Below are 56,535 nucleotides of genomic sequence, written 5' to 3'. Positions count from 1 at the left end.
CGCCACCACCACGCCGGTGCCGGGCTGGTCGGCCAGCCAGCGGCCCACCGCGGTCGCGTTGCGCAGGCACCCGGCGGCGACCTGGGCCTGGCCGCCGACGGCATGGCAGATCGTGGAGCCGTTGGGGGAGGGCAGCACCAGGCGTCGTACGGACGCCGACTGGCGCACCGACACCGGCGAGAGGCTGGTCTCGCCCGGTGAGGCGTGGTGCCGGGAGCGGGCCAGGGTGGCGCCGTGGCGCAGCGCGAAGGCCGCGGACCCCTCGTAGCCGTGGGGCAGCACGGTGACCCCCAGGTCGACGGCCACCGACAGCGTGGTGCTGAAGCTGAGCACGTCGACGACCACCACGCTGCGCGCTCCGGCGGCCACGGCCTCGCGAGCGCCGGTGAGTCCCCAGGCGAGCCGCAGGTCGCTCGGATCCTCGTCCTCGTGGGCGTTCGTCATGCCCGCATCATGGTCGACGGCGCCCGCCCAGACCTCGATTTACGGTCACTGCCCAGGCGTGTGTATTCTTCTCGACGGCCTCCGGGCCGCGCCCCTTTAGCTCAGTCGGCAGAGCGTCTCCATGGTAAGGAGAAGGTCTACGGTTCGATTCCGTAAAGGGGCTCTGGGTGGGTCCGCGAGCAGCGGGCACGCACCCGAGGCGGGGTAGCTCAGCTGGTTAGAGCGCACGACTCATAATCGTGAGGTCGCGGGATCGAGTCCCGCCCCCGCTACTCCAACTCTCGACCGCAGCACCAAGCAGGGAAGAAGGCACGCACGTGGCCAGCAAGAGCTCAGACGTCCGCCCCAAGATCACCTTGGCGTGCGTTGACTGCAAGGAGCGCAACTACATCACCAAGAAGAACCGGCGCAACAACCCCGATCGCATGGAGATGAAGAAGTTCTGCCCGCGCTGCCGCACCCACACGGCGCACCGCGAGACCCGCTGAGCTTCCACCAGACGCACCCTCGAGCGGTCCCGGCGCAGCTGCCGGGGCCGCTCGACGCGTCTCGCGACCCTGTGAGTCCCCGATGACGACCTCCGAGCACCCCTCCGGCCACCACTCCGGCCGTGACTCCGGCCAGGGCACCCTCGCCGACCTCACCACGCTGCGCCTCGGCGGCCCCGCGGAGGAGCTCGTGGTGGCCGGCGACGAGGCCGCGCTGGTCGAGGCCGTCCGCGAGGCCGACGAGGCCGGCCGGCCCGTGCTGGTGGTGGGCGGCGGCAGCAACCTCGTCGTCGCCGACGAGGGCGTGCCCGGACGGGTGGTCGTGGTGCGCAGCCGCGGCCTGCAGGTCGAGTCCGACCTGTGCGGCGGGGCCTACGTCGAGGTCGCCGCGGGCGAGCCGTGGGACGACCTGGTGGCGAGCGCCGTCAGCCGCGGCTGGATCGGCCTCGAGGCGCTCTCCGGCATCCCCGGGACCACCGGGGCCACGCCGATCCAGAACGTCGGCGCCTACGGCCAGGAGGTCAGCCAGACGCTGGCCCGCGTCCGCACGTGGGACCGCGAGCGCGGCACCGTGCGCACCTTCGCCGCCGCCGACTGCGGCTTCGGCTACCGCACCTCGCGCTTCAAGGCCGAGCCCGGCCGCTTCGTGGTGCTCTCCACGACCTTCCAGCTCGGGCTCGGCGACCTCGGCACCCCGGTGCGGTACGCCGAGCTCGCGCGCGCCCTGGGCGTCGAGGTAGGGGAGCGCGCCTCCAGCGCGGAGGTGCGCCGGGTCGTGCTGGAGCTGCGCCGCGGCAAGGGCATGGTGCTCGACCCCGACGACCACGACACCTGGAGCACCGGCTCCTTCTTCACCAACCCGGTCGTGCCCGCCGACCAGGTGCCCGACGGGGCTCCCGCGTGGCCGGTCGGCGAGGCGGAGCACAAGACCAGTGCCGCCTGGCTGATCGAGCACGCCGGCTTCGGCAAGGGCCACGGCGGCGACGGCGTGCGGGTCTCCTCGCGTCACACCCTGGCGCTGACCAACCGCGGCGGCGGCAGCACCGCCGAGCTGCTCGCCCTGGCCCGCGAGATCCGCGACGGCGTCCGGGCGCGCTTCGGCATCACCCTGGAGCCCGAGCCCGTGCTGGTCGGCTGCGGGCTGTAGGTCTCGTCCCGCCCGTCGCGACCTCGTGCCTCGGTCGCGGGGCTCGCTCGACCTCGTCGCCTGCGACCTGACCTCGTGCCTCGGTCGGGACGTCGCTCTGGGGTCTCGTCCCGCCCGTCGCGACCTCGTGCCTCGGTCGCGGGGCTCGCTCGACCTCTTCGCCTGCGACCTGACCTCGTGCCTCGGTCGGGACGTCGCTCGGGGGTCTGGTCCCGCCCGTCGCGACGTCGTGCCTCGGTCGCGGGGCTCGCTCGACCTCTTCGCCTGCGACCTGACCTCGTGCCTCGGTGGGGGCCCCGCTCTGGGGTCTCGTCCCGCCCGTCGCGACCTCGTGCCTCGGTCGCGGGGCTCGCTCGACCTCTTCGCCTGCGACCTGACCTCGTGCCTCGGTCAGGTCGCGCTCAGACGTTCCCGTAGTCGGAGCTGGTGCCGCTGCTGGAGATGGCCCAGACGACGAAGGCGATGTAGAGCGCCACGGCGACCAGGGCGAGCGCCAGCAGGACCGACCCGATCACCCCGGTGACGAGGCCCGCACGTGCCGAGCCCTCGCCGCCCAGCTGACCGCCGGAGGCCTCGATCTCGCGCACCGCGCGGCGTCCGATGACCCAGGCGAAGGGGCTGGTCAGGAAGAGCAGCCCGCAGGTGGCCAGGCCGCCGGCGAGGCCGACGATGCCCAGCACCAGCGCCAACGTGGCCTGCGGGTGGTCGGGCTTGGCGACGGGGAGGCCCATCGGCGGCGGCTGCTGGGCGTACGGCGACGGCGACGGCGCGGCGTACGGCGGGGGCTGCTGGTAGGACGGCTGCTGGTAGGACGGCTGCTCGTACGACGGCGGCGCCGGCTGCGGCTGCCCGTAGGGCGAGGGGGGCGGGGCGTCCCAGCCCCGCGACGGCTCGGGCTGCTGCCAGCCCAGCGGCCGCGTCGCCTCGTCGTCGCTGCGCGACGGGTCGCGCTCCTCGTCCCCCGGATAGCCGCTCATGGGGACATTGTCCCCAACCACGCGTCGACGTCACGGAGCCACCCGAGTTTGGCCTCCTCGGGAGCGGCGCTGGCACGGATCGAGCCGCGTGCGAGCTCGGCCAGCTGGGCGTCGTCGAGCTCGTGCGCGGCCCGCACGGTGGCGTACTGGCCGGCGAGCTGGGAGCCGAAGAGCAGCGGGTCGTCGGCGCCGAGCGCGACGGTGGCGCCGGCGGCCACCAGCTCCGGAAGCGGCACGGAGGCGGGGTCGCTGTAGACCCCCAGCGCCACGTTGGAGACCGGGCACACCTCGAGCGCGACCCCGCGCTCCACCACGAGGTCGAGCACGGCAGGGTCCTCGACGCTGCGGACGCCGTGGCCCAGCCGGTCGGCGTGCAGCGTCTCGACGCAGCGGCGCGCCGAGTCCGCGCCCAGCAGCTCGCCGCCGTGCGGCACGAGCAGCAGCCCGGCCTGCTCGGCGATGGCGAACGCGCGCGCGAAGTCCTCGGTGACGCCGCGACGCTCGTCGTTGGAGAGGCCGAAGCCGACCACCCCCCGCCCGGCGTACTGCGCCGCGAGCCGTGCCAGCGTGCGGGCGTCGAGCGGGTGGCGGGTGCGGTTGGCCGCGATCACGACGGCCATCCCGAGCCCGACCTCGCGCGAGGTCGTCGCCACGGCATCCAGCACGAGCTCGGTGAAGGCGGTGACCCCGCCAAAGCGGGCGGCGTACCCGCTCGGGTCGACCTGGATCTCCAGCCAGACCGCGCCGTCGCGCTTGTCGTCCTCGGCCGCCTCCCGCACCAGCCGGCGGATGTCGTCCTCGGTGCGCAGCACGGCGCGGGCGAGGTCGTAGAGCCGCTGGAAGCGGAACCAGCCCTTCTCGTCGGCGGCCGAGAGTCGCGGCGGCCAGTCCTCGACGAGGGCGTCGGGCAGCCGGTGGCCGTCGCGCTCCGCGAGCTCCAGCAGCGTCGCGTGCCGCATCGAGCCGGTGAAGTGCAGGTGCAGGTGTGCCTTCGGCAGCGCCTCGAGCGGCCTCACCCTGGTGGTCAGCCGCGCTCGCCGGCGAGCTTCTCCGCCGCGGCCAGGCGCACGCACGTGGCGACCGCCTCCATGGCCGAGCGCACGTCGTCGAGGGAGGGGAAGGTCGGCGCGAGCCGGATGTTGCGGTCGCGGGGGTCGTGCCCGCCGGGGAAGGAGGCCCCCGCGGGGGTCAGCGCGACCCCGGCCTGCTTGGCCAGCTCGACCACCCGCGACGCGGTGCCGTCGAGCACGTCGAGGCTGACGAAGTAGCCGCCCCGGGGGTCGGTCCACTCCGCGATGCCGAGCCCGCCGAGCCCCTCGTCGAGCACCCGCGCCACCTCCGCGAACTTCGGCGCGATCAGCTCGCGGTGCCGAGCCATGTGCTGGCGCACCCCGGCGGCCGAGCCGAAGAGCTGCGCGTGGCGCAGCTGGTTGAGCTTGTCGGGACCGATCGAGCCCTTGGAGAGGTGGTCGAGGTACCACGCGACGGTGGCCTCCGAGCCCGCCAGGAAGGCGACGCCCGCGCCCGCGTAGGTGACCTTCGAGGTCGAGGCGAACATGATCGCCCGCTCGGGGTGGCCGGCGGCGGCGCAGGCGCCCAGCAGGTCAGGGGTCGGCGTCTCGACCTCGGTCAGGTGGTGCAGCGCGTAGGCGTTGTCCCAGAAGATCGTGAAGTCGGGCGCCGCCGTGGGCATCGTGGCCAGCCGCTGCGCGACCTGGTCGGTCACGCTGTCGCCGCTGGGGTTGGCGTAGGTCGGCACCACCCACATGCCCTTGACGCTGGGGTCGTGCGCGACCAGCGCCGCCACGGCCTCGACGTCAGGGCCGTCGTGACGCATCGGCACCGTGACGGTCTCGATGCCCATCCAATCCAGCAGCGTGAAGTGCCGGTCGTAGCCCGGCACCGGGCAGATGAAGGTGACCTTCTCCTCGTGGCTCCAGGGCCGCTCGCTGGCCGGACCGCCGTGCAGCCACAGGTCGAGCAGCACCTCGCGCATCAGCACCAGGCTCGAGCTGCCGGCGGCGACCAGCAGGTCCGGCGTGACACCGAGCAGCTCGGCGAAGATCTCGCGCAGGTCGGGGATGCCCTGCAGCCCGCCGTAGTTGCGCACGTCGGTGCCCGCGGAGTCCTTGACGCCGTCGGGCAGCGAGAGCAGCGCGTCGGAGAGGTCCAGCTGGGCCGTCGACGGCTTCCCGCGGGTGAGGTCGAGGGCGAGCCCGCGCGCGGCCAGCGCGTCGTACGCCGCGCGCTGCTCGTCGAGGAAGGCGCTGAGCTGCTCCGGGGAGCGGTCGGCGAGCGGCTGGCCGGAGCCCGAGGAGGAGGCCGAGGAAGGGGTCTGGGACGAGGTCACAGGCCCATCGTCGCAAACCCCGGCCCGGGCGTGGGCGCGGGTGCGACCGCACGGGTTCGACTTGGGCAGAGCACCCCCGTACACTTCAGTACTGGTGTCTTCGGGCAAGGCTCAGGCCTGCCCTCGTTGCTGTCCCGCAGACACCGAAGGGCACTAGCTCAACTGGCAGAGCATCGGTCTCCAAAACCGAAGGTTGGGGGTTCAAGTCCCTCGTGCCCTGCGAGGACCAGACCGACAGCCGACGACCACAAGGTGATGAGACACGTGACGGACAAGGCCGTGCGTCCAGAGAAGGACTCTCGCGAGCGCACCAGCCCGATCACGTTCCTGCGCCAGGTGGTCGCCGAGCTCCGCAAGGTCGTGTGGCCCACGCAGCAGCAGCTGGTGACCTACTTCCTGGTGGTGCTGGTCTTCGTGCTCGTGATGATCGCCTACGTCTCGGTCCTCGACGTCGCGTTCGGCCGGGCGGTCTTCGCGCTCTTCGGAGGGTGACCCCGCTCGCCCGCCACCGCGCGCCGAGCCCCGCACGAGCCAGCAGCACGACCAGACGACAGAGAAGACCGGAGTGACCGTGTCCCAGCAGCACGACGAGCAGCCCGACGAGTCGACCACGGACGCCGTGGCCGAGCAGGAGGAGGCCGTCCTCACCGACCCCGAGACCGGCCAGACCGTCGAGGTCGTCTCCGCGCCCGACACCGACCCCGTCGCGCTCGACCCCCTCGACGAGACCGATCAGACCGACGGCGAGACCGACGACCAGGCCGACGACCTGACCGACGAGACCGACGACGAGCCCGCCCCGGAGACGCTGGAGGAGTCGGCGCAGGCCGTCGACGCCCCGCCGGCCGACCCGATGGAGGAGTTCCGCGCCTCGCTGCGCAGCAAGGTCGGCGACTGGTTCGTGGTGCACACCTACTCCGGCATGGAGAACAGGGTGAAGGCCAACCTCGAGAACCGCGTCACTTCGCTGAACATGGAGGACTACATCCACGAGGTCGTGGTCCCCACCGAGGAGGTCGCGGAGATCAAGAACGGCCAGCGCAAGATGGTCCGTCGCACCGTGCTCCCCGGCTACGTCCTGGTCCGGATGGACCTCACCGACGAGTCCTGGGCCGCGGTCCGGCACACGCCGTCGGTCACCGGCTTCGTGGGCCACAGCCACCAGCCGGTGCCGCTCTCGCTCGACGAGGTCGAGAACATGCTGGCCCCGGCGATCGCCGCCCAGGTGCAGGCCGCGGCCCCGGCGGAGTCCGCCGGCGGCTCCGGTGGCACCAAGACGGCCGCGCGGCAGCAGACCGAGGTCGCCGACTTCGACGTCTCCGACTCGGTCATGGTGGTCGACGGCCCCTTCGCCACGCTCCACGCCACGATCACCGAGATCAACGCCGAGGCGCAGCGCGTCAAGGCGCTCGTGGAGATCTTCGGTCGCGAGACCCCCGTCGAGCTCAGCTTCACCCAGATTCAACGCGTCTGACTCGCACGAGCTTGCGAGTGCGAGTCAGGAAAGCGTTGGGTCGAGGAGCGCCGACGGACTCGCGCAGCGAAGCCAGCGAGTCCGTGGCGCGTCACGAGACACCGGTGAGACGGGAGACAACGCCTCACCACCCCCCGGTGAGACGAGAGACAACGCCTCACCACCCCCGGTGAGACGAGAGACAACGCCTCACCACCCCCGGTGAGACGAGAGACAACGTCCCACCGCCCCCGGTGAGAGCCGGGTGACACCGCAGGGAAACACAGGTGGCAGGGGCCGACGGCCCCGACATGACCACGAGAGAAGGAAGACAAGGAATGCCTCCCAAGAAGAAGATCGCTGCACTGGTCAAGGTGCAGCTGCAGGCCGGTGCGGCCACCCCCGCGCCGCCCGTCGGTACGGCGCTCGGTCCGCACGGCGTCAACATCATGGACTTCTGCAAGGCCTACAACGCCCAGACCGAGGCCATGCGCGGCAACGTGATCCCCGTCGAGATCACCATCTACGAGGACCGCAGCTTCACCTTCGTCACCAAGACCCCGCCCGCCGCCGAGCTGATCAAGAAGGCCGCCGGCGTCGCCAAGGGCTCCGGTGTGCCGCAGAAGGACAAGGTCGGCAAGCTGACCAAGGACCAGGTCCGCGAGATCGCCACGACCAAGCTCCCCGACCTCAACGCCAACGACCTCGACGCCGCCATGAAGATCGTCGAGGGCACTGCCCGCTCCATGGGCATCACCACCGACTAGTCCGACCAGTGGCAGGGCCGCGCTGGCCCGCAGACCACGACTTCCCGCTGAAGAACTGAGGAATGAACATGCAGCGCAGCAAGACCTACCGCGCGGTCGCGGAGACGTTCGACCAGGACGAGCTCTACGCCCCGCTCGCCGCCATCAAGATCGCCAAGGGCGGCGCCAAGAAGAAGTTCGACGAGACCGTCGACGTCGCGATGCGCCTCGGGGTCGACCCCCGCAAGGCCGACCAGATGGTGCGCGGCACCGTCAACCTGCCCCACGGCACCGGCAAGACCGCCCGGGTGCTGGTCTTCGCCAACGGTGACAAGGCGGAGGCCGCCCGCGAGGCCGGTGCCGACGAGGTCGGCGGCGACGAGCTGATCGAGAAGGTCAGCGGTGGCTACCTCGACTTCGACGCCGTCGTCGCGACGCCCGACATGATGGGCAAGGTCGGTCGTCTCGGCCGGGTGCTCGGTCCCCGTGGCCTGATGCCCAACCCGAAGACCGGCACCGTGACGCCCGACCCGGCCAAGGCTGTGACCGACATCAAGGGCGGCAAGATCGAGTTCCGCGTCGACCGTCACGCCAACCTCCACTTCATCATCGGCAAGGCGTCCTTCAGCGAGCTCCAGCTCGCGGAGAACTACGCCGCCGCCCTGGAGGAGGTGCTCCGGCTCAAGCCTGCGAGCTCCAAGGGTCGCTACCTCAAGAAGGTGACGGTCTCCACGACCATGGGCCCCGGCATCCAGGTCGACCCCAACCGCACCCGCAACGTGGCTGCGGAGGACGAGGCCTGAGCCTCCCTCCACCCGCTCGTCGACGGCGGCCGTCCCTCCCGGGGGATGGCCGCCGTCGCCGTTTTGCGCTGGCACCGTCGCGCCGCGTACTGTTGCCCGCTGTAGCCGAAGACCGCCGGTCGGTCACCCCCGGGTGATCCGAAGGGCCCCGCACCGCGGGCGACCTGCGCAGGTGACACCGAGTGAGACGCCTCAGGCGTCATCCGCCCTGTGCACCTGCACGGGGCGTCCTGCATCTCGGGGGTCCTCTCCGTCGGTCCGAGGCGGGTGAGAAGCATCCGCTCCTCGCCTGACCGACGTGGAAGGAGACCCATGGCGCGGCCGGACAAGGTAGCCGCCGTCGCAGAGATCGTTGACCAGCTCAACGACTCCGCCGGCGCCGTGCTGACCGAGTACCGCGGTCTCACCGTCAAGCAGCTGCAGGACCTGCGGCGAGCCTTCGGTGAGAACGCCAACTACGCCGTGGTCAAGAACACGCTGACCAAGATCGCCGCCAAGGAGGCGGGCGTCGAGGGATTCGACGACCTGCTCACCGGGCCGACCGCCATCGCCTTCATCTCGGGCGACGTTGTCGAGGCGGCGAAGGGTCTGCGTGACTTTGCCAAGGCCAACCCCGCCCTTGTCATCAAGGGCGGCTACATCGACGGCGCGGCCATGGAGGCCGCCGAGATCGCCAAGCTCGCTGACCTGGAGAGCCGTGAGGTGCTCCTGGGCAAGATGGCCGGCGCGATGCTCGCCTCCCTCAGCAACGCCGTCTACCTCCTCAACGCCCCGCTCCAGCAGACCGCTCGCCTCGCGGCCGCGCTGCAGGAGAAGGCCGCCGAGGACCCCTCGATCCTCCAGGGTGGGGCCGGCGAGCCGGCCGCCCCGGCCGAGGACACCGCGACGGAGGCCCCCGAGGCCGCCGCCGCAGCCGACGACGCGCCCGCGTCGGAGGAGCAGCCCGAGGCCACCGAGAGCACCGAGGCCTGACATCCGCATGACACGGCGCGAGCCGTGGCAGCAACAGAAAGGAACGCCACCATGGCGAAGCTCAGCACCGACGAGCTGCTCGATGCCTTCAAGGAGATGACCCTCCTGGAGCTCAGCGAGTTCGTGAAGCAGTTCGAGGACACCTTCGGCGTCACCGCGGCCGCCCCGGTCGCCGCGGCCGCCCCCGCCGCCGCCGGTGGCGGCGCTGCCGCCGAGGAGGCCGCGGAGCAGGACGAGTTCGACGTCGTCCTCACCGCCGCCGGTGACAAGAAGATCAACGTCATCAAGGAGGTGCGCGCGCTCACCAGCCTCGGTCTCAAGGAGGCCAAGGACCTGGTCGAGTCCGCCCCCAAGGCCGTCCTCGAGAAGGTCAACAAGGAGACGGCGGAGAAGGCGAAGGAGTCCCTCGAGGGCGCCGGCGCCAGCGTCGAGCTCAAGTGACCTCCTGAGTCACCCGAGCCCCCGGGCTCACCCGCACCGCCCCGGACCGCACCGTCGGTCCGGGGCGGTCGTGCGTCCGGGCCGGGTTTCGGTGTACAACTGTCCCGCGATGGCGCGAGGGCCGGGGAGCGACTCCTGGATCTCGCTGACGGGGTCGTCATTTCGCCGTAACTTGGTCGAGACCTACTCGTTGGTACGCGCAGTCGGGGGAGGACGCGCCCGCCCGGGCGCAGCGGTACCGAGCCGCGCGCGGGCGGCACCACGAGGATGACCGAGGGAGGCGAGGCCGGTGGGCGTCGAGATCGACATCAGGAACCTCACCAAGAGCTTCGGCAACCAGCTGATCTGGGGCGACGTCACGTTGACCGTCCCCGCCGGCGAGATCTGCGTGATGCTCGGCCCGTCCGGCACCGGCAAGTCGGTGCTGCTCAAGACCATCATCGGGCTGCTCAAGCCCGACCGGGGCGAGGTCGTCATCGAGGGCGTCGACATCGCCTCGTGCCCCGAGCGCGAGCTCTACGAGATCCGCAAGCTCTTCGGCGTCCTCTTCCAGGACGGCGCGATGTTCGGGTCGATGAACCTCTACGACAACATCGCCTTCCCCCTGCGCGAGCACACCAAGAAGTCGGAGTCCGAGATCCGTGAGATCGTCATGGAGAAGCTCGACCTGACCGGTCTGCTGGGCACCGAGGACAAGCTGCCCGGTGAGATCTCCGGCGGCATGCGCAAGCGCGCCGGCCTGGCGCGGGCCCTCGTGCTCGACCCCGAGATCGTGCTCTTCGACGAGCCCGACTCGGGCCTGGACCCGGTGCGCACGTCCTTCCTCAACCAGCTCATCGTCGACCTCAACGCCCAGATCGACGCGACCTTCCTCATCGTCACCCACGACATCAACACCGCGCGCACGGTGCCCGACAACATCGGCCTGCTCTACCACAAGCACCTGGCGATGTTCGGCCCGCGCGAGATGCTGCTGTCCTCGGAGGAGCCGGTCGTGCGCCAGTTCCTCAACGCCCAGGTCGTGGGCCCCATCGGCATGTCCGAGGAGAAGGACGCCGACGAGCTCGAGGCCGAGAAGGACATGGAGCTGCCGCCGCTGCCGCCCATCCCGCTGCAGCTCGAGCCCTCCAACGGGCAGCCCCGGCGCAGCCAGCGGGAGCCCGGTGCGTGGTGCGAGGAGAACGGCGTGACGCCGCCCCCCGGCTCCTTCGAGGAGAACATGACGATGACGACGGGCAGCTGACGCGCGCATGGCTTCTCTCACCGCGAGCCGTGTGCTGCAGCCGATCGGCACCTCGGGAAAGCTCTTCGCCTTCTTCCTCGACGTGTGCCGCCAGCTCTTCCGGCGTCCCTTCCAGCTGCGCGAGTTCATCCAGCAGGCGTGGTTCATCGCCTCGGTCACCATCGTGCCGACCGCGCTGGTCGCCATCCCGTTCGGTGCTGTCATCGCGCTCCAGGTCGGCGGGCTGATCAAGCAGTTCGGCGCCCAGTCCTTCACCGGCTCGGCCTCGGTGCTGGCCGTGGTGCAGCAGGCGGCCCCCATCGGTACGGCGCTGCTCATCGCCGGCGCCGGCGGCTCGGCGATCGCGGCCGACCTCGGGGCCCGCAAGATCCGCGAGGAGCTCGACGCGATGATGGTGCTGGGCATCGACCCCATCCAGCGCCTCGTGGTGCCGCGCGTCCTCGCCTGCATGCTGATCGCGGTCTTCCTCAACGGCATGGTCAGCGTCGTCGGCGTCGCCGGTGGCTACGTCTTCAACGTGGGGCTGCAGGGCGGCACCCCCGGTGCCTACATCGCGAGCTTCACCGCGCTCGCCCAGCTGCCCGACCTGTGGGTCGGCATGCTCAAGGCGCTGATCTTCGGGCTGCTCGCCGCGATCGTCGCCTCCTACATGGGCATGAACGCCGGCGGCGGGCCGAAGGGCGTCGGTGACGCGGTCAACCAGTCCGTGGTGATCACGTTCGTGCTGCTCTTCATCGTCAACTTCGTCGTCAGCGCGATCTACCTCCAGATCGTCCCACCGAAGACCGGATGAGGACGATGGCCGACGTCAAGCAGGTCTACCAGCGCCCGCTGCGCTCCCTCGACACGATGGGGGAGCAGCTGGCCTTCTACCTCCGCGCGCTCGCGGCGACGCCGCGCTCGGTGAAGCGCTACCCCAAGGAGATCCTCCGGCTGCTGGCCGAGGTCACCCTGGGCACCGGCGCTCTGGCCGTCATCGGCGGCACCGTGGGCGTCATCCTGGCCATGACCTTCTTCACCGGCGCCCAGGTGGGGCTCTCGGGGTACGCCGCGCTCGACCAGATCGGCACGGCGCCCTTCGCCGGCTTCGTCTCGGCCTACTTCAACACCCGGGAGATCGCGCCGCTGGTGGCGGGCATCGCGCTGGCGGCGACCGTCGGCTGCGGCTTCACCGCCCAGCTGGGCGCGATGCGCATCTCCGAGGAGGTCGACGCGCTCGAGGTGATGGCCATCCCCTCGATGCCCTTCCTGGTCACCACGCGCATCGTCGCCGGCCTGGTGGCGATCATCCCGCTCTACGTCGTGGGCCTGATGTCGTCCTACCTGGCGACCCGGCTGACCGTGACGCTCTTCTACGGCCAGAGCGTGGGCACCTACGACCACTACTTCAACCTCTTCCTGCCACCGGCCGACGTGCTGTGGTCCTTCGGCAAGGTGCTGGTCTTCAGCGTGGTCGTGATCCTGATCCACTGCTACCACGGCTACACCGCGTCGGGCGGTCCCGCCGGGGTGGGCGTGGCCGTGGGCCGCGCCGTCCGCACCTCGATCGTGGCGGTCAACGTCATCGACCTCTTCCTCTCCATGGCGATCTGGGGCTCCTCGGCGACCGTGAGGCTGGCGGGCTGACGATGCACTCGATCCTCAAGCGGCACCGTGCCCTCGGCGTGGTCTTCATCGGCATGCTGGCCCTCGCGCTGTGGCTGGTGGTGGCGATCTTCAACCAGAGCTTCAAGAAGTTCGACGAGGTGACCCTGGTCGCCGGCACCGCCGGTCTGCAGCTGCCCGACCGGGCCGACGTCAAGATCCGCGGCGTCATCATCGGCCAGGTGCTCTCGATGGAGTCCGGTGGCGAGCGGGGTGCCGTCGTCGAGCTGGGCATCGAGCCCGACAAGATGCGCGAGATCCCCGGCAACGTCACCGCCGCGATCCTCCCCAAGACGCTCTTCGGCGAGAAGTTCGTCGACCTCACCATCCCGGCCGACCCCGCCGGCACGCCGCTCGAGGCCGGTCAGACGATCGAGCAGACCGACCTGCCGGTCGAGGTGGAGCGCGTGCTCAACGACCTCTACCCGCTGCTGCGCACCATCCAGCCGGCCGAGCTCAACTACACCCTCAACGCGCTCGCCACCGCGCTCGAGGGGCGCGGCGACAAGCTGGGCGAGACGCTGGTGACGCTCGACGCCTACCTGCGCAAGCTCAACCCCGAGGTGCCGGCGCTGATGGAGGACATCCGGCTGCTGGCCGAGGTCACCGACGTCTACGGCGACGTGCTGCCGCAGCTGGCGGAGGTGCTGCGCAACACCACGCTGACCGGCAACACGCTGGTGGAGAAGGAGCAGCAGCTCAACGCGTTCCTGCGCGACCTGACCTCCTTCTCCGACACCACCACCGAGTTCCTCAACGACAACGGCAACAACATCGTGCGCCTCGCCCAGGTCAGCGAGCCGATCCTGGCGCTGCTCGAGCGCTACTCGCCGACCTCCGAGTGCCTGGTCAAGGGCCTGGTGCGACAGGCACCCCGGCTCGCCTCGACCTTCCGCGGCTTCGTCTTCCACATCGACCTGGTGGTGCTCGACGAGCAGCCGCGGGGCTACACCGAGGCCGACCGCACCGTCTACGGCGCCGACAACGGGCCCGACTGCGCACAGCTGCCCAACCCGCCCATCCCCTTCGGCGAGCTGCCCAACTTCGACGACGGCGCCGACGGGCTCAACAAGGCCAACCAGCGCGTGGCCCCCGGCGTGGACGACGAGGTGGCGGCCGCCACCGCCGCGGTCGGCCAGCCCAACCGCTCGCGGATGAGCGTCGGTCCCTCCGGCACCCCCGACCAGAAGGCGATGTTCAACTCGCTGCTGGCCCCGGTGCTCGACACCCCGGTCGACGAGATGTCCGACGTCTCCACCCTGCTCTTCGCCCCGGCCTTCGCCGGCACGGAGGTGAGCGTCAGATGAACCACCCCACGAGACTGCTCGCTCCGCGCACGGAATCCGCGGTGTGCCGGTGCGTCGGCGCTCCGCTCACACTCCCGCGGGGGCCCCGGTGAGCATCCTGGACAAGAAGACCAGCGGCGACCTCGTCAAGCTGCTCGTCTTCGTGGTGGTCACCAGCCTCGCGACGGGTGTGCTGGTGGTGCTGATCGGCAACTTCACCTTCGCCTCCTCGCGCGACTACAAGGCGCTCTTCTCCGACGCCACCGGCGTGGTGAAGGGCGACGACATCCGCATCGCGGGCGTCAAGGTCGGCAGCGTCAAGGACGTCGAGATCGCGCGCGGCGACCGCGCCCTGGTCACCTTCAGCGTGGCCGAGAGCTCGGTGGTGACGCAGAGCTCCACCGCCACGATCCGCTACCGCAACCTGGTCGGCCAGCGCTACATCTCGCTGACCCAGGGGGTCGGCAGCCTCGAGCGGCTCCGCGAGGACGCCACCATCCCGCTGGAGCGCACCGAGCCGGCACTCGACCTGACCGTGCTCTTCAACGGCTTCAAGCCGCTCTTCACCGCGCTGTCGCCGGCCGACGTCAACAAGCTCTCGGCCGAGGTCGTCGCGGTCTTCCAGGGGGAGGGCGGCACCCTCAACGGCCTGCTGCAGAGCACCGCCTCGCTGACCAACGAGCTCGCCGACCGCGACCGGGTGATCGGCGAGGTCATCGACAACCTCAACTCCGTGCTCGCGACGCTGGCCGGCCGCGACCGCCAGCTCAACCGGCTGATCATCGACTTCCGCGACCTGATGCAGGGCCTGGCCGCCGACCGCGAGGCCATCCTGGGCTCCCTCGACTCCGTCTCGGCGCTGGCCGACGAGACCTCCGACCTCGTCGTGGGCATCCGCGAGCCCCTGGTCGAGGACGTCAAGCAGCTGCGCCGCGTGACCAAGAACCTCAACGACGGCCGCGACGAGATCGACCGCGCGCTGCAGGTCCTGCCGGTCAAGCTCGCGAAGATCGGCCGCACCGCCATCAACGGGTCCTTCTTCAACTTCTACCTGTGCAGCTTCACCGGCAACGTGCTGGTGGGCGACCGCAAGGTCACCTCGATCGACTACGACACCTCCCTGCTCGACCAGGACGCGAGGTGCAACCTCGGATGAGCGAGCGCAGCGAGCGAATCAGTGAGCACAGTGCCCTTTGTGCCTCATCCGCGCCCGGAGCGAAGCGAGGACGTGGATGAGCAAGCCGTTCCGTGAGCGCAACCCGGTCGTCATCGGGGCGGTCAGCTTCGCCGTGCTGGCGGCGCTGCTGCTGGCCGCCTTCAACGCCGCGAGCCTGCCCCTCATCGGCGGCGGCGACGTCTACCGCGCGGCCTTCTCCGACGCCAGCGGCCTCAAGCCCGGTGACGAGGTCCGGATCGCCGGCGTCCGGGTGGGCCAGGTCGACACCATCGAGCTCGACGGCAACCAGGTGGTGGCGGAGTTCCGGGTCGACACCCCCTCCCGCTTCGGCACCGAGACCGAGGCCGAGATCAAGGTCAAGACGCTGCTCGGCGACATGTTCCTGGCGCTGGCGCCGGCGGGGGAGGGGCAGCTCGAGGGCGGCACCACGATCCCGCGCGAGCGCACCCGCTCGGCCTTCGACGTCGTCTCGGCCTTCGAGGGACTCGCGCAGCGGGCGGAGGACATCGACACCGACCAGCTCGGCGAGGCCTTCGACACCCTCGCCGAGCTCACCGACGACACCCCGGCCGCCTTCCAGGGCACCCTGCGTGGCCTCTCGCGGCTCTCGCGCACCGTGGCGAGCCGCAACGAGGAGATCGGCACGCTGCTGCAGAACCTCGACACCGTGTCCGGCACGCTCGCGGCGCGCGACGACGACCTTATCGAGCTGATGCGCAGCAGCGACGTGCTGCTGCGCGCCCTGGTGGCGCGCCGCGAGGCGGTCAACACGCTGCTGGTCTCGACGAGCCGCTTCTCCCGCGAGATCACGCGGCTGGTGCGCGACTCGCGCGCCGACCTCGCGCCCGCGCTCGACAACCTCGAGGGCGTCGTCGACACGCTGCTGAAGAACCAGTCCAACATCGACGAGTCGCTGCGCCTCCTGGCGCCGTTCTACCGGGTCTTCGGCAACACCCTCGGCACCGGGCCGTGGTTCGACACCTACATCGCCAACCTGCCTCCCGCCCCTGCGACCCCGTTGGCGGGTGAGAACTGATGAGGTCCTTCGGCAGGCTCGGCCCGGTGGCCGCGCTCGTCCTGGTGGGCGCCCTGCTCGCGGCCGCCCTGGTGGCCTTCTGGCCGGGCGGCGGGACACGCACGCTCACCGCCGACTTCCCCCGCACGGTCTCGCTCTACGAGGGCTCCGACGTGCGCATCCTCGGGGTGCCCGTGGGCAAGGTCGAGAAGGTGACGCCGCGCGGCACCGTGGTGCGGGTCGAGCTCACCTACGACAACCAGTACCAGGTGCCGGCCGATGCGCAGGCCGTCATCGTGGCCCCGTCGATCGTCGGCGACCGCTTCGTGCAGCTCACCCCGGCCTTCGAGGGCGGGGAGGCGCTGCCCGACGGCGCCGAGCTGTCCGTCGAGCGCACCGCCACCCCGCTGGAGCTCGACGAGATCTTCGGCTCGCTCAACCAGCTCAACATCGCCCTCGGGCCCGAGCAGACCAACCGTCCTGTCGACGGCGGCGTGGGTCCGCTCACGCGGCTGCTCGACTCCACCGCCCGCAACTTCGGCGGCCAGGGCGTGCAGTTCAACCAGACCATCCAGGACTTCAGCCAGCTCACCAAGACGCTGGCCGACAACGAGGACGAGCTCTTCGGCTCGATGGAGCAGGTGCAGGAGTTCACCAGCACCCTGGCCCGCAACGACGACGTCGTGCGCCGCTTCAACGACTCGCTCGCCGGCGGTGCCGAGGTGCTGGCCGGCGAGCGGCAGGAGCTGGCCCAGGCGCTGCGCGACCTCGGGGTGGCGATGGCCGAGATCCGCACCTTCGTGCGCGACAACAAGCAGTCGCTGAGCACCAACATCAAGGGTCTCAACCGCATCAGCAAGACCCTCGTGAAGCGGCGCGACGCCCTCGACGAGATCCTCCGCGTGGCTCCGGCCGCGCTGAACAACCTCTACCTCGCCGGCAACTCCGACGCCGAGACGCTCGACACCCGCGACAACATCTCCGAGCTGCTCGTCTCGCTCGAGGAGGACCCGGTCACGGCCATCTGCACCCTCGCCGGCGCCACGGTCGGGGGCGAGCGGTGCGAGTCGATCGCCGGCGCCGTCGGCGACATCCAGGAGGGGCTGCCCGCCCTCCCCGCGGGTCGGGCGGGTGCGCTCGACGACGGTGCGCGGTCCAGCACGACCACGGGGGCGGTCGACCGCTCGCTCGGCGGACTGCTGGAGGTGGAGGAGTGAGCCTGATGTCCCGCACCCGCACCGCCGTGGTCGGCGCCGTGGTCGGCGCGCTCGCGCTCACCGGCTGCTCGGTGTACGACGCCCCGCTCCCCGGCGGTCCCGACACCGGCGACGAGCCGATCCAGGTGACCGCGCGCTTCCGCGACGTCCTCGACCTGGTGCCCCAGTCGACGGTCAAGCTCGACGACGTCGACGTCGGGAAGGTGACCGGCGTCGACCTCGACGGCTACGTCGCCGAGGTGGAGATGTCGCTGCGCCGCGACGTCGAGCTGCCGGGCAACGTGGCCGCGCAGATCCGCCAGACCAGCCTGCTGGGGGAGAAGTTCGTCTCGCTGGAGCGTCCCAGCGACCCCGCGGCCCAGGCGCTCGCCGACGGCGACGTGATCGGGCTCGACCGCACCGGGCGCAACCCGGAGGTCGAGGAGGTCTTCAGCGCGCTCGCCCTGCTGCTCAACGGCGGCGGGGTCGGCCAGCTGCGCAGCATCACCCGCGAGGTCAACGCCGCGCTCGGCGGCCGCACCGACGAGATCCGCTCGGTGCTCTCGCAGCTCGAGCAGTTCATCGGGCAGCTCGACGACAACAAGGCCGCCATCATCGCGGCGATCGAGAACACCAACCGGCTCGCCAAGCGCGCCCGCGACCAGGAGGCGACGATCGAGGCCGCCCTCGACGACGTGCCGGGGGCGCTGCGCTCGCTCAACGGCCAGCGCGAGGACCTGGTGCGGCTGCTCGAGGCGCTCACCCGGCTCTCCGACGTCGGCACCGACGTGATCCGTCGCTCCAAGACCGCGACGGTCAACAGCCTGCAGTCGCTCGGCCCGGTGCTCGAGGGGCTCGCCGACGCCGGCGACGCGCTGCCCAAGGCGCTGCAGGTCTACCTGACCTACCCCTTCATCGACGAGGCCGTGGGCCGCGACCCCCAGGTGGCGCGCAACCTGCACATGGGCGACTACACCAACCTCTCGGTCGACCTCGACCTGAACCTGCTCGACCTGCCCATCCCGGGCCTGCCCGAGCTGCCCGGCCTGCCGGAGGAGGTCTGCGAGCAGCTCGACGAGGTCCTCGAGCAGACCCGCACCAACGTCGGCCAGGGCATCGACCGCGCCGTCGCCGCGCTGCCCGACAACCCGCTGATCAGCGAGGCCGACCGCGAGGAGCTCCGCGCCACGCTGCGCGAGCGCCTCCTGGACGCCGCGCTGGACAGTGCGCGGGAGAACTGCCGGGCGCCGAGCGTCGAGGACATCGTCGCCGACGCGGGGGCCGCGCTCCCGACGCTGCTCCGCACCCTCGACATCCTGACCCGTGCCCAGGTGCGCCAGCTGCTCAACGGCACCCTTGGCACGGTCGGCGACGCCCTCGGCGGTGCCGGCGGCGGCGTGCTCGGAGGCGAGGGCAGCGGGGTCCTCCCCGACGTGACGGGCGGTCTCACCGGCGGCCTGACCGGCCGGGCCGCGCCGGCGTACGACGGCGACGCCGCCCAGATCGACCCCTTCGGGCTCGGCGCCCGCGGACTCGACCCGGGCGTGGGCACGCTGCTGCTGCAGGGGGTGGCGACCAACCGATGATCACCGCACGCACCAAGCGACAGCTGCTGATCTTCGCCGTCATCACGCTGCTCGGCGTCACCTACGTCGGCGCCCGCTACGCGCAGCTCGACCGGCTCTTCTACGACCCGACCTACACCGTCACGGCCGACTTCGCCGAGTCCGGCGGCATCTTCACCGACGCCGAGGTCACCTACCGAGGCGTCCAGGTCGGCCGCGTCACCGACATGCGGCTGACCACCAGGGGGGTCGACGTCGAGCTCTCCATCGACAAGGAGCACGACCGCATCCCCGGCGACGCCCTGGCCCTGGTGGGCAACAAGTCGGCCGTCGGCGAGCAGTACGTCGAGCTGCAGCCCGAGACCGACGGAGGCCCCTACCTGGAGGAGGGCTCCGAGATCGCCTCGGAGAAGACCGAGACCCCAGTGCAGACGACCGAGCTGCTCACCAACCTCTCCAACCTGGTCACCTCGCTCCCGCAGTCCGACGTGCGCACGGTGATCTCCGAGTCGGGCGCCGCCTTCCAGGGCACCGGTGACGACCTGGCCCGGATCATCGACACGCAGAACTCCTTCATCGAGACGGCCGACGCCAACTTCGAGACCACCCGCCGGCTGATCCGCGACGGCCGCGTGGTGCTGCAGACCCAGCTCGACAAGGAGTCGGCGATCCGCTCCTTCTCCCGCGACCTGGCGCTCTTCACCGGCACCGTGGCCGACAGCGACGCCGAGCTGCGCCGCGTCATCGAGGAGGGCTCGGCCACGGCCGACGAGCTGCGCGTCTTCCTGGAGCAGAACCAGGTCGACCTGGGTGAGCTGATCAACAACCTGCTCACCACCAACGAGGTCGTCCGCAAGTACCTCCCCGGCATCCGGCAGCTGCTGGTCGTCTACCCGTACGTCGTGGCGGGCGGCTACACCGTCACGCGCGAGCAGGGCGACGGCACCTACAACGCCCGCTTCGGCCTGGTGCTCACCACGGAGCCGGGCGTCTGCACCGACGGCTACGAGGACTTCCGCCGGCCGAGCGACCGCGAGGACCTGCCGATGCCGACCGACGTCGGATGCGCCGACGGCAGCACCACGCTGCGCGGCTCGGAGAAGGCGCCGGGTCGTGCCGGCACGGCCTACCGCTCACCCGTCGCGTCGTACGATGAGGCCGACGGCGAGCTCACCTGGGCCGACGACGCGCCGCAGGTCGCCTACGACGGTGGCGCGGCGTCCGTCTTCGGGGCCGACTCGTGGAAGTACACCCTGCTGCAGCCCGCCCTCCCCGCCGACGCCCGACCGCAGGAGTAGCCGTGTCCGACGCCCCCCACCCCGGGAGCAGGCGCCGCACGGTCCGCACGGTGCTGCTCCTCGCGCTGGTCCTGTGGCTGCTCGCCGCCTTCGTGGCGGCCGGCTACGTCGGCTACCGGCTCGCCTCTACGGGCACCGGCCCCTTCTCCGACCCCGGACTCAGCGATGCCGCGGCGCGCAGCGAGGTCACCTCGGTGGCCGAGCAGTTCACGCTGCGCATGGACAACGTCGACGCCTCCGACTTCGACGGCTACGTCGAGGGGGTCAACGAGATGCTGACCACCAAGGCCAAGGCGGAGAACAAGGAGTCGCTGGAGGTCATGAAGCAGACCTACGAGGCCGCCGAGGTCAAGGGCCAGGGTGAGGTGCTGGTGACCGGCATCTCCGAGATCTCCGACGACGAGGCCACCGTCATGGTGGCCCACGACGCCGAGGTCACCACGGCGCGCGGCGACATCGAGCACCACTACCGCTGGTCCGTCGACCTGGTGAGGGTCGACGGCGAGTGGCTCGTCGACGGCTTCACCCCGGTGAGCTGACGTGACCGACGCCCCCACCCCCTCCGGACCCACGTGGTACGACGTGCTCGGCGTCGCGCGCGACGCGACCCACGAGCAGGTCCGCGACGCGTGGCGGGCCGCGACCGACCGCGCCGAGCCCGGCACCGGCCAGTTCCGCACCGCCAACCTGGCGGCCGAGGTGCTGCTCGACCCCGCCCGGCGAGCGGCGTACGACGCGCAGCTGCCGCCCGAGGTCGCCGACGAGCCCGAGGTCGCCGACGAGCCCGAGGTCGCCGACGACGCGGGGGAGCCCCGAGCCGGCACGGTGCCCGCGGTGTCCGCCGACGCCCCCCGTCGCCGGGTGCGTCCCCTGGTGCTGGTGGCGCTCGCCCTGGTCGCGGCGCTCCTCACGGCCGTGGCCGTGGTCGGGGGCCTGCAGCTGCGGGCCGCTGCGAGCCAGGACGACGCCGCGGAGCAGGCGCCCGTGGCCGCCGAGCAGGCGGCCGAGGCGATGCTCTCCTACGACTACCGCGAGCTGCCCGCCGACCGTGCCCGCGTCGCGCCGCTGCTCACCGGCGACTTCAAGAAGAGCTACCTCGACAACTTCGCGCTCCTGGAGGAGCAGGAGGACGGCAGCCCCGGTGCGGCCGTGCAGTCGAAGGCCGTCGTCGACGCGACGGTCGTCGGCTCGGGCCTGGTCGGGGTCGACGAGGACGAGGGCGACCTGGTCGCGCGGGTGCTGGTCTTCGTCAACCAGACCTCCGAGAAGGAGGGCCAGGACCCCCAGATCTTCCAGAACAGGGTGGCGATGACCCTCGTCGAGCGGGGCGACCGCTGGCTCGTCAGCGACCTGCGCAGCTACTGAGCCACCACCGATCCAGGGCTGGATCCCGGCTGCATCTCGGCGGACCTCTCCGGGCGAGCCGCTGCACCCGACCCGGGCCCGGGGGTATGGTGTCGGCTCCGGGCGGCCCGTGGGCAGTCCCCGGGTTGGTCGTGCCTTGATGGTGCTGTAGGCTGACTCTTTGCGCCCTCCCTCAAATGCTGCCTGCCTTCCCGGTGGCGGGTTCTGTGGTGGGACGGAGCGCGACTCACACCGTGAGCCTCGGAAGGATCACCACCCTTGGCCGCTTCGCGCCGTAGCAACGCCGACAATCCCCGCCGCATCTCCTTCGCCAAGATCGCCGAACCGCTCGAGGTCCCGCAGCTGCTCGCGCTGCAGACCGACAGCTTCGACTGGTTGGTCGGCAACGAGCGCTGGGAGCAGCGCGTCGCCGAGCGGCAGGCCGCCGGCGAGGATGTCTCCACCAAGTCCGGTCTGCACGAGATCTTCGAGGAGATCTCGCCGATCGAGGACTTCTCCGAGACGATGTCTCTCTCCTTCGAGAACCCCGTCTTCCTCGACCCCAAGTACACCGAGGAGGAGTGCAAGGAGAAGGACTTCACCTACTCCCGCCCCCTCTACGTCTCCGCCGAGTTCACCAACGGCGAGACCGGTGAGATCAAGGGCCAGACCGTCTTCATGGGCGACTTCCCCATGATGACGCGCAAGGGCACCTTCATCATCAACGGCACCGAGCGCGTGGTCGTCTCGCAGCTCGTGCGCTCGCCGGGCGTCTACTTCGAGCGCAACGCCGACAAGACGTCCGACAAGGACATCTACACCTCCAAGGTCATCCCGTCGCGCGGTGCGTGGCTGGAGTTCGAGATCGACAAGCGCGACCTGGTCGGCGTCCGCCTCGACCGCAAGCGCAAGCAGAGCGTCACGGTGCTGCTCAAGGCGCTGCAGGCGGTCGCCGAGGCCGACGACTACGTCGGCGCGCCGTACGACTACGAGTCGGTCATGGCCGAGCTGCGTCAGTACGAGTCGATCCAGCTGACCGAGGAGAAGGACCACCACAACACCGCCGACGAGGCGCTCCTCGACATCTACCGCAAGCTGCGCCCGGGAGAGCCGCCCACGCGCGAGGCCGCGCTGACGCTGCTGAAGAACTACTACTTCAACCCCAAGCGCTACGACCTCGCCAAGGTGGGTCGCTACAAGATCAACAAGAAGCTCGGCACCACCGAGGCCTTCGACCAGCAGACGCTGACCCTGCACGACGTCGTGGCGACGATCCGCTACATCGTCGAGCTGCACGCCGGCAAGGAGGTCCTGGTCGACGGTCAGGACCAGCCCGTCGCGCACGCCAACGGCGAGCCCGTCGAGGTCCGTGCCGACGACATCGACCACTTCGGCAACCGCCGGATGCGCACGGTCGGCGAGCTGATCCAGAACCAGCTCCGCACGGGCCTGGCCCGCATGGAGCGGGTGGTCCGCGAGCGGATGACGACCCAGGACGTCGAGGCGATCACGCCCCAGTCCCTGATCAACATCCGTCCCGTGGTGGCGGCGCTGAAGGAGTTCTTCGGCACCTCCCAGCTCTCGCAGTTCATGGACCAGACCAACCCGATCGCCGGTCTGACCCACAAGCGGCGCCTCTCCGCGCTCGGCCCCGGCGGCATCAGCCGTGACCGCGCGCAGATGGACGTCCGCGACGTGCACGCCTCGCACTACGGCCGGATGTGCCCGATCGAGACCCCCGAGGGTCCCAACATCGGCCTGATCGGCTCGCTGGCGTCCTACGGCCGCATCAACCCCTACGGCTTCGTCGAGACGCCCTACCGCGTCGTCGTCGACGGTCAGGTGACCAACGAGATCCACCACCTCACCGCCGACGAAGAGGAGTCGCGGGTCATCGCGCAGGCCAACGCCCGTCTCGACGACCAGGACAACCTGGTCGACGAGCGCGTGCTGGTCCGCACCCGCGGTGGCGAGGCCGTCGACATCCCGCGCGAGGAGGTCGAGTACATGGACGTCTCGCCGCGCCAGATGGTGTCGGTCGCGACCGCCCTGATCCCCTTCCTCGAGCACGACGACGCCAACCGCGCGCTGATGGGCGCCAACATGCAGCGCCAGGCCGTGCCGCTCATCAAGAGCGACGCGCCCCTGGTCGGCACTGGCATGGAGTACCGCGCGGCCGTCGACGCGGGTGACGTGGTCACCTCCGACGTGGCCGGCGTGGTCAAGGAGGTCTCGGCCGACGAGGTCGTGGTCTTCACCGACGAGGGCGGCGACAAGTCCTACCGGCTGCTGAAGTTCACCCGCTCCAACCAGGGCACCTGCATCAACCAGCGCCCGCTGGTCAGCGAGGGTGACCGGGTCGAGATCGGCACGCCGATCGCCGACGGTCCGTGCACCGACGAGGGCGAGATGGCACTCGGCACCAACCTGCTCGTCGCCTTCATGCCGTGGCAGGGCCACAACTACGAGGACGCCATCATCCTCAGCCAGCGCCTGGTGCAGGAGGACGTCCTCACCTCGATCCACATCGAGGAGCACGAGGTCGACGCCCGCGACACCAAGCTGGGCCCCGAGGAGATCACCCGCGACATCCCCAACGTCTCCGACGACGTGCTGGCCGACCTCGACGAGCGCGGCATCATCCGCGTCGGCGCCGAGGTCACCACGGGCGACATCCTGGTCGGCAAGGTCACGCCCAAGGGCGAGACCGAGCTCACCCCGGAGGAGCGGCTGCTGCGGGCGATCTTCGGCGAGAAGGCGCGCGAGGTGCGCGACACCTCGATGAAGGTGCCCCACGGCGAGTCCGGCACGGTCATCGGCGTCCGCGAGTTCAACCGCGAGGACGGCGACGAGCTGCCCCCGGGCGTCAACCAGCTGGTGCGGGTCTACGTCGCGCAGAAGCGCAAGATCTCCGTGGGCGACAAGCTCGCCGGACGCCACGGCAACAAGGGCGTCATCGCGAAGATCCTGCCGATCGAGGACATGCCGTTCATGGAGGACGGCACCCCGGTCGACGTGGTCCTCAACCCGCTCGGCGTGCCGCGCCGGATGAACATCGGGCAGATCCTCGAGCTGCACCTGGGCTGGCTGGCCAAGAACGGCTGGGACCTCAAGCTCGCCGACGACACCAGCGACGCGGATTGGAAGCAGCGCCTGATCAAGATCCACGCGCAGGAGGCGGAGCCCGACACCAACGTCGCGACCCCGGTCTTCGACGGTGCGCGCGAGGACGAGATCGTCGGGCTGCTCGGCGCGAGCCGGCCCAACCGCGACGGCGTGCGCATGGTGGGCGAGTCCGGCAAGGCCGACCTGTACGACGGTCGCTCCGGCGAGCCCTTCCCCGACCCCGTGTCGGTGGGCTACATGTACATCCTCAAGCTCCACCACCTGGTCGACGACAAGATCCACGCGCGCTCGACCGGTCCCTACTCCATGATCACCCAGCAGCCGCTCGGCGGTAAGGCCCAGTTCGGTGGCCAGCGCTTCGGTGAGATGGAGGTCTGGGCGATGGAGGCGTACGGCGCCGCCTACGCCCTGCAGGAGCTGCTCACCATCAAGTCCGACGACGTGCCTGGTCGCGTCAAGGTCTACGAGGCCATCGTCAAGGGCGAGAACATCCCGGACTCCGGCATCCCCGAGTCCTTCAAGGTCCTCGTCAAGGAGATGCAGTCGCTGTGCCTCAACGTCGAGGTGCTGAGCCAGGACGGCACGGCGCTGGAGATGCGTGACGCGGAGGAAGACGTCTTCCGCGCCGCCGAGGAGCTCGGCATCGACCTGTCGCGCCGCGAGCCCAGCTCGGTCGAAGAGGTGTGAGGTCGGGTGGCGCGCCGGTCACCGGCGCGCCACCGCCTCCGCCCCCATCCCTGATCCACCCCACTTCTTCACCAGACACCACGAGGGAAGCAGCCACTGTGCTCGACGTGAATTTCTTCGACCAGATCAAGATCGGCCTGGCCACCGCGGACGAGATCCGCGCCTGGAGCCACGGCGAGGTCAAGAAGCCGGAGACCATCAACTACCGCACGCTCAAGCCCGAGCGTGACGGACTCTTCTGCGAGAAGATCTTCGGACCCACTCGCGACTGGGAGTGCTACTGCGGCAAGTACAAGCGGGTCCGTTTCAAGGGCATCATCTGTGAGCGCTGCGGCGTCGAGGTGACCCGGTCCAAGGTGCGCCGCGAGCGCATGGGCCACATCGAGCTGGCCGCACCGGTCACGCACATCTGGTACTTCAAGGGTGTGCCCAGCCGGCTCGGCTACCTGCTCGACCTGGCGCCGAAGGACCTCGAGAAGGTCATCTACTTCGCCGCCTACATGATCACCTCGGTCGACGAGGAGGCGCGCCACCGCGACCTCTCCGACCTCGAGGGCAAGGTGGGCCTGCAGCGCAAGAGCCTGGAGAACCGCCGCGACAACCAGATCGAGGAGCGGGCCAAGAAGCTCGAGACCGACCTGGCGCAGCTCGAGGAGGAGGGCGCCAAGTCCGACGCCAAGCGCAAGGTCAAGGACGGCGCCGAGCGCGAGATGGCCGCCATGCGCAAGCGCTCCGACGCAGAGCTCGCGCGCCTGGAGGAGGTCTGGAACACCTTCAAGAACCTGAAGGTCCAGGACCTCATGGGCGACGAGATGCTCTACCGCGAGATGACCGCGTGGTTCGGCAAGTACTTCGAGGGCCACATGGGCGCCACGGCGATCCAGAAGCGCCTCGAGAGCTTCGACATCCCCGACGAGGTCGCCTCGCTGCGCGACACCATCGCCAACGGCAAGGGCCAGAAGAAGGTCCGGGCGCTCAAGCGGCTCAAGGTCGTCGACGCCTTCCGCAAGACCGGCAACTCGCCCATGGGCATGGTGCTCGACGCCGTCCCCGTGATCCCGCCGGACCTGCGCCCGATGGTGCAGCTCGACGGTGGCCGCTTCGCGACCTCCGACCTCAACGACCTGTACCGCCGCGTGATCAACCGCAACAACCGGCTCAAGCGGCTGCTCGACCTCGGCGCCCCCGAGATCATCGTCAACAACGAGAAGCGGATGCTTCAGGAGGCCGTCGACTCGCTCTTCGACAACGGCCGTCGTGGCCGTCCGGTCACCGGCCCGGGCAACCGGCCGCTGAAGTCGCTCTCCGACATGCTCAAGGGAAAGCAGGGTCGCTTCCGCCAGAACCTGCTCGGCAAGCGCGTCGACTACTCCGGTCGCTCGGTGATCGTCTCGGGTCCGCAGCTCAAGCTGCACCAGTGCGGTCTGCCGAAGTACATGGCGATCGAGCTCTTCAAGCCGTTCGTGATGAAGCGCCTGGTCGACCTCTCGCACGCGCAGAACATCAAGTCCGCCAAGCGGATGGTGGAGCGCGCGGTGCGTCCCGAGGTCTGGGACGTGCTGGAGGAGGTCATCGCGGAGCACCCGGTGCTGCTCAACCGCGCACCCACGCTGCACCGCCTCGGCATCCAGGCCTTCGAGCCGCAGCTGATCGAGGGCAAGGCCATCCAGATCCACCCGCTCGTCTGCTCGGCCTTCAACGCCGACTTCGACGGTGACCAGATGGCGGTGCACCTGCCGCTGTCGGCCGAGGCGCAGGCCGAGGCCCGGATCCTGATGCTGTCGACCAACAACATCCTCAAGCCCTCCGACGGCCGCCCGGTCACCATGCCCACCCAGGACATGATCATCGGCATCTTCTTCCTCACCCGTGAGGACGAGGGCGCCGTCGGCGAGGGTCGCTCCTTCTCCTCGGTCGGCGAGGCGATCATGGCCCTCGACCACGGCGACATCACGCTGCAGTCGAAGATCCGGCTCCGCCACGACTCCGTGGTGCCGTGGGCGGGCCTCGAGGTTCCCGAGGGCTGGGAGCAGGGCGACTCGCTGGTGCTCGAGACCACGCTGGGCCGCGCGCTCTTCAACGAGACGCTCCCGAGCAACTACGAGTACGTCAACTACGGCGTCGGCAAGCGCGAGCTGGGCCGCATCGTCAACACCCTGGCCGAGCGCTACAGCAAGGTCGAGGTGGCGGCGTCGCTGGACGCGCTCAAGGAGGCGGGCTTCCGCTACGCCACCATCTCGGGCGTGACGGTCTCGATCGAGGACGTCGTGACCCCGCCCAACAAGCTGGAGATCCTCGCCGGCTTCGAGGCGCGGGCCGCGAAGGTCCAGGAGCAGGCCGAGATGGGTCTGATCACCGACGACGAGCGTCGCCAGGAGCTCATCGAGATCTGGACGCGGGCCTCCAACGAGGTCGCCAAGGCGATGGAGGAGACCTTCGAGAAGAACAACCCGATCTACATGATGGTCGACTCGGGCGCGTCCGGAAACATGATGCAGATGCGTCAGGTCGCCGCGATGCGTGGTCTGGTGACCAACCCCAAGGGCGAGATCATCCCGCGTCCGATCAAGGCCAACTTCCGCGAGGGCCTCTCCGTGCTGGAGTACTTCATCTCCACGCACGGTGCCCGCAAGGGTCTGGCCGACACCGCGCTGCGGACGGCCGACTCCGGCTACCTCACGCGGCGTCTGGTCGACGTGTCGCAGGACGTCATCATCCGTGAGGACGACTGCGGCACCGAGCGCGGCATGAACAAGGTCATCGGCGTCCGCGACGTCGACGGCGTGGTCATCAAGGACGACAACGTCGAGACCTCGGCCTACGCCCGCGCGGCGGCCGTCGACATCGTCCACCCGGAGAGCGGCGAGGTGCTGGTCGAGGCCGGCGCGGACCTCGGCGACGCCGTCATCGACGCGCTCGTCGCGGCCGGTGTCGAGACCGTCAAGGTGCGCTCGGTGCTGACCTGCGACGCCCGCACGGGCACCTGCGCGAAGTGCTACGGCCGCTCGCTGGCCACCGGCAAGCTCGTCGACATCGGTGAGGCCGTCGGCATCATCGCGGCGCAGTCGATCGGTGAGCCCGGCACGCAGCTGACGATGCGCACCTTCCACACCGGTGGTGTGGCCTCGGCCGACGACATCACGCAGGGTCTGCCCCGCGTGGTCGAGCTCTTCGAGGCGCGTCAGCCCAAGGGCAAGTCGCCCATCGCGGAGTCGGCCGGCCGGATCGAGATCGAGGACACCGACAAGGCCCGCAAGGTGCTGGTGACCCCCGACGACGGCTCCGAGGTGCAGGAGTACCCGGTCAGCAAGCGCTCCCGCCTGCTGGTCGCCGACGGCGACCACATCGGCGTGGGCCAGCAGCTGACGCAGGGCACGCCCGACCCGCAGGACGTGCTGCGCATCCTCGGCGTCCGCAAGGCCCAGGAGCACCTGGTGGCCGAGGTCCAGCAGGTCTACCGCAGCCAGGGCGTGTCGATCCACGACAAGCACATCGAGATCATCGTCCGGCAGATGCTGCGCCGGGTCACGGTGATCGAGTCCGGTGAGACCAAGCTGCTCCCGTCCGACCTCGTCGACCGGGTGCGCTACGAGGAGGAGAACCGTCGCGTGGTCTCCGAGGGCCAGACGCCTGCCTCGGGTCGACCGGTGCTGATGGGCATCACCAAGGCCTCGCTGGCCACGGAGTCGTGGCTCTCGGCGGCCTCCTTCCAGGAGACCACCCGGGTGCTGACGGACGCGGCGATCAACGGCAAGTCCGACTCGCTGATGGGCCTGAAGGAGAACGTCATCATCGGCAAGCTGATCCCGGCGGGCACCGGACTGGAGCGCTACCGCAACGTCCGGGTCGAGCCCACCGAGGAGGCGCGCGCCGCGGCGTACGCCGTCACCGGCTACGACAACTACGGTGACGACTACTTCGGCAACGCCACGCAGACGGTCGCCCTCGACGACTTCGACTTTGGCTCCTATCAGAACTGAGCTTGCGAAGTTCTGATGTGAGGAGACAGGTCGAGGTGCGACGACACAGGCCCGACGAAGGAGGGCCTGTGCCGGAGCCTCGAGACCCGGTGACCTGACAGACGGCGTGAGGGGACACCCCCGCACACGCACCACCACGAGACCCCCGCCCGAGACATCGGGCGGGGGTCTCGTGCGTCCGGGCGCACGAGACCTAGGCTCAGCGACCATGGACGCCGAGGCGATCACCCGCCACCACGACGACCTGACGCCGCCGGGGGAGTCGCCCTGGGTCGGCGACCACCCCCCGCGGACCGACCTCGAGCTGGCCGAGCCCGACCCGGCGTGGCCGCGCTGGGCGGAGCGGCAGCTGACCCGGGTGCAGCAGGCGCTGGGGGTGCGGGTGCTGGCGCTGCAGCACGTCGGCTCCACCGCGGTGCCCGGCCTGGTCGCCAAGCCGGTGGTCGACCTCGACCTGACCGTGGCCGACCCGGCGGCCGAGGCGGCGTACGTGCCCGAGCTGGAGCGGGTGGGCTTCCGGCTCGTCGTCCGCGAGCCGTGGTGGCAGGAGCACCGCTGCCTGCGGCACGAGGACCCTGCCTGCAACCTGCACGTCTTCGGTCCCGGTGCGCCCGAGCCGGTGCGGCACCGCATCTTCCGCGACTGGCTGCGCACCCACCCCGACGACCTCCGGCGCTACGCCGAGGCCAAGCGGGTCGCACTGGCTGACGCGCTGGCCGCGGGGGAGCACGTCATGGACTACAACGCGCGCAAGCAGCCGGTGGTGCGCGAGATCTACGACCGCGCCTTCCGCTCGCTGGGGCTGCTGCCGGCCCCGTGAGGGGCCCCGGGGACAATGTCGGGGTGAGCAGCAGCGTCGTCCCCCGCGAGACCGAGGTGCTGGTCGTCGGTGCCGGTCCCGCAGGGGCCGCGGCCGCCGCGTGGGCGGCCCGCGACGGTCGCGAGGTCACCCTGGTCGACGCCGCCGTCTTCCCCCGCGACAAGACCTGCGGCGACGGGCTCACCCCCCGCGCGGTCGGCGAGCTCGAGCGGCTCGGCCTGGGGGAGTGGGTGCGCGCCCACACCGTCAACTGGGGTCTCCGCGCCCACGGCTTCGGTCAGACGCTGCTGCTGCCCTGGCCCGGCCCGGGCCCCTCCGGCACCGGTCATCCGGCGTACGGGTCGGCGGTCGCCCGCACCGAGCTCGACGACCACCTGCGCACCACGGCGATCAAGGCCGGGGCGCACGGCGTCGACGGCCTGCGCGCGGTCGACGTGACCCGTGACGGCGACCGCGTCGCCTCCGTCGTCCTCGAGCGCGCCCGCGGCACCGAGGGGGCGGGGGAGCGGATCGAGGTGCGCTGCCGCCGGCTCGTCGTCGCCGACGGCGTCCGCTCGCCGCTCGGCAAGGTGCTCGGGCGCGAGTGGCACCGCGACACCGTCTACGGCGTGGCCGGGCGCGCCTACGTCGGCTCCACCCGGTCCGACGACCCTTGGATCTCCAGCCACCTCGAGCTGCGCGACGAGCAGGACCAGGTGCTCTCCGGCTACGGCTGGATCTTCCCGCTCGGCGACGGGCAGGTGAATCTCGGCGTCGGCACGCTCGCCACCTCCGCCCGCCCGGCCGAGGTCGCGCTGCGCCCGCTGATGCGGCACTACGCCGACCAGCGGCGCGAGGAGTTCGGCCTCGACGCCGAGCTCCGGCTGCCGACCTCCGCGCTGCTGCCGATGGGAGGCGCGGTCTCGGGCGTCGCCGGGCGCAACTGGGCGCTCATCGGCGACGCGGCGGCGTGCGTCAACCCGCTCAACGGCGAGGGCATCGACTACGGCCTCGAGACCGGCCGGCTGGTGGCCGAGCTGCTCGGCGACGGCTCCGGCGACGACGCCGACCTGGCGCAGGCCTGGCCCGCCCTGCTCCGCGACCACTACGGCGAGTCCTTCTCCATCGCCCGGCGGCTCGCCGGCCTGGTGACCGTGCCCGGGCTGCTGCCCACGCTCGGTCCGGTGGGGATGCGCTCCCACTGGATGATGACGCTGGCGCTGCGCTGGATGGGCAACCTGGTCACCGACGCCGACCGCGACGCGGCGGCGAGGGTGTGGCGCTGGGCCGGCCGCCGGTCGGTCGCCGCCGACTCCCGACCCCCCTTCGCCTGAGCGCCGTGACCGACCCGGTCTACCGGCTCGTCAACGGCGTGGGGCGGTTGGCGCTGCGAGCGCTGGCCGTGGACGTGCGCTGGACCGGAGTCGAGCACGTGCCGCGCCGCGGGCCCGTGGTGCTGGCCTCGACGCACGTGTCGTTCCCCGACTTCCTCTTCCTGGAGCGGGCGGCGGTCACGCGCGGCCGCCGGGTGCGCTTCCTGACCAGGCACGACGTGTGGCACGCGCGGGGCGCGGCCTGGTGGATGGACCGGATGCGCCACGTGCCGGTCGACCGACGGGCGCCGGCCCACGCCTACCTGAGGGCCAGGCGGCTGCTCCTGGAGGGCGAGGCGGTGGGCGGCTTCCCCGAGGCGGGGGTGTCCTACTCCTACACGGTGCGGCCGCTGATGCGGGGGCTGGTCTCGCTCGCCGCGGAGACGGGTGCGCCGCTGGTCCCGGTGGCGCTGTGGGGCTCCCAGCGGCTCTTCACCGTCGGCGACCCCCGCCCGCCCATCGACTGGACGCGCGGACGCCGCGTCGACGTCGCCTTCGGCGACCCGGTGCAGGTCGGCCCGGACGACGACCTCACCGCCCGCACGCGCGACCTCGGCCACGCGCTGACCGACCTGCTCGAGGGGCTGCAGCGCCAGGCCCACCACGCGCCCGCACCCGGGGAGCCTGCGCCCTGGCACCCCGCGCACCTCGGCGGTCACGCCCCGGACCGCGCGCGGGCGCGCGCCCTCGACGTGGTGCCCTACAACGCCGTCAGGCCGACGTGGGGCCCCGACCTCGACGCATGGAGCGCGCCCGACGCCAGCGGGTGAAGCTGTTGACGGGGTCGACGAGCAGGTTGAGCCGTCGCGAGACCGGCTGCCAGGCCAGCAGCACCGCGAGGCCGACGGCGGCGGCCGTCGTCGCCACCCAGGAGACGGGCCACAGCTCGGCCGCGACCGGCTTGAAGCCCAGCGCCTCGGCCCCCAGCACGACGAAGCCGTGGAAGAGGTAGACCACCAGGGTCGCGCCTCCCAGCGAGGTGAACCACGACCTGCCCCGCGGCACGACGGCGAAGAAGGCGAAGGACCCCACCAGCCCGCTCAGCAGCATCCCGACCCGGATGGTGAAGGCACGCAGGCTGTCGGTGTCGGCGGCGGGCGAGATCTCGTCGTAGCGGGTGCGGTAGTAGAGCCACTCGGTCTCGACCAGGTCGCCGATCCAGCGCGACAGCGCGGCGAGCAGGAGCAGCACCGCGAAGCCGTACCAGCGCGCCCGGCGGCTGCGGAGCAGCGCCCAGTGGCCCTCGTGCATCTTCAGCCCCAGCACGAAGAAGGGCAGCAGCCCCAGCACCCGGGCGTTGTCGAGGTGGTCGGTGGCGAAGAGACCGGCCAGCACGCTGATGACCACGGCGACGACGACCTTGGCGGGCATGCGCTTGAAGACCGGCGTCACGAGCCGCCAGCAGAAGAGCGCGGCGAGGTACCACATCGGCCAGTGCGGGCTGAGCCACACGTCCTCGAAGGTGACGCCGAGGAAGGCGTGGCGGAAGCTGACCAGCAGCCCCTCGAAGATCAGGTAGGGCACCGCCACGGTCGTGAAGAGCTGCCAGAGCCGGGGCTTGGTGTACTCGAAGGACTTCGAGAGGTAGCCCGTGACGATGACGAACGCCGGGATGTGCCACAGGTAGAGGAAGTTGTAGAGCGACTTGTCGAAGCCGCGGGCCAGGGGCGATCCCGGGTCGTCTGCGAAGAGCGGCAGCAGGGTCCAGGCGTGGCCGACGACGACGAGCGTCACCAGCAGCATCTTGGCGTTGTCGAACCACGGATCCCGCACCTTGACCGGCGCCGGGGCGGGGGAGGCCGCGGTCGCCGGGGCGACCGACGTCGGGCTCACATCGGACACGCCCGTAATCTACCGGTCGTGGACCCTCTCGACGTGCGCCAGGGAGAGCTGCCCCGGCGGCAGCGCGTGGCGGCGTACGCCGTGATGGTGCGGTCGGGGCAGGTCCTGCTCTCGCGCCTCGCGGAGTACCTCTCCGAGGAGCCGCTGTGGACCCTGCCGGGCGGTGGGCTGGACTTCGGGGAGGAGCCGGCCACCGCCGTGGCCCGCGAGGTCTACGAGGAGACCGGCCTCTTCTGCACCGTGGGCGACCCGCTGTGGATCGGCTCGGCCCACCGGGTCGTCGACCGGCACGAGTCCCCGACCGACATGCACTCCGTGCGCCTGGTGTACGACGCCTGGGTGCCGCTGGACGCCCCCGAGCCCCGCGTCGTCGAGGTCGACGGCTCGACCGTCGAGGCGCGCTGGGTCCCGGTGGCCGACGTCGAGAGCGGGGCGGTGCCGACGGTGCCGATGGTGCGCGAGGCGCTGGCGGCCTACCGCCCGGCGCCGCGGCAGCGGCTCGCCGCCAAGGCGCTCGTGGTGCGCGACGACAAGGTCCTGCTGACCCGCAACTCCCCGCGGGGCCCGCGGCCGGGCGACTGGACGCTGCCCGGCGGAGGCGTGGAGCACGGCGAGCGCCCGCTGCACGCGCTGCGCCGCGAGCTGGGCGAGGAGACCGGGCTGGTGCCGCTGACCGCCCGGCTGCTCGACACGCACGACGAGCACTTCACCGGCGTCGCGCCGAGCGGGCGCGAGGAGGACTTCCACGGCGTCGACCTGGTCTACCAGGTCGACCTGAGCCACGACGAGCTGCGGCTCGACGACCCCGACGGCACGGCCGACGCCGTCGCGTGGCACTCCCTGGAGGACGTGCGCCGCGGCACGGTGCCGCTCGCCGAGGTGGTGCGGGCCGCGCTGTTGATGGCCGGGCTGGGCTGAGCCCTCACCCCCGCTCGCCTCCTGGCCGCCTCCTGCGACGCCGCCGCCGCGCGCGCCTCGTTAGATTGGCCGCATGTCTGAGCCCCTCTCGGAGTCCGTCTTCACCTACGGCGCCCCGCAGCTGAAGTTCGGTCCCGGCGCCAGCGACGAGATCGGCTACGACCTCTCCCAGCTCGGCGTCGCCCGGGTGCTCGTGCTGACCGACCCCGGCGTCGCCGCCACCGGCCACCCGCAGCGGGTCGCCGAGCAGATGTCGCACTTCGGCATCGAGGCGGCGGTCTTCGACGCCGTCCACGTCGAGCCGACCGACGCCAGCCTCGAGCAGGCGATCGCCCACGCCCGCGAGACGGGGCCGTGGGACGCCTACGTCGCCGTGGGCGGCGGCTCGGCCATCGACACCGCCAAGGCGGTCAACCTGCTGACGAGCAACGGCGGCGAGCTGATGGACTACGTCAACCCGCCGGTCGGCGGCGGGAAGGCGCCGACGAGCCCGCTCCGACCGCTGGTCGCGGTGCCCACCACGACCGGCACGGGGGCGGAGTCGACGACGGTCTGCGTGCTCGACGTGCTCGAGCAGCAGGTCAAGACCGGCATCTCCCACCCGCGGCTGCGTCCGACGCTCGCGGTCGTCGACCCCGCGCTCACGCTGTCGCAGCCGGCGGGCGTCACGGCCGCGTCGGGCATGGACATCCTGTGCCACGCGCTGGAGAGCTACACCGCGCGCGACTTCGCGGCGTACCCCCGCAAGCGGCCGGAGCAGCGGGTCCCCTACTGCGGGGCCAACCCGATCTCCGACATGTGGTCGGAGCGGGCGATGGGGCTGCTGGCCACGTCCTTCCGCCGCGCCGTGCACCACGGTGACGACGCCGACGCGCGCCACGAGATGGCCCTGGCCGCCACCTTCGCGGGCCTGGGCTTCGGCAACGCCGGGGTGCACGTGCCGCACGCCAACGCCTACCCGATCGCCGGACGCGTGCGCGACTTCCGCCCGGAGGGCTACGACGCCGACCACGCGATGGTGCCCCACGGCATAGCCGTCTCGCTGACGGCGCCGGAGGCCTTCCGCTGGACCTTCGAGGCCTCACCGGGACGCCACCTGCGTGCCGCGTCGCTGCTCGACCCCGACCACGAGCACGGCGAGGGCCCCGGCACCCTGCCGGCGGTGCTGACCGACCTGATGCGTGACATCGGCATCCCGTCCGGGCTCGCGGCGGTGGGCTACGGCGACGGCGACGTCGACGACCTCGTCGAGGGCACCATGAAGCAGCAGCGGCTCCTGGCCACGGCGCCGCGCGAGGCCAGCGCGGACGCCGCCGCGGGCATCCTGCGCCGGTCGATGGAGCTCTGGTGACCACTGCTCCCGCGGGCGAGGTCGTCGCCGCGCTCCGGCGCGCGGGCCTCGACGACGTCGACGACTCCGCGCTCTCCCGGTCGCTCTACGCCAGCGACGCCGGGCTCTACCGGGTCGAGCCGAGCGTCGTGGTGCGCCCCCGGGCGACCGACGAGATCGCCGCGGTGCTCTCCGTCGCGCGCGAGACGGGCACGCCGCTGACCATGCGGGGCGCCGGCACCTCGATCGCCGGCAACGCCGTCGGCACCGGCATCGTGCTCGACACCCAGCGGCACCTGGGTCGCGTCCTGGGCATCGACGACGAGGCCCGGGTCGCGCACGTCGAGCCGGGGGTGGTTCACGCCGCCCTGCAGCGGCAGGCGACCGCGCGGGGGCTGCGCTTCGGGCCCGACCCGTCGACCCACACCCGCTGCACCGTGGGCGGCATGATCGGCAACAACGCGTGCGGCTCGCGAGCGCTGGGCTACGGCCGCACGGTCGACAACGTGGAGTCGCTGCGCGTGCTGCTCGCCGACGGCACCGTGCTCGACACCGCGACGGACGCCGTCCCCGTCGCCCTCACCGACCTGGTCGACGAGCACCTCGCCCTGGTGCGCACCGAGTTCGGCCGCTTCGGCCGGCAGGTCTCCGGCTACTCCTTCGAGCACCTGCTGCCCGAGCGCGGGCGCCGGCTCGATCGCTTCCTGACCGGCACCGAGGGCACGCTCGGCGTCGTCCTCGACGCCCACGTGCGGCTGGTCGAGGACGCGCCGGCCCGCGCGCTCGCGGTCCTGGCGTACGCCGACATGGCCGAGGCCGCCGACGCCGTCCCGGCGCTGCTCGAGCACGGGCTGGTGGCCTGCGAGGGCCTCGGCAAGCGCATCGTCGACCTGGTGCGCGGGGCGCCCGTGCTGCCCGAGGGCGGCGGCTGGCTCTTCGCCGAGGTCACGGGCGACTCGGTGGCCGAGGTGGAGGACCGCGCCCGCCAGGTGGCGCGCGCGGCGGGGGCGCCGTACGACGTCGTCACCGACCCGGCGGCGCAGGCGGCGCTGTGGCGCATCCGGGAGGACGGCGCCGGCCTCGCGGCCAAGTCGCTCTCGCGCCAGGCGCAGGCCGGCTGGGAGGACGCCGCGGTGCCGCCCGAGCGGCTGGGCGCCTACCTGCGCGACTTCGAGTCGCTGCTCCGCGAGCACGCCCTCGACGGCGTGCCCTACGGCCACTTCGGCGACGGCTGCGTGCACGTGCGGATCGACTTCGAGCTCGGCGCGGAGGCGGGACGGGCGCGCTTCCGCGGCTTCGTCGAGGACGCCGCCGACCTCGTGGCGTCGTACGGCGGCTCGATGTCGGGGGAGCACGGCGACGGCCGGGCCCGCTCCGAGCTGCTTCCCCGGATGTACTCCCCGCAGGCGATCGCGCTGATGGAGCAGGTCAAGCGGGTGCTCGACCCGACCGGGCTGCTCAACCCCGGCGTGCTGGTCGACCCGGCCCCCTTCGACGCCGACCTGCGGCTGGCCCAGCCCGGTCTGGCCGGCCCCGGACGCCGTACGACGCTGCGCCTGACGCACGACGCCGGCTCCTTCGCCGGCGCGGTGCACCGCTGCACAGGCGTGGGCAAGTGCGTCGCCGACAACACGGCGGGCGGCGGCGTGATGTGCCCGTCGTACCTGGCCACGCGGGAGGAGAAGGACTCCACGCGCGGCCGCGCCCACGTGCTCCAGGACGTCGCCAGCGGAGTGCTCGACGTCGCCGACCCGGCCGTCGACGCGGCACTCGACCTGTGCCTCTCGTGCAAGGGCTGTGCCCGTGACTGCCCGACCGGCGTCGACATGGCCACCTACAAGTCCGAGGTGCTCTCACAGCGCTACGCCCGCAGGCTGCGGCCGCGCTCGCACTACGCCCTCGGGCAGCTGCCGCGATGGGCCCGGATGACGCCGCCCCGGCTCGCCAACGCCGCGCTCCGCAGCCGCATGGTCGCGCGGCTGGCGAAGGCCGCGGCCGGTGTCGACCAGCGGCGCTCGCTGCCGCGCTTCGCCGACCGCCCGCTGCGCGCGAGCGCCGCGCGACCGTCGACCGACGTCGACGTGTGGGTGTGGGCCGACTCCTTCACCGACCGCTTCGCCGCCGACACCGGCCGGGCCGCGCTGGCGCTGCTGGAGCAGGCGGGGCTGCGCGCCGCGGTGATCCCCGAGGCCGCCTGCTGCGGGCTCACCTGGATCACCACCGGTCAGCTCGGTGCGGCGCGCCGCATCGTCGGCGCCACCGTGGCGACCCTGCACCCCTACGTCTCCGGGGGAGCGGTGGTCGTCGGGCTCGAGCCGAGCTGCCTGGCCTCGCTGCGCGAGGACGCCGGGCAGCTGGTCGACGACCCGCGCGCCGAGGAGGTCGCCTCGGGGGTGCGGTCGCTGGCCGAGGTGCTCGCCGAGCAGGTACGCCGCGGCGCGTGGACCCCGCCCGACCTCACCGGCACCGAGGTGGTCGCCCAGCCGCACTGCCACCACCACGCCGTGCTGGGCTGGGAGACCGACGCCGCCCTGCTCGCGCAGACGGGGGCCGAGGTCCGCCGCGTCGGCGGGTGCTGCGGGCTGGCCGGCAACTTCGGCGTCGAGCAGGGGCACTACGAGGTCTCGGTGGCGGTCGCCGAGCACGCCCTGCTCCCGGCCGTGCGCGCCGCCGGGCCCGACGCCGTCGTGCTGGCCGACGGCTTCTCCTGCCGCACCCAGCTCGACGACCTCGCCGGGCGCCGCGCCGTCCACCTCGCCGAGCTGCTGCTCCGGGACGAGGCGTGACGAGTCGCTTCCGGGTCGTGCCGGCGGCGTACGTCGTGCTCCTGCGCCGCCGCGAGGACGGTGCCGCCGGCGAGGAGGCGCTGCTGCAGCTGCGGCGGGGCACCGGCTTCATGGACGGCCGCTGGGCGTGCGGAGCGGCGGGGCACGTGGAGGCGGGGGAGTCGGTGCTCGAGGCCGCCGCCCGCGAGGCGCGCGAGGAGCTGGGCGTCGACGTGCTCGACCTGGAGCCGCTGACCACGATGCACCGCACCGGGGCCGGCGGTCTCGCGGTCGACGAGCGGGTCGACTGGTTCTTCGGCTGCCGCCGGTGGCAGGGCGAGCCCGCGCTGCAGGAGCCCGACAAGGCCGGCGACCTGCGCTGGTGGCCGGTCGACGACCTGCCCCCCACGGTGGTGCCGCACGAGGGCGCGGTGCTGCGTGCCCACGCCCGTGGCACGCTGGGTCCGGTCACCACCTTCGGCTTCGACCCGGAGGAGGCCGCCGCCCAGGTCGAGGCCGACCGCGGCTGACCGCCTCGGCGGCATTTGGCGCTCGGGGTATGCCTCGGTAGGCTGGTCCACTGTGCCTGGAGATCCAGGCCGTTTCGCGTGCCCTCGCGGCGTCAGCCCCTCGCACGTGGAGCAACCGCACCACGCAACAAGCACGACCGTCGCGCGCAGCAGGGTGCTGCGCGCTGAGAGCCGAAAAGAAAGGGAACCACTCGGTGCCCACGATCAACCAGCTGGTCCGCAAGGGCCGCCAGGACAAGGTGTCCAAGAACAAGACGCCTGCCCTGAAGGGTTCGCCCCAGCGACGCGGTGTCTGCACCCGCGTCTACACCACCACCCCGAAGAAGCCGAACTCTGCTCTCCGCAAGGTCGCCCGCGTGCGCCTGTCGAGCGGCATCGAGGTCACGGCGTACATCCCGGGCGTGGGCCACAACCTCCAGGAGCACTCGATGGTGCTCGTCCGCGGCGGCCGGGTGAAGGACCTCCCCGGTGTCCGCTACAAGATCATCCGCGGCTCGCTCGACACCCAGGGCGTGAAGAACCGCAAGCAGGCCCGCAGCCGCTACGGCGCCAAGAAGGAGAAGAGCTGATATGCCGCGCAAGGGCCCCGCGCCGAAGCGCCCCGTCGACGTCGACCCCGTCTTCGGCTCGCAGCTGGTCTCCCAGCTCGTGAGCAAGGTGCTGCAGGACGGCAAGAAGCAGGTCGCTCAGCGCATCGTCTACAACGCGCTCGAGGGCACCCGCGAGAAGACCGGCACCGACCCGGTCGTCACCCTCAAGCGAGCGCTCGACAACGTCAAGCCCTCCATCGAGGTCAAGTCCCGCCGCGTCGGCGGTGCCACCTACCAGGTGCCGATCGAGGTCAAGCCCAACCGCAGCACCACGCTGGCGCTGCGCTGGCTCGTCGGCTACGCCCAGGCGCGCCGCGAGAAGACGATGACCGAGCGGCTGATGAACGAGATCCTCGACGCGTCCAACGGCCTCGGTGCCGCGGTGAAGAAGCGCGAGGACACCCACAAGATGGCGGAGTCCAACCGCGCCTTCGCGCACTACCGCTGGTGACCACGGGGTACGCCGCCTGAGCCTCAGGCGGCGTACCTCTCCCAGATCACGCACGACCAACCGACCGAGGGGATCGAAGACCTACCGTGGCCGTCGACATCACCACCGACCTCAACAAGGTCCGCAACATCGGCATCATGGCTCACATCGATGCCGGTAAGACCACCACCACCGAGCGGATCCTGTTCTACACCGGGATCAGCTACAAGATCGGTGAGGTCCACGACGGCGCTGCCGTGATGGACTGGATGGAGCAGGAGCAGGAGCGGGGCATCACCATCACCTCCGCCGCCACCACCTGCTGGTGGAAGGACCACCAGATCAACATCATCGACACCCCCGGGCACGTCGACTTCACCGCCGAGGTCGAGCGCTCGCTGCGCGTCCTCGACGGCGCGGTCGCGGTCTTCGACGGTGTCGCCGGCGTCGAGCCCCAGACGATGACGGTGTGGCGCCAGGCCAACAAGTACTCGGTGCCGCGGATGTGCTTCGTCAACAAGCTCGACCGCACCGGCGCCGACTTCTTCCGCTGCGTCGACATGATGGTCGAGCGCCTCAACAGCACCCCGCTGGTGCTGCAGCTCCCCATCGGCGCGGAGTCCGACTTCCTCGGTGTCGTCGACCTGGTCGGCATGCGTGCCCTGACCTGGCGCGGCGAGACCAAGATGGGCGAGGACTACGACGTCGAGGAGATCCCGGCCGAGATGGCCGACCAGGCCGCGGAGTACCGCGAGAAGCTCCTGGAGACCCTCTCCGACGCCGACGACGACATCATGGAGAAGTTCCTCGAGGGCGAGGACTTCACCGTCGAGGAGCTCGAGGCCGCGATCCGTCGCGCCACGCTCGCCGACAAGGTCAACCCCGTCCTGTGCGGCACGGCGTTCAAGAACAAGGGCGTCCAGCCCCTGCTCGACGCGGTCGTGAAGTACCTGCCCTCGCCGCTCGACATCGACGGCATCCAGGGCCACTCGGTCAAGGACGAGGACGAGGTCATCGTCCGTCAGCCCAGCGACGACGAGCCCTTCTCCGGCCTGGCCTACAAGATCGCCACCGACCCGCACCTGGGCAAGCTGATCTACGTGCGCGTCTACTCCGGCAAGCTCGAGGCCGGCTCGACGGTGGTCAACTCCGTCAACGGCCGCAAGGAGCGGATCGGCAAGGTCTACCAGATGCACGCCAACAAGCGTGAGGAGATCGCGTCGGTCGGCGCCGGCCAGATCGTGGCCGTGATGGGCCTGAAGGACACCAAGACCGGTCACACGCTGTGCGACCCGGCCAACCCGGTGATCCTGGAGTCGATGACCTTCCCGGCCCCGGTGATCGAGGTCGCGATCGAGCCCAAGACCAAGGGCGACCAGGAGAAGCTCGGCACCGCGATCCAGCGCCTCTCCGACGAGGACCCCACCTTCACGGTCAAGGCCGACGAGGAGACCGGGCAGACGATCATCGCCGGCATGGGCGAGCTCCACCTGGAGATCCTCGTCGACCGGATGCGTCGCGAGTTCCGCGTCGAGGCCACCGTCGGCAAGCCGCAGGTCGCCTACCGCGAGACCATCCGCCGCAAGGTGGAGAAGCATGGCTACACCCACAAGAAGCAGACCGGTGGGTCCGGCCAGTTCGCGAAGGTGCAGATCAGCCTGGAGCCCCACATCGACCCCGAGACCGGTCTCGGTGCGGGCTACGAGTTCGTCAACAACGTGACCGGTGGTCGCGTGCCGAAGGAGTACATCCCCTCGGTCGACCAGGGTGGTCAGGAGGCGATGGAGTTCGGCGTGCTCGCCGGCTACCCCATGGTCGACGTCAAGTTCACCCTCGAGGACGGCGCCTACCACGACGTCGACTCCTCCGAGCTCGCCTTCAAGATCGCCGGCAACCAGGCCTTCAAGGAGGCCGCACGCATGGCCAAGCCGGTGCTGCTGGAGCCGATGTTCGCCGTCGAGGTGGTCACCCCCGAGAACTTCATGGGTGACGTCATCGGCGACATCAACTCCCGGCGTGGCCAGGTGCGCTCGATGTCCGAGCGCAGCGGTGACCGGGTGGTCGACGCCCTCGTGCCGCTCTCGGAGATGTTCGGGTACGTTGGGGACCTGCGGTCGAAGACCTCTGGTCAGGCGTCGTACTCGATGGAGTTCGACTCGTACGCCGAGGTTCCCCAGAACGTCGCCGACGAGATCATCAAGAAGGTCCGCGGCGAGTAGCGTCCGGCCCTCGGCAGCACAACCAGTTCAACCACGAGTCAGACACAACAACAGGAGGAGCCCCAGTGGCTAAGGCGAAGTTCGAGCGGACCAAGCCGCACGTCAACATCGGAACCATCGGTCACATCGACCACGGCAAGACGACGCTGACGGCTGCGATCTCGAAGGTGCTGCACGACAAGTACCCGGACCTCAACGAGGCGTCGGCCTTCGATTCGATCGACAAGGCCCCCGAGGAGCGTCAGCGCGGCATCACGATCTCGATCGCTCACATCGAGTACCAGACCGAGGCGCGTCACTACGCCCACGTCGACTGCCCCGGTCACGCCGACTACATCAAGAACATGATCACCGGTGCGGCGCAGATGGACGGCGCCATCCTGGTGGTCGCGGCGACCGACGGCCCCATGCCGCAGACGCGTGAGCACGTGCTGCTCGCCCGCCAGGTCGGCGTGCCGGCCCTGGTGGTCGCGCTCAACAAGTGCGACATGGTCGACGACGAGGAGCTCATCGAGCTCGTCGAGATGGAGGTGCGCGAGCTCCTCTCCGAGTACGAGTTCCCCGGCGACGACGTGCCCGTCGTGCAGGTCGCGGCCTTCCCGGCGCTCCAGGGCGACGAGAAGTGGTCGGAGTCGATCATGAAGCTCATGAACGCGGTCGACGAGTACATCCCGCAGCCCGAGCGTGACACCGACAAGCCCTTCCTGATGCCCGTCGAGGACGTCTTCACGATCACCGGTCGTGGCACCGTCATCACCGGTCGCATCGAGCGCGGCATCGTCAAGGTCAACGAGGAGGTCGAGATCATCGGCATCCGCGAGGGCTCGCAGAAGAGCACCGTGACCGGTGTCGAGATGTTCCGCAAGCTGCTCGACGAGGGCCAGGCCGGTGAGAACGTCGGTCTGCTGCTCCGCGGCACCAAGCGCGAGGACGTCGAGCGCGGCATGGTCGTGATCAAGCCGGGCACGACCACCCCGCACACCAACTTCGAGGCCTCGGTCTACATCCTCTCGAAGGAGGAGGGCGGCCGTCACACGCCGTTCTTCAACAACTACCGTCCGCAGTTCTACTTCCGGACCACGGACGTGACGGGCGTCGTCACCCTCCCCGAGGGCCGCGAGATGGTCATGCCCGGTGACAACACCGACATGACCGTCGAGCTGATCCAGCCCATCGCCATGGAGGACGGCCTCCGCTTCGCGATCCGCGAGGGCGGCCGCACCGTCGGCGCGGGCCGCGTCACCAAGATCACCAAGTGATCTAGCGCTTCACCCCACGAGGCCCCCGGACCGTCTGGTCCGGGGGCCTCGTGCGTCCCCGGGTGGTCGAGGAGGTCGCGCCGTGCGGTCCGGGTGGTCGAGGAGGTCGCGCAGCGCGGCCCGGGTGGTCGAGGAGGTCGCGCAGCGACCGTCTCGAGACCCCCCGCACCCTGGGGACCGGTCAGCCTCAGCCCACCAGGGCGGCGACCGCCTCGCCGAAGACCTCGGTGTGGCGGTCGACGTCGGCCTCGGTGTGCCGCGGGCTGAGCAGCGCCATGTTGTGGAAGGGCGTCAGCAGCACTCCCCGGTTGAGGGACCACAGGTGCAGGAAGCCCTCCAGCTCCTCGTCGACCGCGGCGGCCGCGGCGGCGCCGTCGCGCGGGGGCGGGCAGAACCAGTACTCCGCCCGGCAGCCGAGCCGCTGCACGTGCCAGGGCAGTCCGTGGCGCGCGATCACCTCGTCGACCCCCGCGGTGAAGCGCTCGGCGAGGGGCACCGCCCGGTCGAAGTCCTCCTCGCGCAGGCAGGTCGACAGCGTCGCCCGGATGGCGGCCACGGCGAGCGCGTTGGCGGTGAGGGTGCCCCCGACCCCCGCCACGTCGATCTCGTGGCCCAGCATCGGCCCGGAGAGCCGGTCGGCCACCTCCTGCGTCATGCCGTACGCCGCCGCGGCGATGCCGCCCGCGATCGGCTTGCCGACCACGAGCAGGTCGGGCTCGAGGTCCCATGCGCGGGTGGCGCCGCCCGGCCCGGCGCACAGCGTGTGCGTCTCGTCGTTGACCAGCAGCACGTCGTGGCGGCGGGTGATCTCGCGCACCCCGGCCAGGTAGCCCTCGTCGGGGAGCACGATGCCGATGTTGGTCAGCGCCGGCTCCATCAGCAGGCACGCGACGTCGCCCTCGGAGAGCCTGCGGTCGAGGGCCTCGAGGTCGTTGAAGGGCACCACGGCCGTGGTGGCCGCCACGTCGACCTGGGGTCCGAGCGCGCCCGGACGCGGCACCACGCGATCGCCGTCGAGCACGGCGAGGGTCTCGTCGACGGTGCCGTGGTAGCACCAGTCCATCACCGCGATCCGCGGTCGACCGGTGAGGTGGCGGGCGAAGCGCAGCACGAAGCGGTTGGCGTCGGTGGCCGAGAGCGCCAGCTGCCACCGGGGCAGCCCGAAGCGCCGGGCCAGCTCCTCCCCGACCCACACGGCGTCGGGGGAGGGCAGCATCGTGGTGATGCCGCGCCCCGCCTGCTGCAGCAGCGCCTCGCGCACCTGCGGCAGCGCGTGGCCCGTCATGGCGCCGGTGTCGCCCAGGCAGAGGTCGACGTACTCGTGGCCGTCGACGTCGACCAGGCGGGCGCCCTCGGCGCTCTCGCAGAAGAGGGGGAAGGCGCCCGGCCACCGGGTCATCCAGGGCATCGGCACCCCGGCGAGCAGGCTCTCGCCCGCGCGCGCGGACAGCTCGCCCGAGCGCGGGTGGGTCTCGACGAAGCGCTGCTCCTCGGTGGCGCGGAGCTCGGACAGGCGGGCGCGGTCGATCATGGCCGCAATCTAGGACACCTCGGTGCGAGCCGCCCTAGACCGCCCGTACCGCTCGGTGGCGCCCGGGTCGCGGGCGACCTACGTTCCCCCCAGCACGAGAACGGGGGAGCGTCATGCGCGTGCGCAGGATCTGGGGTGGGCTGCTCGCGGCCGCCCTCATCGTCACCGGCCTCTCGGCCGCGCCCGCCGGCGCGGCCACGAAGGTCACGCCGGCAGTCGACGTCGGCTCGTGGCCGTACGGCGCGCTCACCGACGGCAGTGTCTGGATCGGGACCGCCAAGTCCGAGTGGCAGGCCGGGTCCGGCCTGCGCGCGCCCGCCGTCGATGTGGGCAGCCACGACACGCTGCTCGCGGTCGAGAGCGGTGACCACTACGCCAGCCTGGGCCGCTCCGGGGTCGCGATCGCGGGGGGCAGCGTGCTGCGCCTCGACATCGCCTGGGCTCCGGTGTCCTGGAGCTTCGTCGACGCCTCGGGCCGTCCCTCGGAGTTCGACGGCTGGTGGCGCTGCGTCGGCCCCCAGGTGGAGGACCAGGCGGGTGGGAGGCTCCGGTCCCGCGACGGCCGCGCCACGGTCGCCGGCATGCCCGTCGGTGCGGGGTGGACCTGCTGGGTGGCGCGCAACCGCCTCGACGAGTTCTCCGGCCGGGTCCGGGTGGGCGAGGGTGCCTCCCTGGTCCTCGACACCGAGGGCGGCGACCTCACGGTCCGGACCCCCGACACGACCGCCCCGGTCGTGACGGGCAGGACCACCGTGAGGCCCAACCGGCAGGGGTGGCACCGCGGCCCGGTGCGGGTGCGGTGGAGCGTGACCGACGACTCCGGTGCCGCGCTGCGGGTCGCCGACACGGTGCTGCGGGCCCAGGGCGAGCGCACCGTCCGCACGGACTGGGTCCGCGACGCGGCCGGCAACGCCGGCCGCGGCAGCCTCACGGTGCGGATCGACCGGACCAAGCCCACCGTGCGCGTGCGTGGCGTGCGGCAGGGGGCGACGTACCGCAAGGGTGCGGTGCCGGCGCGCCGCTGTGGCGCCTCCGACCGGCTCTCCGGACTGGCGAAGGCGTGCCGGGTCACGACCACCGGCGGCGACCGGCGTGGGCTCGGCCGCTTCACCCGCACCGCCGTCGCGGTCGACCGGGCCGGCAACAAGGCGGTCGCGCGCGTGAGCTTCGTCGTACGCCGCTGACCCACCCCACCGCGGGCCCCGCGCCGTCACCGACAATCGTCGCGTGCCGATCCCACCCGCCCGACCGCACCACCGCTTCACCGACGACGGCCGCCGCATGCGCGAGGTGCTCACCTACTCGCGTCGCGGCAGCCGCTTCACCTCGACGCAGCAGGAGGCCTGGGACGCCCACCACGAGGCGTGGGTGATCCCCGACGAGGCCGTCGACGCCCCCGACTTCCGCTGGGCCGACTGGTTCGGCCGCGAGGCGGCACGCGTGGTCGAGATCGGCTCCGGCGTGGGCGAGGCCACCGCCGTCCTGGCCGCCGCCCGCCCCGAGGTCGACGTCGTGGCGCTCGAGGTCTGGCGGCCCGGCGTCGCCGCGTCGCTCGCCGAGGTGGCACGGGCCGGGGCCGACAACGTGCGGCTGCTCTCGGTCGACGCCGTCTGGTGCCTCGAGCACCTCTTCGGCCCCGGGGAGCTCACCGAGCTCTGGACCTTCTTCCCCGACCCCTGGCCCAAGAAGCGGCACCACAAGCGCCGGCTCGTCACCCCCGAGGTCGCGGCGCTCGTCGCCTCCCGCCTCGTGCCGGGCGGCAGCTGGCGGCTGGCCACCGACTGGGCGGAGTACGCCGACCAGATGTGCGCGGTGCTCGACGCCGAGCCGGGGCTGGCGGGAGGCCGCGTGCCGCGCTGGCAGGAGCGACCCGTGACCAAGTTCGAGCGCAAGGGCGTCGCCGCGGGCCGGGCGATCACCGACCTCCGCTACGAGCGGGTCGCGGACGCTACGGCCTGAGCTGGAGACCCGCCTCCAGCAGCGTGACCTCGATGCGGAGCCGCTCGGCCTCGCGGTCGAAGCCGTTGACGTCGAGGTCGCGCAGCGTGGTGACCACCCCCATGGCCTTCGCGGCCTCGACGAGGTGGTCGTCGTAGGCGAGCACGACCCCGCGCTGCTTGGCCATGCGGGTGCCCGGGGCGGGGGAGTGGACGCCGGGGTAGAGCCGCCGCAGGTCGGCGGCGATGCCCTCCAGCGGGTGGCGCGGCGCCGCCGGGGGCGTGGCCCAGGGGCCGTGCTCGCGGACCCAGTCCCACGCGTCGCTGAGGTGGAGCAGCACGAGGCAGATCGCGACCGGGACCAACGAGATCCCGACCACCTGCAGCAACCCCATGAGGACGACGCCGTCCATGCTCCGAGGATAGGCGCGTGCGCGCGGTCACGGCAGCCGTGCCGGGTCCCGATTTTGCGTAGGCAGGGGCTCTCTGCCAAGATGGTCCGGTTGCTCCGGCGGGGTCGCCGGGGTTGCGGACATTGACTGCAGAACAGGTCTTCCTGACGTCGCCCCAGCGGTGGCATTCACGGTCGCGTGTCCGCGCCGCACCAGGAGACCCTGCTCGGCCCGGGACACCCTGGGCGCTGTGCCAGATCGAGACCATCGATGACGCGGCTGCCGCACGTCACCACGACGATGCGACACGCCCGACCTCGGGGGTCGGGGATCGGGGCAGGGGAGAGAGGCACCCGGCTCGCCGAGCCACCAAGGGTGCGACAAGTCGTTGCGACCACGAAGCGAAGGACGTTGTTTGATGGCGGGACAGAAGATCCGCATCAGGCTCAAGGCCTATGACCACGAGGTGATCGACACCTCGGCGCGGAAGATCGTCGACACCGTGACCCGGACCGGTGCCCAGGTGGCCGGTCCGGTGCCGCTGCCGACGGAGAAGAACGTCTACTGCGTCATCCGCTCGCCCCACAAGTACAAGGACTCGCGCGAGCACTTCGAGATGCGCACCCACAAGCGCCTGATCGACATCATCGACCCCACGCCGAAGACCGTCGACTCGCTGATGCGTCTCGACCTCCCGGCTGGCGTCGACATCGAGATCAAGCTCTGAGACCCGGGGAGGACAGCCGCACCATGAGCACTCTGGAACGCAACATCAAGGGCCTCCTCGGCACCAAGGTCGGGATGACGCAGGCCTGGGACGAGAACAACAGGCTCGTGCCCCTCACGGTCGTCGCCGCCGGCACCAACGTGGTGACCCAGGTCCGCACGGCCGACAAGGACGGCTACCACGCCGTCCAGCTCGGCTTCGGCGAGATCGACGGCCGCAAGATCACCAAGCCGCAGGCCGGCCACTTCGGCAAGGCCGGGGTCACTCCGCGCCGCCACGTGGTCGAGATCCGCACCAGTGACGCCGAGTCCTACGAGGTCGGCCAGGAGCTCTCGACCGAGGTCTTCTCGGCCGGGCAGCAGGTCGACGTCACCGGCACCAGCAAGGGCAAGGGCTTCGCCGGCACCATGAAGCGTCACGGCTTCTCCGGTGTCGGGGCCTCCCACGGTGCCCACCGCAACCACCGCAAGCCCGGCTCGATCGGCGCCTGCGCCACCCCGGGCCGCGTCTTCCGGGGCACCCGGATGTCGGGCCGCATGGGCTCCGACACCGTCACGACCCAGAACATCACCGTGCACGCGGTCGACGCCGAGAAGGGCCTGATCCTGCTCAAGGGCGCCGTCCCCGGTCCCCGAGGCGGTCTGCTCGTGATCCGCTCGGCCGCCAAGCTGGTCGAGGAGGCCGGAGCATGAGCGCCAAGACCGTCGAGGTCGATCTCCCCGCCGAGATCTTCGACGCGCCGACCAACGTCGCGCTGATCCATCAGGTGGTCGTGGCCCAGCAGGCCGCGGCCCGCCAGGGCACCCACGCCACCAAGACCCGCGGCGAGGTCCGCGGCGGTGGCACCAAGCCGCACCGCCAGAAGGGCACCGGCCGCGCCCGCCAGGGCTCGATCCGCGCGCCGCAGTTCGCCGGCGGTGGCGTCGTCCACGGGCCGCAGCCGCGGTCCTACGAGCAGCGCACCCCCAAGAAGATGAAGGCCGCCGCCCTGCGCGGCGCCCTCTCCGACCGGGCCCGTGCCGACCGCATCCACGTCGTGGAGTCGCTGGTCGACGGTGACGCGCCGACCACCAAGGCCGCCGTCGCGGCGCTCGCCGAGCTGTCCGGCCACCGCCGCCAGCTCGTCGTGCTCGAGCGCGACGACACGCTGACCTGGCTGTCGCTGCGCAACGTCGCCTCGGTGCACCTGCTGGCCGTCGACCAGCTCAACACCTACGACGTGCTGGTCGCCGACGACGTGGTCTTCACCAAGGGCGCCTACGACGCCTTCGTCGGCACCCGCGAGGAGGAGTCGAAGTGAGCACCCTGCACAAGGACCCGCGTGACGTCCTGATCGCGCCGGTCGTCAGCGAGAAGAGCTACGGCCTGCTCGACGCCAACAAGTACACCTTCCTGGTGCGCCCGGACGCCAACAAGACCGAGATCAAGATCGCGGTCGAGAAGGTCTTCGACGTCAAGGTCACGGCCGTCAACACGCTGAACCGCCCCGGCAAGACCCGCCGCACCCGCGTCGGCACGGGCAAGCGCAAGGACACCAAGCGCGCGATCGTCAGCCTGGCCGAGGGCCACCGCATCGACATCTTCGGCCCGGTCAGCTGACCGCCGAGAGCTTGAGGAACTGACATGGCTATCCGCAAGTACAAGCCGACCACCCCGGGCCGTCGTGGCTCGTCGGTCGCCGACTTCGTCGAGGTCACCCGGACCACGCCGGAGAAGTCGCTGGTGCGTCCGCTGCCCAAGAAGGGCGGACGCAACAACCAGGGGCGCATCACCACCCGTCACCAGGGTGGTGGGCACAAGCGCGCCTACCGCATCGTCGACTTCCGCCGCTACGACAAGGACGGCGTGCCGGCCAAGGTCGCGCACATCGAGTACGACCCCAACCGCACCGCGCGGCTGGCGCTGCTCCACTACGCCGACGGCGAGAAGCGCTACATCATCGCGCCCGTCGGGGTCGTGCAGGGCACCGCGCTGGAGTCCGGCGTGGGCGCCGACATCAAGCCCGGCAACAACCTGCCGCTGCGCAACATCCCCGTCGGCACCACGATCCACTGCGTGGAGCTGCGTCCGGGCGGCGGCGCCAAGATCGCCCGCTCCGCCGGCAACAGCGCCCAGCTCGTCGCCAAGGAGGGCTCCCGCGCCCAGCTGCGGATGCCCTCCGGCGAGATGCGCTACGTCGACGTGCGCTGCCGCGCGACCGTGGGCGGCGTCGGCAATGCCGAGCAGTCCAACATCAACTGGGGCAAGGCCGGCCGGATGCGCTGGAAGGGCAAGCGCCCGACCGTGCGCGGTGTCGTGATGAACCCCGTCGACCACCCGCACGGCGGTGGCGAGGGCAAGACCTCCGGTGGTCGCCACCCGGTGAGCCCCTGGGGCAAGCCCGAGGGTCGCACGCGCCGGCGCAAGGCCAGCGATGCCCTCATCGTCCGTCGTCGCCGCACCGGCAAGAAGCGCTGAGCAGGAGAGTAAGAGCAGATGCCTCGCAGCCTGAAGAAGGGCCCGTTCATCGACGGCCACCTCGAGAAGAAGGTGGACGCGCAGAACGAGGCCGGTACCCACAACGTGATCAAGACGTGGTCGCGGCGCTCGATGATCGTGCCGTCCATGATCGGACACACCCTCGCGGTGCACGACGGCCGCAAGCACGTGCCGGTGTTCGTGACCGACTCCATGGTCGGCCACAAGCTCGGCGAGTTCGCCCCGACCCGCACCTACCGCGGGCACGTCAAGGACGACCGGAAGAGCCGTCGCCGCTGACGCGGTGACCGAGGAGAGATGACAGCAATGAGCGTAGGAGAGCGTAGGCGGGTCTCAGCCCGCCGTGACTCGCTGCTCGGCGACCGGCCGGGGGCTTTCGCCAGCGCGCGCTTCGTGCGGATCACCCCGCTGAAGGCACGCCGCGTGGTCGACCTCGTCCGTGGGCTTCCCGTCGACGACGCACTGGCCCTGCTGCAGTTCGCGCCGCAGGCCGCCAGCGAGACCGTCTACAAGGTGCTCGAGAGCGCCGTGGCCAACGCCGAGACCACCGAGGAGCTCGACCGGCACACGCTGGTCGTGAGCCGAGCGATGGTCGACGAGGGCCCCACCATGAAGCGCTGGCGCCCGCGTGCGCAGGGCCGGGCCACCCGGATCAACAAGCGCACCAGCCACATCACGCTCGTGGTCGAGCCGCGTGACGAGACCACGACCGGCACGAAGGGACGTAAGGCCTGATGGGTCAGAAGATCAACCCGAACGGGTTCCGTCTGGGCGTGTCCACCGACCACAAGAGCCGGTGGTACGCCGACAAGCTCTACAAGTCCTACGTCGGCGAGGACGTGGCGATCCGCCGCCTGCTCTCCAAGGGCATGGAGCGGGCCGGCATCTCCAAGGTCGAGATCGAGCGCACCCGTGACCGCGTGCGCGTCGACATCCACACCGCCCGTCCCGGCATCGTGATCGGCCGCCGCGGCGCGGAGGCCGACCGCCTGCGGGGCGAGCTGGAGAAGCTCACCGGCAAGCAGGTCCAGCTCAACATCCTCGAGGTCAAGAGCCCCGAGGTCGACGCGCAGCTCGTCGCCCAGGGCGTCGCGGAGCAGCTCGCCGGTCGCGTGCAGTTCCGCCGCGCGATGAAGAAGGCGATGCAGACCGCGACCCGCTCGGGCGCCAAGGGCATCCGGATCCAGTGCTCGGGCCGCCTCAACGGCGCCGAGATGTCGCGCTCGGAGTTCTACCGCGAGGGCCGCGTGCCCCTGCACACCCTGCGCGCCGACATCGACTACGGCTTCTACGAGGCCAAGACCACCTTCGGCCGCATCGGCGTGAAGGTCTGGATCTACAAGGGCGAGGTCGCCGGCACCCGTGCCGAGCGCGAGGCCCAGGCCGCTGCCCGCGCCGGTGCCCCCGGTCGCGGACGCGGTGCTCGGACCGACCGCCCCACCCGCGGCTCCCGCGGTGACCGTCCGTCGCGCGGCGACCGCGCCGAGGCCCCCGCGGCCGAGGCGGGCGCTGCGCCGGCCGAGGCCACGGCCTCGGCCCCGAGCACCCCCCAGGAGGGCTGAGCTCATGTTGATGCCCCGCAGGGTCAAGCACCGCAAGCAGCACCACCCCAAGCGTGGTGGCGCCGCCAAGGGCGGGACCAAGCTCGCGTTCGGCGACTTCGGCATCCAGGCCGTCGAGGGTCACTACGTGACCAACCGCCAGATCGAGTCCGCGCGTATCGCGATGACCCGCCACATCAAGCGAGGCGGAAAGGTGTGGATCAACATCTACCCCGACCGCCCGCTGACCAAGAAGCCGGCCGAGACCCGCATGGGCTCGGGCAAGGGATCCCCCGAGTGGTGGGTCGCCAACGTCAAGCCCGGCCGCGTGATGTTCGAGCTCTCCGGTGTGCCGGAGGACGTGGCTCGCGAGGCGATGCGCCGCGCGATCCACAAGCTCCCGATGAAGTGCCGGTTCATCAGCCGGGAAGCAGGTGAGTTCTGATGCCGACCGCCCACGAGCTCGACGAGCTGAACGACGTGGACCTCGAGGTCCGGCTGCGCGAGGCCAAGGAGGAGCTCTTCAACCTCCGCTTCCAGGCCGCGACCGGCCAGCTGGAGAGCCACGGCCGCCTGCGCGCGGTCAAGAAGGACATCGCCCGCATCTACACCGTGGTGCGCGAGCGCGAGCTCGGCATCCGGACCACCCCTGAGAAGGACGGTGCTGCATGAGCAACGACGCAGCCGCTCCCGCCGTGGAGCGCTCGACGCGCAAGGTCCGCGAGGGCCTCGTCGTCAGCGACAAGATGGACAAGACCGTCGTGGTCTCGGTCGAGGACCGCGTCAAGCACGCGCTCTACGGCAAGGTCCTGCGCCGCTCCACCAAGCTGAAGGCGCACGACGAGCAGAACAGCTGCGGCATCGGTGACCGGGTGCTGCTGATGGAGACCCGCCCGCTCAGCGCGACCAAGCGCTGGCGCGTGGTGGAGATCCTCGAGAAGGCCAAGTAGCCAGCAACTAGTTCTCCAAGGCTCACACCCGTGGGGGCGTGAGAACCAGGACGACAAGGAGAAAGAACAGATGATCCAGCAGGAGTCGCGACTCAAGGTCGCCGACAACACCGGTGCCAAGGAGATCTTGTGCATCCGTGTGCTCGGTGGCTCGGGTCGGCGCTACGCCGGCATCGGCGACACCATCGTCGCCACGGTCAAGGACGCCATCCCCGGCGGCAACGTCAAGAAGGGCGACGTCGTCAAGGCGGTCGTCGTCCGCACCGCCAAGGAGCGCCGTCGTCCGGACGGTTCCTACATCCGCTTCGACGAGAACGCCGCGGTGATCCTCAAGGCCGACGGCGAGCCGCGCGGCACGCGCATCTTCGGCCCCGTGGGTCGCGAGCTGCGCGAGAAGCGCTTCATGAGGATCGTCTCGCTGGCACCGGAGGTGCTCTGACCATGAGCGTGAAGATCAAGAAGGGCGACACCGTCAAGGTGATCGCCGGCAAGGACAAGGGCGCCGAGGGCAAGGTCATCGAGGTGCTGCGCACCGAGAGCCGCGTCATCGTCGAGGGCGTCAACCGCGTCAAGCGGCACACCAAGGTGCTCAACCAGGGCGGTCGCGCCGGCAACACCGGCGGCATCGTCACGGCTGAGGCACCGATCCACGTGTCCAACGTGATGCTGGTCGAGGGCAAGGGCACGACCCGCCTCGGCTCCAAGCGCGTGGACGCCGAGAAGCGACGCTCGGACGGGTCGACGTACGCCGCCCAGCGCAGCGTCCGCATCTCCCGCAAGTCCGGAGACGAGGTCTGAGGATGACTGACACCGCAACCGAGAAGGTCCCCGCGCGCCTGCAGACGCGCTACCGCGAGGAGGTGCTGCCCTCCCTGCGCGAGCAGTTCGGCTACGCCAACGTGATGCAGGTCCCCGGCCTGGTCAAGGTCGTGGTCAACATGGGCGTGGGCGAGGCCGCTCGCGACTCCAAGCTGATCGAGGGCGCCGTGCGCGACCTCACTGCGATCACCGGCCAGAAGCCGCAGGTCACCAAGGCCCGCAAGTCCATCGCGCAGTTCAAGCTGCGCGAGGGCATGCCGATCGGCGCGCACGTCACGCTGCGCGGCGAGCGGATGTGGGAGTTCCTCGACCGGCTGCTCTCGCTGGCCCTGCCCCGCATCCGCGACTTCCGCGGGCTCAACGACCGTCAGTTCGACGGCCGCGGCAACTACACCTTCGGTCTGACCGAGCAGGTGATGTTCCACGAGATCGACCAGGACAAGATCGACCGGTCGCGCGGCATGGACATCACCGTGGTCACCACCGCCACCAACGACGACGAGGGTCGGGCGCTGCTCAAGCAGCTCGGCTTCCCCTTCAAGGAGGGCAACTGACATGGCGAAGACCGGACTGAAGGTCAAGGCCTCCCGCAAGCCCAAGTTCGCGGTGCGCGGCTACACCCGCTGCCAGCGTTGCGGCCGTCCCAAGGCGGTCTACCGCAAGTTCGGCCTGTGCCGGATCTGCCTGCGCGAGATGGCGCACCGCGGCGAGCTGCCCGGCGTGACCAAGTCGAGCTGGTAGCACCAGCAAGCCCCGGTACCGCAAGGCTCAACCACCGAACGTCGAAGGTCCGCCGCGGCGGAAACCCCGACGAGAAGGAACACCACCACCATGACGATGACTGACCCGATCGCAGACATGCTGACCCGTCTGCGCAACGCCAACCAGGCCTACCACGACTCGGTGAGCATGCCGTACTCCAAGCTGAAGCAGGGAGTGGCGGAGATCCTCAAGCAGGAGGGCTACATCACCGGCTTCGAGGTCACCGACCAGGAGGGCGTGGTCGGCAAGACGCTGGAGATCCAGCTCAAGTTCGGCCGCAACCGGGAGCGCTCGATCGCCGGCGTCCGCCGCATCAGCAAGCCCGGTCTGCGCGTCTACGCCAAGCACACCGGCCTCCCGAAGGTCCTCGGTGGCCTGGGCGTGGCGATCATCTCGACCAGCCAGGGCCTGCTGACCGACCGTCAGGCCAACAGCAAGGGCGTGGGTGGGGAAGTCCTCGCCTACGTCTGGTGACGCGGACCCGAAAGCAGAGGTAGAAGCAATGTCCCGCATCGGAAAGCTGCCCGTCACCGTGCCCTCCGGGGTCGACGTGCAGGTGCAGTCCGGCACGGTCACCGTGAAGGGCCCCAAGGGCACCCTGAGCCACGACGTGGCCGCGCCCATCATCGTCGAGCAGGTCGACGGCGCGCTGGAGGTCAAGCGTCCCGACGACCACCGCGTCAACCGTGCGCTGCACGGCCTGACCCGCTCGCTCATCAACAACATGGTCGTCGGCGTGACCGAGGGCTACGAGAAGAAGCTCGAGATCGTCGGCGTCGGCTACCGGGTGCTCGCCAAGGGCCCGACCCAGCTGGAGTTCCAGCTCGGCTACTCCCACCCGATCACCGTCAACGCCCCCGACGGCATCACCTTCAGCGTCGAGGGCCCCACCAGGCTCGGTGTCCAGGGCATCGACAAGCAGCTCGTCGGCGAGGTCGCCGCGAACATCCGCAAGCTGCGCAAGCCCGAGCCCTACAAGGGCAAGGGCGTGCGGTACGCCGGCGAGCAGATCCGCCGCAAGGTCGGAAAGGCAGGTAAGTGACGATGGCCATCTCGCTGCGTCCCGGCAAGCACACCGCATCCCGGCTGGCCTCGCGCTCGCGTCGCCAGATCCGTGGTCGCAAGAAGCTGAGCGGCACCGCGGAGCGTCCGCGCCTCGTGGTCACCCGCTCCACCAAGCACATCACCGTGCAGGTCGTCGACGACCTTGTGGGCAAGACGCTCGCGTACGCCTCCACCATGGAGGCCGACGTGCGCGCCCTCGAGGGCGACAAGACCGCGAAGGCCCGCAAGGTGGGGGAGCTCGTCGCCGAGCGCGCCACCACCGCGGGAGTCCAGGGCGTCGTCTTCGACCGCGCCGGCAACAAGTACCACGGTCGCGTCGCGGCCCTGGCCGACGGCGCCCGTGAGGGCGGCCTGTCCTTCTGATCGCACGACTACACACGAAACGAAGAGGTAGAGACTCATGAGCGGACCCCAGCGCGGTCAGCGCGCCGGCGGAGAGCGCCGTGGCGGTCGTGACGGTCGTCGCGGTGACGGCGCCGACAAGAGCGAGAAAATCGAGCGCGTCGTCGCCATCAACCGTGTCGCCAAGGTCGTCAAGGGCGGTCGTCGCTTCAGCTTCACCGCCCTCGTCATCGTCGGCGACGGCGACGGCATGGTCGGCGTCGGCTACGGTAAGGCCAAGGAAGTGCCCGCGGCGATCCAGAAGGGCGTCGAGGAGGCCAAGAAGCACTTCTTCCGCGTGCCGCGGATCCAGGGCACCATCCCGCACCCCGTGCAGGGCGAGAAGGCGGCCGGCGTAGTCCTGCTGCGTCCCGCCTCGCCCGGTACCGGTGTGATCGCCGGTGGCCCGGTGCGTGCGGTGCTCGAGTGCGCCGGTATCCACGACGTGCTCAGCAAGTCGCTCGGCTCGTCCAACCAGATCAACATCGTGCACGCGACCGTCGAGGCCCTGCGCT

At 71.0% G+C, this 56,535-nt stretch carries 59 protein-coding genes, 3 tRNA genes and 1 pseudogene (2 of these 63 only partly in view); 56 read left to right on the top strand and 7 right to left on the bottom strand.

The features are described 5' to 3' along the window. Positions 1 to 444, bottom strand: the 5' portion of a protein-coding gene (locus IG63_RS0103910) for a 2-phosphosulfolactate phosphatase (RefSeq protein ID WP_051706125.1). The gene continues 300 nt to the left of window position 1, outside the view; the window shows 444 of its 744 coding nt (coding positions 1–444); its start codon is at positions 442 to 444; the stop codon falls past the left edge of the window. 90 nt (positions 445 to 534) lie between these two features. Between IG63_RS0103910 and IG63_RS0103905 the strand changes: the two genes are divergently transcribed. The 4 genes from IG63_RS0103905 to IG63_RS0103890 all read left to right on the top strand — a co-directional run bounded on the left by IG63_RS0103905 (position 535) and on the right by IG63_RS0103890 (position 2,079). Beyond that, positions 535 to 607, top strand: a tRNA-Thr gene (locus tag IG63_RS0103905). A gap of 35 nt (positions 608 to 642) precedes the next feature. Next, positions 643 to 716: transfer RNA gene (locus IG63_RS0103900), tRNA-Met, on the top strand. A gap of 45 nt (positions 717 to 761) precedes the next feature. Beyond that, on the top strand, positions 762 to 932 hold the full coding sequence (rpmG, locus tag IG63_RS21985; RefSeq protein WP_084596576.1) for a 50S ribosomal protein L33: 171 nt from the start codon (positions 762 to 764) through the stop codon (positions 930 to 932). 82 nt (positions 933 to 1,014) lie between these two features. After that, positions 1,015 to 2,079: a UDP-N-acetylmuramate dehydrogenase gene (locus IG63_RS0103890; protein WP_051706124.1), complete on the top strand. Its 1,065-nt coding sequence runs from the start codon at positions 1,015 to 1,017 to the stop codon at positions 2,077 to 2,079. A 401-nt stretch (positions 2,080 to 2,480) separates the two neighbouring features. Here IG63_RS0103890 and IG63_RS23190 read toward each other — a convergent pair whose 3' ends face one another. From IG63_RS23190 to IG63_RS0103875, 3 genes are read right to left on the bottom strand one after another with little or no spacing between them, the layout of a single operon-like run. Continuing rightward, positions 2,481 to 3,056 carry a DUF4190 domain-containing protein gene (locus IG63_RS23190; RefSeq protein ID WP_211249185.1) on the bottom strand — a complete coding sequence of 192 codons (576 nt, stop codon included), beginning with the start codon at positions 3,054 to 3,056 and terminating at the stop codon, positions 2,481 to 2,483. Beyond that, a complete protein-coding gene (locus tag IG63_RS0103880; RefSeq protein ID WP_030483070.1) occupies positions 3,053 to 4,072 on the bottom strand; it encodes an adenosine deaminase in 1,020 nt (339 codons plus the stop codon). The genes IG63_RS23190 and IG63_RS0103880 overlap by 4 nt, the downstream gene beginning before the upstream one ends. Before the next feature lie 8 nt (positions 4,073 to 4,080). Then, entirely contained in the window at positions 4,081 to 5,406 is a 1,326-nt protein-coding gene (locus IG63_RS0103875; protein WP_030483069.1) for an aspartate aminotransferase type Ic, read from the bottom strand. Between the two features lie 147 nt (positions 5,407 to 5,553). Between IG63_RS0103875 and IG63_RS0103870 the strand changes: the two genes are divergently transcribed. From IG63_RS0103870 to IG63_RS0103760, 23 genes are all read left to right on the top strand, one after another. Next, positions 5,554 to 5,626 (top strand) — tRNA-Trp (locus tag IG63_RS0103870). A gap of 35 nt (positions 5,627 to 5,661) precedes the next feature. Then, positions 5,662 to 5,898 carry a preprotein translocase subunit SecE gene (gene secE / locus IG63_RS0103865; protein ID WP_030483068.1) on the top strand — a complete coding sequence of 79 codons (237 nt, stop codon included), beginning with the start codon at positions 5,662 to 5,664 and terminating at the stop codon, positions 5,896 to 5,898. A 73-nt stretch (positions 5,899 to 5,971) separates the two neighbouring features. Beyond that, positions 5,972 to 6,880, top strand: coding sequence for a transcription termination/antitermination protein NusG (gene nusG / locus IG63_RS20390; protein WP_245604297.1), 909 nt, complete (start codon positions 5,972 to 5,974; stop codon positions 6,878 to 6,880). Between the two features lie 317 nt (positions 6,881 to 7,197). Continuing rightward, a complete protein-coding gene (gene rplK, locus IG63_RS0103855; RefSeq protein ID WP_030483066.1) occupies positions 7,198 to 7,626 on the top strand; it encodes a 50S ribosomal protein L11 in 429 nt (142 codons plus the stop codon). Between the two features lie 68 nt (positions 7,627 to 7,694). After that, positions 7,695 to 8,408 carry a 50S ribosomal protein L1 gene (gene rplA, locus IG63_RS0103850; protein ID WP_030483065.1) on the top strand — a complete coding sequence of 238 codons (714 nt, stop codon included), beginning with the start codon at positions 7,695 to 7,697 and terminating at the stop codon, positions 8,406 to 8,408. 312 nt (positions 8,409 to 8,720) lie between these two features. Beyond that, positions 8,721 to 9,380: a 50S ribosomal protein L10 gene (rplJ, locus tag IG63_RS0103845; RefSeq protein ID WP_030483064.1), complete on the top strand. Its 660-nt coding sequence runs from the start codon at positions 8,721 to 8,723 to the stop codon at positions 9,378 to 9,380. A gap of 51 nt (positions 9,381 to 9,431) precedes the next feature. Then, the gene (gene rplL / locus IG63_RS0103840; protein WP_030483063.1) at positions 9,432 to 9,821 is read left to right on the top strand and encodes a 50S ribosomal protein L7/L12; all 390 of its coding nucleotides are present in this window, start codon (positions 9,432 to 9,434) and stop codon (positions 9,819 to 9,821) included. Positions 9,822 to 10,110: 289 nt separating this feature from the next. Then, positions 10,111 to 11,064: an ABC transporter ATP-binding protein gene (locus IG63_RS0103835; RefSeq protein WP_030483062.1), complete on the top strand. Its 954-nt coding sequence runs from the start codon at positions 10,111 to 10,113 to the stop codon at positions 11,062 to 11,064. 7 nt (positions 11,065 to 11,071) lie between these two features. Further along, positions 11,072 to 11,857 carry an MlaE family ABC transporter permease gene (locus IG63_RS0103830; RefSeq protein ID WP_030483061.1) on the top strand — a complete coding sequence of 262 codons (786 nt, stop codon included), beginning with the start codon at positions 11,072 to 11,074 and terminating at the stop codon, positions 11,855 to 11,857. Next, positions 11,854 to 12,690 (top strand): MlaE family ABC transporter permease, encoded by an 837-nt coding sequence (locus IG63_RS0103825; RefSeq protein ID WP_425411767.1) that lies wholly within the window; start codon positions 11,854 to 11,856, stop codon positions 12,688 to 12,690. The genes IG63_RS0103830 and IG63_RS0103825 overlap by 4 nt, the downstream gene beginning before the upstream one ends. 2 nt (positions 12,691 to 12,692) lie before the next feature. Next, positions 12,693 to 14,015: an MCE family protein gene (locus tag IG63_RS0103820; RefSeq protein ID WP_030483059.1), complete on the top strand. Its 1,323-nt coding sequence runs from the start codon at positions 12,693 to 12,695 to the stop codon at positions 14,013 to 14,015. A gap of 88 nt (positions 14,016 to 14,103) precedes the next feature. Continuing rightward, positions 14,104 to 15,150 (top strand): MCE family protein, encoded by a 1,047-nt coding sequence (locus IG63_RS0103815; RefSeq protein WP_030483058.1) that lies wholly within the window; start codon positions 14,104 to 14,106, stop codon positions 15,148 to 15,150. Between the two features lie 76 nt (positions 15,151 to 15,226). Beyond that, a complete protein-coding gene (locus tag IG63_RS0103810) occupies positions 15,227 to 16,207 on the top strand; it encodes an MCE family protein (RefSeq protein ID WP_030483057.1) in 981 nt (326 codons plus the stop codon). Between the two features lie 26 nt (positions 16,208 to 16,233). Next, complete coding sequence (locus IG63_RS0103805) at positions 16,234 to 17,403, top strand: MCE family protein (protein ID WP_169741756.1); 1,170 nt, start codon at positions 16,234 to 16,236, stop codon at positions 17,401 to 17,403. Positions 17,404 to 17,408: 5 nt separating this feature from the next. Then, entirely contained in the window at positions 17,409 to 18,968 is a 1,560-nt protein-coding gene (locus IG63_RS0103800; RefSeq protein WP_157210010.1) for an MCE family protein, read from the top strand. Continuing rightward, complete coding sequence (locus IG63_RS0103795; protein ID WP_030483054.1) at positions 18,965 to 20,245, top strand: MCE family protein; 1,281 nt, start codon at positions 18,965 to 18,967, stop codon at positions 20,243 to 20,245. Before IG63_RS0103800 ends, IG63_RS0103795 begins: the two co-directional genes overlap by 4 nt. Positions 20,246 to 20,247: 2 nt before the next feature. After that, a complete protein-coding gene (locus IG63_RS0103790) occupies positions 20,248 to 20,784 on the top strand; it encodes a hypothetical protein (RefSeq protein WP_030483053.1) in 537 nt (178 codons plus the stop codon). Between the two features lies 1 nt (position 20,785). Then, positions 20,786 to 21,610, top strand: a complete 825-nt coding sequence (locus tag IG63_RS0103785; RefSeq protein WP_030483052.1) for a J domain-containing protein — start codon at positions 20,786 to 20,788, stop codon at positions 21,608 to 21,610. Between the two features lie 258 nt (positions 21,611 to 21,868). Next, entirely contained in the window at positions 21,869 to 25,402 is a 3,534-nt protein-coding gene (gene rpoB, locus IG63_RS0103780) for a DNA-directed RNA polymerase subunit beta (RefSeq protein ID WP_030483051.1), read from the top strand. Between the two features lie 98 nt (positions 25,403 to 25,500). Continuing rightward, positions 25,501 to 29,382, top strand: a complete 3,882-nt coding sequence (locus IG63_RS0103775) for a DNA-directed RNA polymerase subunit beta' (RefSeq protein WP_030483050.1) — start codon at positions 25,501 to 25,503, stop codon at positions 29,380 to 29,382. Positions 29,383 to 29,590: 208 nt separating this feature from the next. After that, positions 29,591 to 30,202, top strand: a complete 612-nt coding sequence (locus tag IG63_RS0103770) for a GrpB family protein (protein ID WP_030483049.1) — start codon at positions 29,591 to 29,593, stop codon at positions 30,200 to 30,202. 23 nt (positions 30,203 to 30,225) lie between these two features. Beyond that, entirely contained in the window at positions 30,226 to 31,515 is a 1,290-nt protein-coding gene (locus IG63_RS0103765; RefSeq protein WP_030483048.1) for a geranylgeranyl reductase family protein, read from the top strand. 5 nt (positions 31,516 to 31,520) lie between these two features. Continuing rightward, positions 31,521 to 32,324: a lysophospholipid acyltransferase family protein gene (locus IG63_RS0103760; RefSeq protein WP_169741754.1), complete on the top strand. Its 804-nt coding sequence runs from the start codon at positions 31,521 to 31,523 to the stop codon at positions 32,322 to 32,324. On the opposite strand, the gene IG63_RS0103755 is transcribed toward IG63_RS0103760, so the two are convergent. Continuing rightward, positions 32,266 to 33,396, bottom strand: a complete 1,131-nt coding sequence (locus IG63_RS0103755) for an acyltransferase family protein (protein WP_157210009.1) — start codon at positions 33,394 to 33,396, stop codon at positions 32,266 to 32,268. The genes IG63_RS0103760 and IG63_RS0103755 overlap by 59 nt on opposite strands. An 18-nt stretch (positions 33,397 to 33,414) precedes the next feature. Here IG63_RS0103755 and IG63_RS0103750 point away from each other — a divergent pair, with 18 nt between their 5' ends. The 8 genes from IG63_RS0103750 to tuf all read left to right on the top strand — a co-directional run bounded on the left by IG63_RS0103750 (position 33,415) and on the right by tuf (position 43,437). Beyond that, on the top strand, positions 33,415 to 34,314 hold the full coding sequence (locus IG63_RS0103750; protein WP_245604293.1) for an NUDIX domain-containing protein: 900 nt from the start codon (positions 33,415 to 33,417) through the stop codon (positions 34,312 to 34,314). Between the two features lie 73 nt (positions 34,315 to 34,387). Then, the gene (locus IG63_RS0103745) at positions 34,388 to 35,665 is read left to right on the top strand and encodes a hydroxyacid-oxoacid transhydrogenase (RefSeq protein ID WP_030483044.1); all 1,278 of its coding nucleotides are present in this window, start codon (positions 34,388 to 34,390) and stop codon (positions 35,663 to 35,665) included. Then, the gene (locus tag IG63_RS0103740; RefSeq protein ID WP_030483043.1) at positions 35,662 to 38,430 is read left to right on the top strand and encodes an FAD-binding and (Fe-S)-binding domain-containing protein; all 2,769 of its coding nucleotides are present in this window, start codon (positions 35,662 to 35,664) and stop codon (positions 38,428 to 38,430) included. Before IG63_RS0103745 ends, IG63_RS0103740 begins: the two co-directional genes overlap by 4 nt. Then, complete coding sequence (locus IG63_RS0103735; protein ID WP_051706120.1) at positions 38,427 to 38,939, top strand: NUDIX domain-containing protein; 513 nt, start codon at positions 38,427 to 38,429, stop codon at positions 38,937 to 38,939. The genes IG63_RS0103740 and IG63_RS0103735 overlap by 4 nt, the downstream gene beginning before the upstream one ends. A 194-nt stretch (positions 38,940 to 39,133) precedes the next feature. Next, positions 39,134 to 39,508, top strand: coding sequence for a 30S ribosomal protein S12 (rpsL, locus tag IG63_RS0103730; protein ID WP_030483041.1), 375 nt, complete (start codon positions 39,134 to 39,136; stop codon positions 39,506 to 39,508). 1 nt (position 39,509) lies between these two features. Further along, positions 39,510 to 39,980, top strand: coding sequence for a 30S ribosomal protein S7 (gene rpsG / locus IG63_RS0103725; RefSeq protein ID WP_030483040.1), 471 nt, complete (start codon positions 39,510 to 39,512; stop codon positions 39,978 to 39,980). Positions 39,981 to 40,117: 137 nt separating this feature from the next. Further along, a complete protein-coding gene (fusA, locus tag IG63_RS0103720; protein WP_051706219.1) occupies positions 40,118 to 42,178 on the top strand; it encodes an elongation factor G in 2,061 nt (686 codons plus the stop codon). 65 nt (positions 42,179 to 42,243) lie between these two features. Beyond that, positions 42,244 to 43,437: an elongation factor Tu gene (tuf, locus tag IG63_RS0103715; protein WP_030483038.1), complete on the top strand. Its 1,194-nt coding sequence runs from the start codon at positions 42,244 to 42,246 to the stop codon at positions 43,435 to 43,437. A 187-nt stretch (positions 43,438 to 43,624) separates the two neighbouring features. Here the strand turns inward: tuf and IG63_RS0103710 are convergent, their stop codons facing one another. Next, complete coding sequence (locus IG63_RS0103710; protein WP_030483037.1) at positions 43,625 to 44,968, bottom strand: aspartate aminotransferase family protein; 1,344 nt, start codon at positions 44,966 to 44,968, stop codon at positions 43,625 to 43,627. Between the two features lie 119 nt (positions 44,969 to 45,087). Here IG63_RS0103710 and IG63_RS0103705 point away from each other — a divergent pair, with 119 nt between their 5' ends. After that, positions 45,088 to 46,152, top strand: a complete 1,065-nt coding sequence (locus tag IG63_RS0103705) for a hypothetical protein (RefSeq protein WP_157210008.1) — start codon at positions 45,088 to 45,090, stop codon at positions 46,150 to 46,152. A gap of 43 nt (positions 46,153 to 46,195) precedes the next feature. Continuing rightward, positions 46,196 to 46,927, top strand: coding sequence for a tRNA (guanosine(46)-N7)-methyltransferase TrmB (gene trmB, locus IG63_RS0103700; RefSeq protein WP_030483035.1), 732 nt, complete (start codon positions 46,196 to 46,198; stop codon positions 46,925 to 46,927). Here trmB and IG63_RS0103695 read toward each other — a convergent pair. Beyond that, on the bottom strand, positions 46,917 to 47,318 hold the full coding sequence (locus IG63_RS0103695; RefSeq protein WP_051706119.1) for a hypothetical protein: 402 nt from the start codon (positions 47,316 to 47,318) through the stop codon (positions 46,917 to 46,919). The genes trmB and IG63_RS0103695 overlap by 11 nt on opposite strands. A 397-nt stretch (positions 47,319 to 47,715) precedes the next feature. Here IG63_RS0103695 and rpsJ point away from each other — a divergent pair, with 397 nt between their 5' ends. The 19 genes and pseudogenes from rpsJ to rpsE form a co-directional block, all read left to right on the top strand. Continuing rightward, positions 47,716 to 48,024, top strand: a complete 309-nt coding sequence (gene rpsJ, locus IG63_RS0103690; protein WP_026877498.1) for a 30S ribosomal protein S10 — start codon at positions 47,716 to 47,718, stop codon at positions 48,022 to 48,024. 23 nt (positions 48,025 to 48,047) lie between these two features. Then, positions 48,048 to 48,716, top strand: a complete 669-nt coding sequence (rplC, locus tag IG63_RS0103685; RefSeq protein ID WP_030483033.1) for a 50S ribosomal protein L3 — start codon at positions 48,048 to 48,050, stop codon at positions 48,714 to 48,716. Beyond that, a pseudogene (gene rplD / locus IG63_RS0103680) lies at positions 48,713 to 49,321 on the top strand (50S ribosomal protein L4); the annotation flags it as partial. The gene rplC and the pseudogene rplD, both read left to right, overlap by 4 nt. Beyond that, entirely contained in the window at positions 49,321 to 49,623 is a 303-nt protein-coding gene (gene rplW / locus IG63_RS0103675; protein WP_030483031.1) for a 50S ribosomal protein L23, read from the top strand. The pseudogene rplD and the gene rplW, both read left to right, overlap by 1 nt. Positions 49,624 to 49,647: 24 nt before the next feature. Continuing rightward, the gene (gene rplB, locus IG63_RS0103670; RefSeq protein WP_030483030.1) at positions 49,648 to 50,481 is read left to right on the top strand and encodes a 50S ribosomal protein L2; all 834 of its coding nucleotides are present in this window, start codon (positions 49,648 to 49,650) and stop codon (positions 50,479 to 50,481) included. Positions 50,482 to 50,499: 18 nt separating this feature from the next. Further along, positions 50,500 to 50,781, top strand: a complete 282-nt coding sequence (rpsS, locus tag IG63_RS0103665; protein ID WP_030483029.1) for a 30S ribosomal protein S19 — start codon at positions 50,500 to 50,502, stop codon at positions 50,779 to 50,781. A gap of 27 nt (positions 50,782 to 50,808) precedes the next feature. Then, positions 50,809 to 51,237, top strand: coding sequence for a 50S ribosomal protein L22 (rplV, locus tag IG63_RS0103660; RefSeq protein WP_084596571.1), 429 nt, complete (start codon positions 50,809 to 50,811; stop codon positions 51,235 to 51,237). Continuing rightward, positions 51,237 to 52,064 (top strand): 30S ribosomal protein S3, encoded by an 828-nt coding sequence (rpsC, locus tag IG63_RS0103655; protein ID WP_030483027.1) that lies wholly within the window; start codon positions 51,237 to 51,239, stop codon positions 52,062 to 52,064. Before rplV ends, rpsC begins: the two co-directional genes overlap by 1 nt. A 4-nt stretch (positions 52,065 to 52,068) precedes the next feature. Then, positions 52,069 to 52,488, top strand: a complete 420-nt coding sequence (rplP, locus tag IG63_RS0103650; RefSeq protein ID WP_030483026.1) for a 50S ribosomal protein L16 — start codon at positions 52,069 to 52,071, stop codon at positions 52,486 to 52,488. Continuing rightward, a complete protein-coding gene (gene rpmC, locus IG63_RS0103645; RefSeq protein WP_030483025.1) occupies positions 52,488 to 52,715 on the top strand; it encodes a 50S ribosomal protein L29 in 228 nt (75 codons plus the stop codon). The genes rplP and rpmC overlap by 1 nt, the downstream gene beginning before the upstream one ends. Then, positions 52,712 to 52,993, top strand: coding sequence for a 30S ribosomal protein S17 (gene rpsQ, locus IG63_RS0103640; RefSeq protein WP_030483024.1), 282 nt, complete (start codon positions 52,712 to 52,714; stop codon positions 52,991 to 52,993). The genes rpmC and rpsQ overlap by 4 nt, the downstream gene beginning before the upstream one ends. Positions 52,994 to 53,063: 70 nt before the next feature. Beyond that, positions 53,064 to 53,432, top strand: coding sequence for a 50S ribosomal protein L14 (rplN, locus tag IG63_RS0103635; RefSeq protein WP_030483023.1), 369 nt, complete (start codon positions 53,064 to 53,066; stop codon positions 53,430 to 53,432). Between the two features lie 2 nt (positions 53,433 to 53,434). Beyond that, positions 53,435 to 53,791 (top strand): 50S ribosomal protein L24, encoded by a 357-nt coding sequence (gene rplX, locus IG63_RS0103630; protein ID WP_030483022.1) that lies wholly within the window; start codon positions 53,435 to 53,437, stop codon positions 53,789 to 53,791. Between the two features lie 2 nt (positions 53,792 to 53,793). Beyond that, positions 53,794 to 54,366, top strand: a complete 573-nt coding sequence (rplE, locus tag IG63_RS0103625) for a 50S ribosomal protein L5 (RefSeq protein WP_030483021.1) — start codon at positions 53,794 to 53,796, stop codon at positions 54,364 to 54,366. A gap of 1 nt (position 54,367) precedes the next feature. Next, entirely contained in the window at positions 54,368 to 54,553 is a 186-nt protein-coding gene (locus IG63_RS0103620; protein WP_030483020.1) for a type Z 30S ribosomal protein S14, read from the top strand. A 90-nt stretch (positions 54,554 to 54,643) separates the two neighbouring features. Then, positions 54,644 to 55,048, top strand: a complete 405-nt coding sequence (rpsH, locus tag IG63_RS0103615; protein WP_030483019.1) for a 30S ribosomal protein S8 — start codon at positions 54,644 to 54,646, stop codon at positions 55,046 to 55,048. 28 nt (positions 55,049 to 55,076) lie between these two features. Continuing rightward, positions 55,077 to 55,616 (top strand): 50S ribosomal protein L6, encoded by a 540-nt coding sequence (rplF, locus tag IG63_RS0103610; protein WP_030483018.1) that lies wholly within the window; start codon positions 55,077 to 55,079, stop codon positions 55,614 to 55,616. A gap of 2 nt (positions 55,617 to 55,618) precedes the next feature. Next, complete coding sequence (gene rplR / locus IG63_RS0103605; protein ID WP_030483017.1) at positions 55,619 to 56,002, top strand: 50S ribosomal protein L18; 384 nt, start codon at positions 55,619 to 55,621, stop codon at positions 56,000 to 56,002. Between the two features lie 37 nt (positions 56,003 to 56,039). Next, positions 56,040 to 56,535: the 5' portion of a 30S ribosomal protein S5 gene (gene rpsE / locus IG63_RS0103600; RefSeq protein WP_030483016.1), read on the top strand. Its footprint extends 125 nt past the window's final position; the window shows 496 of its 621 coding nt (coding positions 1–496); its start codon is at positions 56,040 to 56,042; the stop codon falls past the right edge of the window.

Source organism: Nocardioides aequoreus, assembly GCF_000720335.1.
GTDB classification, from domain to species: domain Bacteria; phylum Actinomycetota; class Actinomycetes; order Propionibacteriales; family Nocardioidaceae; genus Marmoricola; species Marmoricola aequoreus.
Note: the sequence above shows the minus strand (reverse complement) of the source record. Positions and strands in the feature narration are given on the sequence as shown.

Coding starts and splice junctions, on each gene's coding strand:
- IG63_RS0103890 (WP_051706124.1), top strand. CDS start 1,015: ATGACGACCTCCGAGCACCCCTCCGGCCACCACTCCGGCCGTGACTCC.
- IG63_RS23190 (WP_211249185.1), bottom strand. CDS start 3,056: ATGAGCGGCTATCCGGGGGACGAGGAGCGCGACCCGTCGCGCAGCGAC.
- secE (WP_030483068.1), top strand. CDS start 5,662: ATGAGACACGTGACGGACAAGGCCGTGCGTCCAGAGAAGGACTCTCGC.
- rplK (WP_030483066.1), top strand. CDS start 7,198: ATGCCTCCCAAGAAGAAGATCGCTGCACTGGTCAAGGTGCAGCTGCAG.
- rplA (WP_030483065.1), top strand. CDS start 7,695: ATGCAGCGCAGCAAGACCTACCGCGCGGTCGCGGAGACGTTCGACCAG.
- rplJ (WP_030483064.1), top strand. CDS start 8,721: ATGGCGCGGCCGGACAAGGTAGCCGCCGTCGCAGAGATCGTTGACCAG.
- rplL (WP_030483063.1), top strand. CDS start 9,432: ATGGCGAAGCTCAGCACCGACGAGCTGCTCGATGCCTTCAAGGAGATG.
- IG63_RS0103830 (WP_030483061.1), top strand. CDS start 11,072: ATGGCTTCTCTCACCGCGAGCCGTGTGCTGCAGCCGATCGGCACCTCG.
- IG63_RS0103825 (WP_425411767.1), top strand. CDS start 11,854: ATGAGGACGATGGCCGACGTCAAGCAGGTCTACCAGCGCCCGCTGCGC.
- IG63_RS0103820 (WP_030483059.1), top strand. CDS start 12,693: ATGCACTCGATCCTCAAGCGGCACCGTGCCCTCGGCGTGGTCTTCATC.
- IG63_RS0103810 (WP_030483057.1), top strand. CDS start 15,227: ATGAGCAAGCCGTTCCGTGAGCGCAACCCGGTCGTCATCGGGGCGGTC.
- IG63_RS0103800 (WP_157210010.1), top strand. CDS start 17,409: ATGTCCCGCACCCGCACCGCCGTGGTCGGCGCCGTGGTCGGCGCGCTC.
- IG63_RS0103795 (WP_030483054.1), top strand. CDS start 18,965: ATGATCACCGCACGCACCAAGCGACAGCTGCTGATCTTCGCCGTCATC.
- IG63_RS0103770 (WP_030483049.1), top strand. CDS start 29,591: ATGGACGCCGAGGCGATCACCCGCCACCACGACGACCTGACGCCGCCG.
- IG63_RS0103745 (WP_030483044.1), top strand. CDS start 34,388: ATGTCTGAGCCCCTCTCGGAGTCCGTCTTCACCTACGGCGCCCCGCAG.
- rpsG (WP_030483040.1), top strand. CDS start 39,510: ATGCCGCGCAAGGGCCCCGCGCCGAAGCGCCCCGTCGACGTCGACCCC.
- fusA (WP_051706219.1), top strand. CDS start 40,118: ATGGCTCACATCGATGCCGGTAAGACCACCACCACCGAGCGGATCCTG.
- IG63_RS0103710 (WP_030483037.1), bottom strand. CDS start 44,968: ATGATCGACCGCGCCCGCCTGTCCGAGCTCCGCGCCACCGAGGAGCAG.
- IG63_RS0103695 (WP_051706119.1), bottom strand. CDS start 47,318: ATGGACGGCGTCGTCCTCATGGGGTTGCTGCAGGTGGTCGGGATCTCG.
- rpsJ (WP_026877498.1), top strand. CDS start 47,716: ATGGCGGGACAGAAGATCCGCATCAGGCTCAAGGCCTATGACCACGAG.
- rplC (WP_030483033.1), top strand. CDS start 48,048: ATGAGCACTCTGGAACGCAACATCAAGGGCCTCCTCGGCACCAAGGTC.
- rplB (WP_030483030.1), top strand. CDS start 49,648: ATGGCTATCCGCAAGTACAAGCCGACCACCCCGGGCCGTCGTGGCTCG.
- rpsS (WP_030483029.1), top strand. CDS start 50,500: ATGCCTCGCAGCCTGAAGAAGGGCCCGTTCATCGACGGCCACCTCGAG.
- rplV (WP_084596571.1), top strand. CDS start 50,809: ATGAGCGTAGGAGAGCGTAGGCGGGTCTCAGCCCGCCGTGACTCGCTG.
- rpsC (WP_030483027.1), top strand. CDS start 51,237: ATGGGTCAGAAGATCAACCCGAACGGGTTCCGTCTGGGCGTGTCCACC.
- rplP (WP_030483026.1), top strand. CDS start 52,069: ATGTTGATGCCCCGCAGGGTCAAGCACCGCAAGCAGCACCACCCCAAG.
- rpmC (WP_030483025.1), top strand. CDS start 52,488: ATGCCGACCGCCCACGAGCTCGACGAGCTGAACGACGTGGACCTCGAG.
- rpsQ (WP_030483024.1), top strand. CDS start 52,712: ATGAGCAACGACGCAGCCGCTCCCGCCGTGGAGCGCTCGACGCGCAAG.
- rplN (WP_030483023.1), top strand. CDS start 53,064: ATGATCCAGCAGGAGTCGCGACTCAAGGTCGCCGACAACACCGGTGCC.
- rplX (WP_030483022.1), top strand. CDS start 53,435: ATGAGCGTGAAGATCAAGAAGGGCGACACCGTCAAGGTGATCGCCGGC.
- rplE (WP_030483021.1), top strand. CDS start 53,794: ATGACTGACACCGCAACCGAGAAGGTCCCCGCGCGCCTGCAGACGCGC.
- IG63_RS0103620 (WP_030483020.1), top strand. CDS start 54,368: ATGGCGAAGACCGGACTGAAGGTCAAGGCCTCCCGCAAGCCCAAGTTC.
- rpsH (WP_030483019.1), top strand. CDS start 54,644: ATGACGATGACTGACCCGATCGCAGACATGCTGACCCGTCTGCGCAAC.
- rplF (WP_030483018.1), top strand. CDS start 55,077: ATGTCCCGCATCGGAAAGCTGCCCGTCACCGTGCCCTCCGGGGTCGAC.
- rplR (WP_030483017.1), top strand. CDS start 55,619: ATGGCCATCTCGCTGCGTCCCGGCAAGCACACCGCATCCCGGCTGGCC.